At 66.0% G+C, this 55,687-nt stretch carries 48 protein-coding genes, 2 tRNA genes and 2 pseudogenes (1 of these 52 cut by a window edge); 29 read left to right on the top strand and 23 right to left on the bottom strand.

Annotated features, from left to right (window positions below; translation table 11 throughout):
* The 6 genes from ACGLHR_RS17875 to ACGLHR_RS17850 form a co-directional block, all read left to right on the top strand.
* Positions 1-967: the 3' portion of an NAD(P)/FAD-dependent oxidoreductase gene (locus ACGLHR_RS17875; RefSeq protein ID WP_400095602.1), read on the top strand. Its footprint begins 308 nt before the window's first position; only the last 967 of its 1,275 coding nucleotides appear in the window; its start codon lies beyond the left edge, outside the window; the stop codon is at positions 965-967.
* Positions 968-1,077: 110 nt separating this feature from the next.
* A complete protein-coding gene (rpsU, locus tag ACGLHR_RS17870) occupies positions 1,078-1,290 on the top strand; it encodes a 30S ribosomal protein S21 (protein WP_043348281.1) in 213 nt (70 codons plus the stop codon).
* Positions 1,291-1,420: 130 nt separating this feature from the next.
* Positions 1,421-1,870, top strand: coding sequence for a GatB/YqeY domain-containing protein (locus ACGLHR_RS17865; RefSeq protein ID WP_400095586.1), 450 nt, complete (start codon positions 1,421-1,423; stop codon positions 1,868-1,870).
* A gap of 224 nt (positions 1,871-2,094) precedes the next feature.
* Positions 2,095-3,909, top strand: coding sequence for a DNA primase (gene dnaG, locus ACGLHR_RS17860; RefSeq protein WP_267603924.1), 1,815 nt, complete (start codon positions 2,095-2,097; stop codon positions 3,907-3,909).
* A 476-nt stretch (positions 3,910-4,385) separates the two neighbouring features.
* On the top strand, positions 4,386-6,662 hold the full coding sequence (gene rpoD / locus ACGLHR_RS17855) for an RNA polymerase sigma factor RpoD (RefSeq protein ID WP_400095584.1): 2,277 nt from the start codon (positions 4,386-4,388) through the stop codon (positions 6,660-6,662).
* A gap of 27 nt (positions 6,663-6,689) precedes the next feature.
* Positions 6,690-6,768, top strand: a tRNA-Ile gene (locus ACGLHR_RS17850).
* A 124-nt stretch (positions 6,769-6,892) separates the two neighbouring features.
* Here ACGLHR_RS17850 and ACGLHR_RS17845 read toward each other — a convergent pair.
* Positions 6,893-7,216, bottom strand: coding sequence for a hypothetical protein (locus tag ACGLHR_RS17845; protein ID WP_400095583.1), 324 nt, complete (start codon positions 7,214-7,216; stop codon positions 6,893-6,895).
* A gap of 267 nt (positions 7,217-7,483) precedes the next feature.
* Between ACGLHR_RS17845 and ACGLHR_RS17840 the strand changes: the two genes are divergently transcribed.
* Positions 7,484-8,011, top strand: a complete 528-nt coding sequence (locus tag ACGLHR_RS17840) for a DUF3455 domain-containing protein (RefSeq protein ID WP_400095581.1) — start codon at positions 7,484-7,486, stop codon at positions 8,009-8,011.
* An 82-nt stretch (positions 8,012-8,093) separates the two neighbouring features.
* Here the strand turns inward: ACGLHR_RS17840 and ACGLHR_RS17835 are convergent, their stop codons facing one another.
* Together ACGLHR_RS17835 and ACGLHR_RS17830 are read right to left on the bottom strand one after the other, a co-directional pair.
* Positions 8,094-8,561, bottom strand: a complete 468-nt coding sequence (locus ACGLHR_RS17835) for a hypothetical protein (RefSeq protein WP_400095579.1) — start codon at positions 8,559-8,561, stop codon at positions 8,094-8,096.
* A gap of 117 nt (positions 8,562-8,678) precedes the next feature.
* Positions 8,679-9,587 carry a LysR family transcriptional regulator gene (locus ACGLHR_RS17830; RefSeq protein ID WP_400095577.1) on the bottom strand — a complete coding sequence of 303 codons (909 nt, stop codon included), beginning with the start codon at positions 9,585-9,587 and terminating at the stop codon, positions 8,679-8,681.
* 111 nt (positions 9,588-9,698) lie between these two features.
* Between ACGLHR_RS17830 and ACGLHR_RS17825 the strand changes: the two genes are divergently transcribed.
* Together ACGLHR_RS17825 and ACGLHR_RS17820 are read left to right on the top strand one after the other, a co-directional pair.
* Positions 9,699-10,577, top strand: a complete 879-nt coding sequence (locus ACGLHR_RS17825; protein WP_400095576.1) for an NmrA family NAD(P)-binding protein — start codon at positions 9,699-9,701, stop codon at positions 10,575-10,577.
* Positions 10,578-10,824: 247 nt separating this feature from the next.
* Positions 10,825-11,655, top strand: a complete 831-nt coding sequence (locus ACGLHR_RS17820) for an aldo/keto reductase (RefSeq protein ID WP_400095575.1) — start codon at positions 10,825-10,827, stop codon at positions 11,653-11,655.
* Between the two features lie 7 nt (positions 11,656-11,662).
* Here ACGLHR_RS17820 and ACGLHR_RS17815 read toward each other — a convergent pair whose 3' ends face one another.
* Both ACGLHR_RS17815 and ACGLHR_RS17810 read right to left on the bottom strand, forming a co-directional pair.
* Complete coding sequence (locus tag ACGLHR_RS17815) at positions 11,663-12,208, bottom strand: GNAT family N-acetyltransferase (protein ID WP_400095573.1); 546 nt, start codon at positions 12,206-12,208, stop codon at positions 11,663-11,665.
* A 107-nt stretch (positions 12,209-12,315) separates the two neighbouring features.
* Complete coding sequence (locus tag ACGLHR_RS17810; RefSeq protein WP_400095571.1) at positions 12,316-13,110, bottom strand: IclR family transcriptional regulator C-terminal domain-containing protein; 795 nt, start codon at positions 13,108-13,110, stop codon at positions 12,316-12,318.
* Between the two features lie 168 nt (positions 13,111-13,278).
* On the opposite strand from ACGLHR_RS17810, the gene ACGLHR_RS17805 reads away from it, so the two are divergent.
* Entirely contained in the window at positions 13,279-14,907 is a 1,629-nt protein-coding gene (locus tag ACGLHR_RS17805) for an acyl CoA:acetate/3-ketoacid CoA transferase (protein WP_400095600.1), read from the top strand.
* A 211-nt stretch (positions 14,908-15,118) separates the two neighbouring features.
* Positions 15,119-16,117 carry a Bug family tripartite tricarboxylate transporter substrate binding protein gene (locus ACGLHR_RS17800; RefSeq protein ID WP_400095570.1) on the top strand — a complete coding sequence of 333 codons (999 nt, stop codon included), beginning with the start codon at positions 15,119-15,121 and terminating at the stop codon, positions 16,115-16,117.
* 314 nt (positions 16,118-16,431) lie between these two features.
* Here the strand turns inward: ACGLHR_RS17800 and ACGLHR_RS17795 are convergent, their stop codons facing one another.
* Positions 16,432-17,217 carry a flotillin domain-containing protein gene (locus ACGLHR_RS17795; protein WP_400095568.1) on the bottom strand — a complete coding sequence of 262 codons (786 nt, stop codon included), beginning with the start codon at positions 17,215-17,217 and terminating at the stop codon, positions 16,432-16,434.
* A gap of 61 nt (positions 17,218-17,278) precedes the next feature.
* Positions 17,279-17,773, bottom strand: a complete 495-nt coding sequence (locus tag ACGLHR_RS17790) for a hypothetical protein (RefSeq protein WP_400095567.1) — start codon at positions 17,771-17,773, stop codon at positions 17,279-17,281.
* A gap of 460 nt (positions 17,774-18,233) precedes the next feature.
* Between ACGLHR_RS17790 and ACGLHR_RS17785 the strand changes: the two genes are divergently transcribed.
* Complete coding sequence (locus ACGLHR_RS17785; protein WP_400095566.1) at positions 18,234-19,727, top strand: DEAD/DEAH box helicase; 1,494 nt, start codon at positions 18,234-18,236, stop codon at positions 19,725-19,727.
* Between the two features lie 92 nt (positions 19,728-19,819).
* Here ACGLHR_RS17785 and gluQRS read toward each other — a convergent pair whose 3' ends face one another.
* Entirely contained in the window at positions 19,820-20,752 is a 933-nt protein-coding gene (gene gluQRS / locus ACGLHR_RS17780) for a tRNA glutamyl-Q(34) synthetase GluQRS (RefSeq protein ID WP_400095564.1), read from the bottom strand.
* A gap of 26 nt (positions 20,753-20,778) precedes the next feature.
* The gene (locus tag ACGLHR_RS17775; protein ID WP_400095563.1) at positions 20,779-21,702 is read right to left on the bottom strand and encodes a LysR family transcriptional regulator; all 924 of its coding nucleotides are present in this window, start codon (positions 21,700-21,702) and stop codon (positions 20,779-20,781) included.
* A gap of 151 nt (positions 21,703-21,853) precedes the next feature.
* Between ACGLHR_RS17775 and ACGLHR_RS17770 the strand changes: the two genes are divergently transcribed.
* Positions 21,854-22,552: a pirin family protein gene (locus tag ACGLHR_RS17770; RefSeq protein ID WP_400095561.1), complete on the top strand. Its 699-nt coding sequence runs from the start codon at positions 21,854-21,856 to the stop codon at positions 22,550-22,552.
* 159 nt (positions 22,553-22,711) lie between these two features.
* Positions 22,712-23,704 (top strand): CobD/CbiB family protein, encoded by a 993-nt coding sequence (locus ACGLHR_RS17765; protein WP_400095560.1) that lies wholly within the window; start codon positions 22,712-22,714, stop codon positions 23,702-23,704.
* A 58-nt stretch (positions 23,705-23,762) separates the two neighbouring features.
* On the opposite strand, the gene ACGLHR_RS17760 is transcribed toward ACGLHR_RS17765, so the two are convergent.
* Genes ACGLHR_RS17760 through ACGLHR_RS17750 form a run of 3 tightly spaced genes read right to left on the bottom strand, consistent with a single transcriptional unit; the run spans position 23,763 to position 26,401 of the window.
* Positions 23,763-24,071 (bottom strand): putative signal transducing protein, encoded by a 309-nt coding sequence (locus ACGLHR_RS17760; RefSeq protein WP_267603904.1) that lies wholly within the window; start codon positions 24,069-24,071, stop codon positions 23,763-23,765.
* Between the two features lie 54 nt (positions 24,072-24,125).
* Positions 24,126-25,157, bottom strand: a complete 1,032-nt coding sequence (gene rsgA / locus ACGLHR_RS17755) for a ribosome small subunit-dependent GTPase A (RefSeq protein ID WP_400095559.1) — start codon at positions 25,155-25,157, stop codon at positions 24,126-24,128.
* The gene (locus ACGLHR_RS17750) at positions 25,154-26,401 is read right to left on the bottom strand and encodes a M48 family metallopeptidase (RefSeq protein ID WP_400095558.1); all 1,248 of its coding nucleotides are present in this window, start codon (positions 26,399-26,401) and stop codon (positions 25,154-25,156) included. The genes rsgA and ACGLHR_RS17750 overlap by 4 nt, the downstream gene beginning before the upstream one ends.
* Before the next feature lie 195 nt (positions 26,402-26,596).
* Here ACGLHR_RS17750 and orn point away from each other — a divergent pair, with 195 nt between their 5' ends.
* Positions 26,597-27,241: an oligoribonuclease gene (orn, locus tag ACGLHR_RS17745; RefSeq protein WP_400095557.1), complete on the top strand. Its 645-nt coding sequence runs from the start codon at positions 26,597-26,599 to the stop codon at positions 27,239-27,241.
* A 67-nt stretch (positions 27,242-27,308) separates the two neighbouring features.
* Positions 27,309-28,190: an AEC family transporter gene (locus ACGLHR_RS17740; protein WP_400095555.1), complete on the top strand. Its 882-nt coding sequence runs from the start codon at positions 27,309-27,311 to the stop codon at positions 28,188-28,190.
* A gap of 48 nt (positions 28,191-28,238) precedes the next feature.
* On the opposite strand, the gene mog is transcribed toward ACGLHR_RS17740, so the two are convergent.
* On the bottom strand, positions 28,239-28,892 hold the full coding sequence (mog, locus tag ACGLHR_RS17735) for a molybdopterin adenylyltransferase (RefSeq protein WP_400095553.1): 654 nt from the start codon (positions 28,890-28,892) through the stop codon (positions 28,239-28,241).
* A 40-nt stretch (positions 28,893-28,932) separates the two neighbouring features.
* Positions 28,933-29,550, bottom strand: a complete 618-nt coding sequence (gene yjgA / locus ACGLHR_RS17730; protein ID WP_400095552.1) for a ribosome biogenesis factor YjgA — start codon at positions 29,548-29,550, stop codon at positions 28,933-28,935.
* 57 nt (positions 29,551-29,607) lie between these two features.
* Here yjgA and pmbA point away from each other — a divergent pair, with 57 nt between their 5' ends.
* Positions 29,608-30,975, top strand: a complete 1,368-nt coding sequence (gene pmbA, locus ACGLHR_RS17725) for a metalloprotease PmbA (RefSeq protein WP_400095551.1) — start codon at positions 29,608-29,610, stop codon at positions 30,973-30,975.
* A gap of 82 nt (positions 30,976-31,057) precedes the next feature.
* On the opposite strand, the gene ACGLHR_RS17720 is transcribed toward pmbA, so the two are convergent.
* From ACGLHR_RS17720 to ACGLHR_RS17710, 3 genes are all read right to left on the bottom strand, one after another.
* A complete protein-coding gene (locus ACGLHR_RS17720) occupies positions 31,058-31,558 on the bottom strand; it encodes a dihydrofolate reductase (protein ID WP_267603898.1) in 501 nt (166 codons plus the stop codon).
* Positions 31,555-32,349, bottom strand: coding sequence for a thymidylate synthase (locus ACGLHR_RS17715; RefSeq protein ID WP_267603897.1), 795 nt, complete (start codon positions 32,347-32,349; stop codon positions 31,555-31,557). The genes ACGLHR_RS17720 and ACGLHR_RS17715 overlap by 4 nt, the downstream gene beginning before the upstream one ends.
* 176 nt (positions 32,350-32,525) lie before the next feature.
* On the bottom strand, positions 32,526-33,224 hold the full coding sequence (locus ACGLHR_RS17710) for a TerC family protein (protein WP_400095548.1): 699 nt from the start codon (positions 33,222-33,224) through the stop codon (positions 32,526-32,528).
* Between the two features lie 532 nt (positions 33,225-33,756).
* On the opposite strand from ACGLHR_RS17710, the gene egtD reads away from it, so the two are divergent.
* Both egtD and ACGLHR_RS17700 read left to right on the top strand, forming a co-directional pair.
* The gene (gene egtD / locus ACGLHR_RS17705; protein WP_400095547.1) at positions 33,757-34,857 is read left to right on the top strand and encodes an L-histidine N(alpha)-methyltransferase; all 1,101 of its coding nucleotides are present in this window, start codon (positions 33,757-33,759) and stop codon (positions 34,855-34,857) included.
* 143 nt (positions 34,858-35,000) lie between these two features.
* Positions 35,001-36,260: an SUMF1/EgtB/PvdO family nonheme iron enzyme gene (locus ACGLHR_RS17700; protein WP_400095546.1), complete on the top strand. Its 1,260-nt coding sequence runs from the start codon at positions 35,001-35,003 to the stop codon at positions 36,258-36,260.
* Positions 36,261-36,420: 160 nt separating this feature from the next.
* Here the strand turns inward: ACGLHR_RS17700 and ACGLHR_RS17695 are convergent, their stop codons facing one another.
* Complete coding sequence (locus ACGLHR_RS17695) at positions 36,421-38,400, bottom strand: DEAD/DEAH box helicase (protein WP_400095544.1); 1,980 nt, start codon at positions 38,398-38,400, stop codon at positions 36,421-36,423.
* A 999-nt stretch (positions 38,401-39,399) separates the two neighbouring features.
* Here ACGLHR_RS17695 and ACGLHR_RS17690 point away from each other — a divergent pair.
* From ACGLHR_RS17690 to ACGLHR_RS17680, 3 genes are all read left to right on the top strand, one after another.
* Positions 39,400-39,795 (top strand): hypothetical protein, encoded by a 396-nt coding sequence (locus tag ACGLHR_RS17690; RefSeq protein ID WP_400095543.1) that lies wholly within the window; start codon positions 39,400-39,402, stop codon positions 39,793-39,795.
* A gap of 109 nt (positions 39,796-39,904) precedes the next feature.
* Positions 39,905-39,979 (top strand) — tRNA-Arg (locus tag ACGLHR_RS17685).
* Positions 39,980-40,255: 276 nt separating this feature from the next.
* The gene (locus ACGLHR_RS17680; RefSeq protein WP_400095541.1) at positions 40,256-40,756 is read left to right on the top strand and encodes an RcnB family protein; all 501 of its coding nucleotides are present in this window, start codon (positions 40,256-40,258) and stop codon (positions 40,754-40,756) included.
* Between the two features lie 506 nt (positions 40,757-41,262).
* On the opposite strand, the gene ACGLHR_RS17675 is transcribed toward ACGLHR_RS17680, so the two are convergent.
* Positions 41,263-41,595 (bottom strand): DMT family transporter, encoded by a 333-nt coding sequence (locus ACGLHR_RS17675; RefSeq protein WP_400095540.1) that lies wholly within the window; start codon positions 41,593-41,595, stop codon positions 41,263-41,265.
* Between the two features lie 342 nt (positions 41,596-41,937).
* Here ACGLHR_RS17675 and ACGLHR_RS17670 point away from each other — a divergent pair.
* A pseudogene (locus ACGLHR_RS17670) lies at positions 41,938-42,377 on the top strand (hypothetical protein).
* A gap of 10 nt (positions 42,378-42,387) precedes the next feature.
* On the opposite strand, the gene ACGLHR_RS17665 reads toward ACGLHR_RS17670, so the two are convergent.
* Both ACGLHR_RS17665 and ACGLHR_RS17660 read right to left on the bottom strand, forming a co-directional pair.
* Entirely contained in the window at positions 42,388-43,578 is a 1,191-nt protein-coding gene (locus ACGLHR_RS17665) for a benzoate/H(+) symporter BenE family transporter (RefSeq protein WP_400095539.1), read from the bottom strand.
* Between the two features lie 95 nt (positions 43,579-43,673).
* Positions 43,674-44,600, bottom strand: coding sequence for an amino acid ABC transporter substrate-binding protein (locus ACGLHR_RS17660; RefSeq protein ID WP_400095538.1), 927 nt, complete (start codon positions 44,598-44,600; stop codon positions 43,674-43,676).
* 511 nt (positions 44,601-45,111) lie between these two features.
* Between ACGLHR_RS17660 and ACGLHR_RS17655 the strand changes: the two genes are divergently transcribed.
* Entirely contained in the window at positions 45,112-47,034 is a 1,923-nt protein-coding gene (locus ACGLHR_RS17655) for an ATP-binding cassette domain-containing protein (protein WP_400095537.1), read from the top strand.
* Positions 47,035-47,129: 95 nt separating this feature from the next.
* Here ACGLHR_RS17655 and ACGLHR_RS17650 read toward each other — a convergent pair whose 3' ends face one another.
* Together ACGLHR_RS17650 and ACGLHR_RS17645 are read right to left on the bottom strand one after the other, a co-directional pair.
* A complete protein-coding gene (locus tag ACGLHR_RS17650; protein ID WP_267603862.1) occupies positions 47,130-47,276 on the bottom strand; it encodes a hypothetical protein in 147 nt (48 codons plus the stop codon).
* Positions 47,273-48,505 (bottom strand): MFS transporter, encoded by a 1,233-nt coding sequence (locus tag ACGLHR_RS17645; RefSeq protein ID WP_400095536.1) that lies wholly within the window; start codon positions 48,503-48,505, stop codon positions 47,273-47,275. Before ACGLHR_RS17645 ends, ACGLHR_RS17650 begins: the two co-directional genes overlap by 4 nt.
* A 315-nt stretch (positions 48,506-48,820) precedes the next feature.
* Between ACGLHR_RS17645 and ACGLHR_RS17640 the strand changes: the two genes are divergently transcribed.
* The 5 genes and pseudogenes from ACGLHR_RS17640 to ACGLHR_RS17620 all read left to right on the top strand — a co-directional run bounded on the left by ACGLHR_RS17640 (position 48,821) and on the right by ACGLHR_RS17620 (position 55,455).
* Entirely contained in the window at positions 48,821-50,812 is a 1,992-nt protein-coding gene (locus ACGLHR_RS17640; RefSeq protein WP_400095534.1) for a DNA topoisomerase IV subunit B, read from the top strand.
* A 58-nt stretch (positions 50,813-50,870) separates the two neighbouring features.
* Positions 50,871-51,662, top strand: a complete 792-nt coding sequence (locus ACGLHR_RS17635; RefSeq protein ID WP_400095532.1) for a lytic transglycosylase domain-containing protein — start codon at positions 50,871-50,873, stop codon at positions 51,660-51,662.
* 80 nt (positions 51,663-51,742) lie between these two features.
* On the top strand, positions 51,743-54,094 hold the full coding sequence (gene parC / locus ACGLHR_RS17630) for a DNA topoisomerase IV subunit A (RefSeq protein ID WP_267603859.1): 2,352 nt from the start codon (positions 51,743-51,745) through the stop codon (positions 54,092-54,094).
* Positions 54,095-54,196: 102 nt separating this feature from the next.
* A pseudogene (locus ACGLHR_RS17625) lies at positions 54,197-54,769 on the top strand (chromate transporter); the annotation flags it as partial.
* A gap of 155 nt (positions 54,770-54,924) precedes the next feature.
* A complete protein-coding gene (locus ACGLHR_RS17620; protein WP_318231975.1) occupies positions 54,925-55,455 on the top strand; it encodes a chromate transporter in 531 nt (176 codons plus the stop codon).
* The last annotated feature ends 232 nt before the right edge of the window (positions 55,456-55,687 follow it).

Below are 55,687 nucleotides of genomic sequence, written 5' to 3'. Positions count from 1 at the left end.
GCATGAGATCGACTGGCATGAGAAGCACCGCGGCCAGCTCTTCTGCAACGACAGCGCCGAGCAGGTGATCGAGATGCTGCGTGCCGAATGCGGCGCGGGCAATGTGCACTGGCGCACCGGCTGCGGCGTGGACGAGGTCCGGCGCGAGGGCGACGATTTCCTGCTGATGACGGCCAGCGGGCCGGTACGCGCCGGCGCGCTGGTGGTGGCCACCGGCGGCCTGTCCATCCCCAAGATCGGCGCCACCGACATCGGCTACCGCATTGCCCGCCAGTTCGGGCTGAGCGTGGTCGAAACACGCCCGGCGCTGGTGCCGCTGACCTTCGACGGGCAGGGCTGGGCGCCGTTCGTGCCGCTGGCCGGGGTGTCGATGGAGGTTGACATCGCGACAGGCAACGGCAAGACGGCCGGCGCCTTCCGCGAGGACTTGCTGTGGACCCATCGCGGCCTGTCCGGCCCGGCCGTGCTGCAGATCTCCAGCTTCTGGCGCCCCGGCACGCCGATTACCATCGACCTGTTCGACGGCAATGACGCCAGCGCCTGGCTGCTCGAGCAAAAGGGGGGCAGCCGCAAGCACCTGGCCAACCTGCTGGCCGAGCGCCTGCCGGCCCGCCTGGCAGACGCCTGGTGCGCGGCGGCGGGCCTCAACGGTGCCCAGCCGTTGCACGACATGCCGGACAAGGCACTGCGCCGGCTCGGCGCCGCGCTCAACAGCTGGCAACTGGTGCCGGCAGGCACCGAGGGCTATCGCAAGGCCGAGGTCACGCTCGGCGGCGTGGATACGCGGGCGCTGTCGTCGGCCACCATGATGGCGCGCACCGTGCCGAACCTGTACTTTATCGGCGAGGTGGTCGACGTCACCGGCTGGCTGGGCGGGTACAACTTCCAGTGGGCGTGGGCATCCGGCGTGGCCGCCGGCCAGGCCGTGGCGGAGAACGCAAGGGCCATGGTGGCGGGGACGGCCTGAGCGTCGTAAGCGGCACGGCGACGAAAAAACCGCCATACGGGCTTGACAGCGGTTGTGCTACACTTGTAGCTTTCGTAAAACCGCTAACAGCTGCTACTTATTTCAGCAAAATGACCACGATCCACCTTAAAGAAAACGAGCCGTTTGAAGTTGCCATGCGTCGTTTCAAGCGCACCATCGAGAAAAACGGCTTGCTGACTGAATTGCGGGCTCGCGAGTTTTACGAAAAGCCGACGGCTGAGCGCAAGCGCAAGAAGGCCGCCGCCGAAAAGCGCCACTACAAGCGCATCCGCAGTCTGATGCTGCCGAAGAAGATGTACTGAGCGTACTCTTCGCGTTCCGCATCAAAACCCGCTGTGGGCAAGGCTCCGGCGGGTTTTTGCATTGGCGGTCCGACGGCCGGCGCAGCGCCTGGCCGGCACCGTCCCGCCCACACTTTCCTGGAATAATGCAATGTCCCTCAAAGCCCGTGTAACCGAAGACATGAAGGCCGCCATGCGTGCCCGCGAGACCGAGCGCCTTGGCACCATCCGCCTGCTGCTGGCCGCCATCAAGCAACGGGAAGTGGACGAGCGCATCGAACTCGACGACACCGCCGTGCAGGCCGTGATCGAAAAGCTGATCAAGCAGCGCAAGGATTCCATTTCCCAGTTCACGCAAGCTGGCCGCACCGACCTGGCGGACAAGGAGAGCGCGGAAATCGAAGTGCTCAAGGTCTACATGCCGGCGGCCTTGTCGGATGCGGAAGTTGCTGCCGAAGTGCAGGCCGCGGTCACGCAAACCGGCGCCGCCGGCCCGCAGGACATGGGCAAGGTCATGGCTGTGCTCAAGGCCAAGCTGGCCGGCCGTGCCGACATGACCGCCGTCTCCGGCCTGGTCAAGGCCGCGCTGACGGGGCGTTGAGCGGGCCCGGGCGCCAGCTGGCGCCTGGCGAGCGAAGGCGACTGAGTGTCATTTAAGGCGCTTTCTCCCGGCCCCTCTCGCCGGCGCTGGCTGCAATCCGTTGCGTCTGCACTACAATGTAGTGTTAAGAGGCCGGAAAGCGCAGTGCCGGTCACGCAATTCATGAACAAGATATCGCCGCTGCCCGGTTCCACGGGCAGCTCGGCCATAGGACGACAAGCCGGGTGATTCCGCAATCCTTCATTCAGGACCTGCTCAACCGTGTCGACATAGTCGATGTGGTGGGCAAGTACGTGCAGTTGAAGAAGGGCGGCGCCAACTTCATGGGGCTGTGCCCCTTCCACAACGAGAAGTCGCCGTCATTCACGGTCTCGCCGACCAAGCAGTTCTATCACTGCTTTGGTTGCGCGGCGCATGGCTCGGCCATCGGCTTCCTGATGGAATATTCCGGGCAGTCCTACCCCGATGCGGTGCGCGAACTGGCGCAATCGGTCGGCCTGTCCGTGCCCGAGGAGCGCGACCGGCTGCCGCCGGCCCAGCGCGCCGAAGCGCAGGCGCGCTCGCTGGCACTGTCCGATGCCATGACCCGCGCGACCGAGTTCTACCGCAAGCAACTGCGCAGCGCGCCCCAGGCGATCCAGTACCTCAAGGGCCGCGGCCTGACCGGCGAGATCGCGGCGCAGTTCGGCCTGGGCTATGCCCCCGACGACTGGCAGGGACTGGAGTCGGTGTTCGGCAGCTATCGCGACGACGCCATCGCCGGGCCGCTGGTGGAGGCCGGCCTGATGATCGAAAGCGCCGAGAAGCGCGACGCCGATGGCAAGCCGCGGCGCTACGACCGCTTCCGGGACCGCATCATGTTTCCCATCCGCAGCACCAAGGGCCAGGTGATTGGCTTTGGCGGGCGGGTGATGGGGCAGGGCGAGCCCAAGTACCTGAATTCGCCGGAAACGCCCCTGTTCAGCAAGGGCACAGAGCTGTATGGCCTGTTCGAGGCCCGCCACGCGATCCGGGAAACCGGCTACGTTTTGGTGGTCGAAGGCTATATGGATGTCGTTGCGCTGGCCCAGCTGGGTTTTGCCAACGCCGTGGCCACGCTCGGCACGGCCTGCACGGCGGTGCACGTGCAAAAGCTGTTGCGGCAGACCGACGCCGTGGTGTTCTCGTTCGACGGAGACGCCGCGGGCCGCCGCGCGGCGCGCCGGGCCCTGGAGGCCTGCCTGCCATACGTGGCGGACAACAAGACCATCCGCTTCCTGTTCCTGCCTGCCGAGCACGACCCGGACAGCTATGTGCGCGAGCAAGGCACCGACGCGTTTGCCGCGCAGGTGCGCGATGCCATGCCGTTGTCGCGCTTCCTGCTGCAGGTGGTGTCGGAGGGGCAGGAGCTGCGCCAGGCCGAAGGCCGCGCCCGCGCCCAGTACGAGGCCAAGCCGCTGCTGCAGTCCATGCCCAGCGGCGGCCTGCGGCTGCAGATCGTGCGCGAGCTGGCCGATGCCACCGGCACGACGCCGGCCGAAATCGAAGCCGTCTGCGGGCTGGCGAGCGACCCGGCGCGGGTCGGGCGCTTTGCCCAGCCGCGGCCGCGCACCAAGCGCCAGGCCCCCACCGGGCTGGAGCAGCGGGTGCTGCAGTTGCTGATGCGCTACCCGCAGCTCTCGAGCCGCCTCGACGCCGACAGCCGGGCACTGCTGCTGGAAGACGAGCAGGCCGACGCCGAGGTGCTGGCGCACCTGGTGTCCGCGTGCGACGAGTTGCAGGGCGAGGTGAACTTCGCGGCCTTTAGCGAGCATCTCGCGCAGTCGCCGTATGCCGAGGTCTACGCCAATGTGCGCGCAGCGGTACTGCGCGAAGAGATCGATGAGGAACCCGCGGAGCAGGAGTTCGATACCGCCATCGCCAAGTTGCTGGCAGGGCCGTTGCGCCGCGAGCTCGACATGCTGCAGCAGTCGGTGATCATGGGCACGGCGGATGAGGCCGGCAAGAGCCGCATGCGATGGCTGGTCAGCGAGATCAACCGGCGGCGGCAGTTGGGTTGATGCGGGTTGACCGTCCGGTAGGTCGGGCAAGGTGGGTGGTGACAAATAAGTGAAGGTTTGGCGCGGCCTGGCTACGCTTAAGCCTTGATTTTTCAGGTGAAAACCTCACCTGTTGGGAAGCCGGCTAATTGCTAGTGCTACAATAGCCGGTTTGGATAGCGAAATCTTTCTCTCCCCTTCTGGTGAAAGTGAGCGTGCCAATGGCAAAGGCCAAAGCAACCGAAAAGGTTTCCACTAAAACTCCCCAATCGGGGAGCGGCAAGGCGTCCGTGAAAACAACGGCGGCTGCGAAGACAGCCGCGTCAGTCAAGGCGCCAGCCCAGCCTGTGCCAGCTAAGACCGCTCGGAGCGCCAAGGCGCCCGCTGCGTCCACTTCCACCGGGACCCGCCTATCCGAAAACCTGAGGCCCTCGACTTCGGCACACGAGAGCGGCGATAGCGCCAATACAAGCGGCAACAACGCCGCGTCTGTACCTGTGAAAGGCAAGAGTATTACCGTGGCGAAACAGCAGAATACCGAAGTCGAGAGCAAGAAAACGGCAGCGACCAGCGCCAAGACCGGAAACGCCAAGCCAGGCGCTGCCGAGCCCGAGGCCACGCCGCATGCCACAACTTCCGCCCCCGTTGCATCCGAGCGTCCCGCCGCTCCGGCCGTCAAGCCGGAGCCGAAAAAGCGTGGCCGCAAGCCCAAGGCCGGAGCGCAGCACGACGACAGCACACCAGACGACGTGACTGAAGAGCTTTACGAAGACGAGATCCCCGCGGCCGCAACGCCGACTGCCGCGCCCAAGAGCGAGAAGCAAAAGGCGCGTGACCGCAAGGCCAAGGAAAAGGCCCTGCTCAAGGAGTTCGCCTCGACGCAGCAGGGTACCGAGGAAGAACTGGAAGCACGCCGCCAGAAGCTCAAGGCGCTGATCAAGCTCGGCAAGTCGCGCGGCTACCTGACGTACGCGGAAATCAACGATCACCTGCCGGACGACATGGTCGATTCGGAAACGATCGACACGCTGGTCGCCACGCTCAACGACATCGGCATCGCCGTCTACGAACAAGCGCCCGACGCCGAGACGCTGCTGCTCAACGACAACGCACCGTCGGCCACCAGCGAAGAAGAAGCCGAAGAAGAAGCTGAGGCTGCACTTTCCACCGTGGATTCCGAGTTTGGCCGCACCACCGACCCCGTGCGCATGTACATGCGCGAGATGGGCACGGTGGAGCTGCTCACGCGCGAAGGCGAAATCGAGATCGCCAAGCGTATCGAGGCCGGCCTGAAAGATATGGTGATGGCGATCTCCGCCTGCCCGGTCACGATCTCCGAGATCCTGGCGCTGGCCGAGCGCGTTGCCAGCGATGAAATCAAGATCGACGAGTTCGTCGACGGCCTGATCGACCCGAATGCCGTGGACGTGCCCGCGGCTCCCCCGGCGCCGGCCGTGGTGGTGGCCGCCGAGGAAGACGACCTGGAATCGGACGGCGAAGATGCCGACGAAGACGAGGACGACGATGCCGGCGGCCTGGCTGCCTCCGCGCGCCAGCTCGAGGAACTGAAGCAGGCCGCGCTGGAAAAATTCCGCGTGATCGCCGAGCAGTTCGACAAGATGCGCCGCTCGTTCGAGAAGGAAGGCTACAAGTCCAAGTCCTACGTCAAGGCCCAGGAAGCCATCCTGAACGAACTGATGAGCATCCGCTTCACCGCCCGCAACGTCGAACGCCTGTGCGACACGCTGCGTGGCCAGGTGGACGAAGTGCGCAAGCTCGAGCGCTCCATCCTGAAGATCGTGGTGGACAAGTGCGGCATGCCGCGCGCGGATTTCGTCGCCCGTTTCCCGGGCAATGAAACCAACCTCGAGTGGATCGACACGATTATCAAGGACGGCAAGTCGTACAGCACCATCGTCGAGCGCAATGTGCCGGCCGTGCGCGAGTTGCAGCAAAAGCTGATCGACCTGCAGATGCGCGTGGTGCTGCCGCTGAAGGAGCTCAAGGAAGTCAACCGCAGGATGAGCGAGGGCGAGAAGCGCGCCCGCGAAGCCAAGCGCGAGATGACCGAGGCCAACCTGCGCCTGGTGATCTCGATCGCCAAGAAATACACCAACCGCGGCCTGCAGTTCCTCGACCTGATCCAGGAAGGCAATATCGGCCTGATGAAGGCGGTGGACAAGTTCGAATACCGCCGCGGCTACAAGTTCTCGACCTACGCGACGTGGTGGATCCGCCAGGCCATCACCCGCTCGATCGCCGATCAGGCGCGCACCATCCGTATCCCGGTGCACATGATCGAGACGATCAACAAGATGAACCGCATCTCGCGCCAGATCCTGCAGGAAACCGGCAATGAGCCGGATCCGGCAACGCTGGCCGAGAAGATGGAGATGCCGGAAGACAAGATCCGCAAGATCATGAAGATCGCGAAGGAACCGATCTCCATGGAAACGCCGATCGGTGACGACGACGACTCCCATCTGGGCGACTTCATCGAAGACACCAACACGCTGGCCCCGGCCGAGGCGGCACTGCACGGCTCCATGCGCGACGTCGTCAAGGACGTGCTGGACTCGCTCACGCCGCGCGAAGCCAAGGTGCTGCGCATGCGTTTTGGCATCGAAATGAGCACGGACCACACGCTGGAAGAAGTCGGCAAGCAGTTCGACGTCACCCGCGAGCGGATCCGGCAAATAGAAGCCAAGGCATTGCGCAAGCTGCGTCACCCGAGCCGCTCTGATAAGCTTAAGAGTTTCCTCGAAGGTAGTTGATCGGTATCATGCCGGTCTGACTTTCCTGGGCCTCTAGCTCATGCCTGGTTAGAGCAGCGGACTCATAATCCGTTGGTGCCGTGTTCGACTCACGGGAGGCCCACCATTGTTGAAAAAGCCCCGCAGGTTTTTCTGCGGGGCTTTTTCTTTGCCGCGGCGTTTCCGCGGACTTGCGTATCGCAGCCTGGCCGCCGCCATATTGCCGTCCCGGATCAAATCAGGTGGCGCTGCTATTTGTCCATGCCGGTAGCGGGCGCTTTCTTGTGGCTTGGTGCCTTGCCAGCCGCTTTCTTGCTCGGAGTCTTTGAGTCGGTGAGCGCCGAAGCCGTGTTCTGATTGGCACCCTGGGTGTACGGGTCAAACTTGTCATTGGCCTTTGCTGTGTCTGGCACGTAGCCGTCTTTGTTGGTCGTGCGCTGGGGGTCCGGCACGTAGCCTTCCTTGTTGGTACTACGCATGTTGTAGTCGTAGCGATCCGCCGGATTTGCGGGGCCGGCGGCGTAGACGGTACCAGGTAGGAGAACTGCAATTGCCAGTGCGATAGCGATCTTCATGGATGACTCCTTCCAATCAAAGTCGATGCAAAGCCGATGGCCCTCGCGCGCTCACCTGGCGCGGCGGTCCGCTTATTAGCGTAGCCGTCAGCCTTGCAAAGTTCCAGTGATCGTTTTGCGGTGGGCCCAAGTATGTAGTTCGCTACTTCAACCGTGTCCAACCGTATCCAGCCGCAATGCGGGCGATTGGCAATGCCGCGATTGCCGGCGTTTCCTTGTCATCGAGCCGGAGGTACTATTCTGACCAGGCTCGGGCAAGGAGGCTGTATGTGGCAAGATTTCCGCAGTAGTCGCAAATCGCATCGCATCGCCCTCGCCGGGGCATGCTTGTTGGCCTCCTGCGCGATTGCCCAGGAGACGGCTCCGCCCGAACTCCAGCCCGCCGACGCACGTCGTACGATCGCGACCCTGCACGCATCCGGCGTGCAGATCTATGTGTGCAAGCGCGATCAGGGCAATTCATTGGCGTGGGCGTTCAAATCCCCGGAAGCGGATCTGCACGACGCTTCCGGCAAGCTCATCGCCAAGCATTACGCCGGGCCGACCTGGGAGGCGCCTGACGGCAGCAAGGTGACCGGCAAAGTATTGCGGCAGGCGGCAAATGCGCGGGCGCCGGACAGCATTGCGCTATTGCTGTTGCAGGCGACGAGTTCCGGGGGGACAGGCCTGCTTGCGGCCGTGCATTACGTTCAGCGATTGAACACCCAAGGCGGCCTCGCGCCCGCTCAGGCCTGCACCCAGGAAGGACAGGAAAGCCGCGTGCCGTATCGCGCGGATTACATATTCCTCGAGTAGCCAGGGCTCGCCGAGGCAGGTGCGTTCGCTCTTATTGCGTTGCCATCCATGATGCTTGGATGAGCCCTGACGCGCCAGGCTTTCAGAGCTTCTGCACGGCGGCAAGGTCGAATATCTTTGCCCAGCGCAATGCTTCTTTCCGACTCGCCATGGGGATATGCCAACTGCCTTGCGCATTGTGTTCAAGACGTAATGCAAGCATCCATTTGCCGCCGTTCTCCAACGCGCTGGCGCCCGCTATATCCGCAAAAATAAACTTCGCCTGCTGCCCGCCGACATCCAGCACGCCACGCTTGCGCTCCGGATCCACGCGCATCGTCCCCCACGCTCCCTCCAGCGACAGGATGCGCTCGCCCTTGATCTTGACCCCGTGGATCGCGCGATAGCGACGGACCAGGCTCGCGACGAATACCGCGAGCAGCGCCGCGCAGAACGCGACTGCGGCGGTCCCGGCGATCGCGCCATAGGCCGCGGCCACCGTGGCGTACAGGCGGACCGCGCCGTAGATGAGGGCGGCGATCAAGGCGAGGCCGGCGATGATGAATGGCACGTCTTTTCCTTTAAAGATATTGCGGTGAATGGATTGGGCCGCCGCTATGGCGGCTATGGCCGCTGCGACGCCCGCAGCGATCACCCGTTATTCTGGTGTTGCTGATGGGCACCGCACCTATCGCTCGCACAAGGACACCACGAAATCCACAAAGGCCCGCACCTTCGCCGGCAGGTGCTGCCGCGACGGATACAGGGCGTAGAGGGGAAAGCGCTCGTCGGGCCAGTCGGTCAGCACCGGCACCAGCCGGCCCTCGGCCAGTAGCGCCTCCGAACCGAACTGCAGCACCTGCGCGATGCCGTGGCCGCCCAGGCACACGGTGTGCATGACGCTGGCGTCGTTGACGATCAGGCGGCCCCTGGCCTGGACGACAAGGCGCTCGGCGCCGCGATGGAATTCCCAGGGAAAGGGCCGGCCGGTCTCGGGGTCGCGATAGTGGATGCAGGCATGCTCGCCGCGTTCCAGATCCGCCGGCGTGCGCGGCGTGCCGCGGCGCTTCAGGTAGGATGGTGCGGCCACGGTGATCACCGGGATATCCATCAGCTTGCGCGCCACCAGCGTGGACACGCGCGGAAAGCCAAAGCGAAAGGCCAGGTCGAAGCCGTCCGCGATCATGTCGCCGAGATGGTCGCGCACCACCAGGTCCAGCGTGAGGTGTGGGTGCGCGTCGACGAAGCTGCCTAGCTGCGGGCCCAGCACGAGGCGCGAGAACAGCGGATCGACGTTGACCCGCAAGCGGCCCCGTACCGCGGCCACGCCCTGGGCGGCGCCGGCCGTGGTCTCCTCCAGCTGCGCCAGCAACGGCACGATGTCATCAAAGAAGCGCCGGCCGTCGTCGGTCAGCGTGACGGTGCGGGTGGTGCGGTCGAACAGGCGGATGCCGAGCCGGTTCTCCAGCCGTGCAATGGCGCGGCTGACGCCGGACTGCGTCATGTCCAGGGAGGCGGAGGCGCGCGCGAAGCTGCCGTGGTCCACCACCGCCATCAGCACGCCGATACCGTCCAGCATCCGCTCGTCGAATCCCATATCGATGCCCCGCAGTCATCAATCAAGTGACGGGCATGTTATCGCTAAATGCCGCGCCGCGAACCACAATCCCGTCACCGCGGCACAAGCCGCAAGCGACTGGAGAAGAGGATGTTCGCAGTGACTGGCATTACCGGACAAGTTGGCGGCGTGGTGGCTCGCGCGCTGCTGTCGGCAGGCAAGGACGTGCGCGCGGTGGTGCGCTCGGCGCACAAGGGCGACGCCTGGGCGGCCCAGGGCTGCGAGGTCGCGCTCGCCGCGATGGACGATGCGCAGGCGCTGCGGCGCGCCTTCAGCGGCGTGGAGGGCGTGTTCGTGCTGCTGCCGCCTACGTTCGATCCCAGCGCCGACCTGCGCGAGTCGCGCGGCGTCGTGGCGGCCTTGCGCGAGGCGCTGCAAGCGGCGCGGCCGCCACGCGTAGTCTGCCTGTCGACGATCGGCGCGCAGGCCAGCCAGCCCAACCTGCTGCAGCAGCTCTCGCACATGGAGCGCGAGCTGGGTGCGTTGGCGACATCGATGTTGATGCCTGTGGCCTTCCTGCGCGCCGGCTGGTTCATGGAGAACACAGTGTGGGATATCGAGCCCGCCCGCAGCAGCGGCATCATCCCCAGCTACCTGCAGCCGCTCGACCGGCCGGTGCCGATGGTCGCCACCGCCGACGTCGGCCGGGTCGCGGCAGCGTTGTTGCAGCAAGCGTGGCAGGGCCGGCAGGTGGTCGAGCTGGAAGGCCCGCGCCGCGTCACGCCACTGGAGATCGCGGATACGCTGTCGGCGCTGCTGGGCCGCCCGGTAGCGGCGCAGCCGGTGCCGCGCGACACCTGGGATGCGGTGTTCCGCGCGCAGGGCATGCACAACCCCGCGCCGCGCATGCAGATGCTCGATGGCTTCAACGCCGGCTGGATCGGCTTCGAGGCCGGCGAGGCGGCGACCCGCAAGGGCACCGTGACGCTGCGTACCGTGCTGGCCGGGCTGCTTGAGCGCGGGCACTGAATGCCGGAGTTCACTCTTCAACCTGGGTTCAACCTGGAGCCAACCTGGAGCCAGTCTGATGCATGCGACTCGTACCGTCCTGATCCTGGGCGCCTCCCGCGGCCTTGGCTGGGGACTCGCGTGAATATCTTCGCGGGGCCTGGAGTTTGTCGACTACCGCAACGAAACACTGCCTTGGTGATGACCGTCCGGCGCCGCCGGGCAGACGCCAAGCACACGGTTCATCAAGCGATATTGGAGCCACGCTATGGAATACCTGCAATCGAATGGCTTGAACATGCCGCGCCTGGGCCTTGGCACCTTCCGCATGCAGGGCGAGGTCTGCCGTGCCGCGGTGGAAAGCGCGCTGGAACTTGGCTATCGCCACATCGACACGGCCGCGATGTATGGCAACGAGGACGCCGTGGGCGCGGCGCTGGCGGCGTCGGCGCTGCCGCGCGCGGCGCTGCATGTCACCACCAAGGTCTGGCACGACCAGCTGGCGCCGGATGCGATCCACCGCTCGTTCGATGCCAGCCTGGGTCAGCTCGGTCTGGACTACGTCGACCTGTTCATGGTGCACTGGCCGGCGGCGGACATGAACCTGCCCGCCATCTTCGAAACGCTGGAGCGCCTTCGCGAATCGGGCCGCACGCGCGCCATCGGCGTGTGCAATTTCACGGTGGGCATGGTGCGCGCGGTGGTGGAGGAGATCGGCATTGCGCTGGCCTGCAACCAGGTCGAGTACCACGTGCTGCTGGAGCAGACGGTGATGCGCCGCTACCTCGCCAGCCATTCGATGGCGCTGGTGGCGCATTGCCCGCTGGCGCAAGGGCGGCTGGCGGAGCATGCGGCGCTGGTCAGCGTCGCGGCCCGGCATGGCGCCACGCCCGCGCAGGTCGCGCTACGCTGGTTGCTCGACCAGGACGGCGTGGCCGCGATTCCCAAGGCGCAGCGGCGAGAGAGCCAGCAAGCCAACCTCGATGCGCTGAAGCTGCGGCTGGACGACGAGGACCGCCGCGCGCTTTGCGCCTTGCCGAAGGACCAGCGCTTTGTCACGCCGCCCTTTGCACCCGCCTGGGACGGCGCCGGCGATTAACCAGCAACTAGCCGGCGCTCTTGCGCACCACGGGCCGGGTGAAGATCAGCGCCGTCTCCGTGCCGGCGGTGTCGGGGTCGTATAAGTCCCAGTCCATCCCGCACAGCGAGAATCCCAGCGCGCGGTAAAAGCCGATGGCCGGGTAGTTGGTGTTCTGTGTTTCGGCGCGCAGGCAGCGCGCCGGCGTACCTTGCAGCAGGCGATTGATCTCCCCCAGCAGCACGCGGCCGATGCCGGTGCCACGGAACGCGGGCGCCACGAAGATGGCGCTCAGCAGCGCGGACCGGTTCCAGGCCTCCAGCCTGACGGCTGCAAAGCCGCCGATATCGCCGCTCGCGCTCTCGAAGACCAGCGCATGGTCGGCCCTGGCGCAGTCTTGCTCGAAACCGGATGGGTCGTAGTGGTTGAGCACGGGTTGGCCCAGCACCTGCTCCACGAGCCAGATGCCCAGCGGGCCGCTTTTGACCGCATAGATGCGATCGGTCTCGTAGGTGGTGTCGAGCTTGAGGATGCCGGCGCCGTCACGCGCCCAGTCGAGCGGTCTGATAGTCATGCGGTGATGCTTTCAAGTGCGATTCATGCCGGCCTTGACCCGTTTCCCATTCTAGGCTTCGTGCAGCGGTTGTGCCTCGGTTGTGCCTCGCTTGGGCACTCAAGCCTTCAGCGCCGTCGCAGCAACGCCTCGATCTCTCCTGCGGCGTGCCTGAGCGCCGGCAGGTAGTGCTGCTCCAGGTGCGCCGCATCCCGGCTGCCGAGCACCATGCTGAAGCCCAGTCCCGCCACCACCTTGCCGGACTCCGCGCGCACCGGCACCGAGATGCCGGCGAAGCCGTCGACCAGTTCGCTGATCAACGTGCAGTAGCCGTCGCTGCGCACCTGCTTGAGCGTGCGCGCCAGCGCCGTGCGCGAGCTGACCGTGAACGGGGTGAGCTTGCGCAACTGCGCGGTGGCAAGGTAAGCCTCCAGCGCCTTGTCGTCCAGCCCGGCCAGCAGCACGCGGCCGAGCGAGTGGGCGTAGGCCGGCATGCGCCGCCCTACGCCCATGTCGACCCGCAGGATCTGCGGCGGTTCTTCGCGCGCCACCAGCGCCACCGCTTCGCCGTCGAGCACGCCCAGCGAGCAGGTTTCCTCCGCCTGCTCGGAGAGCGCCTTGAGGTAAGGCCCGGCCAGCTGCGGCAGGTTCATCGATGCAAAGTACGCGTATCCCAGGTCCATCACGCGCGGGGTGATGGAAAAGTCCCGGCCATCCTGCGCGACATAGCCGTTGTGCTGCAGGGTCAGCAGCAGCCGCCGCGCCGCGGCGCGGGTCACGTCGAGCTGCTCCGCTACATCCTGCATGGTGAGGCTCCCGGCGCCGGAGGCGAACAGGCGCAGCAGTGCCAGGCCATTGGTCAGCGAATCGAGCAGCTCTTCCTTTTTCTGCGGGTTGGCCAGGGGCGTTTCGGGGCTGTTCATGGAGTGAGGAGGCGGAAATAGGGTGATTTTAGTGCGCTGAACGCACTTGCGCGATGCCGGCATGACTACGTATGATAGGCTTTTTGCGAACAAATGTTCGCGGAATTCGGTCCGGCGCAGCGCGTGCAGGCAGCACGTGGCGCCAAGAAGAACACGATGGAGACAGCCATGAAGGTCATCAGCGCGCAGCAGGCTGCTGCGCTCGTGCAATCCCAGTGGACCGTGGCCAGCGCAGGCTTCGTTGGCGCCGGCCATGCCGAAGCGGTGACGGACGCGCTAGAGCGCCGTTTCCTGGAGACGGGCATGCCGCGCGACCTGACGCTGGTGTATTCGGCGGGGCAGGGCGACCGGGGCGCGCGCGGGGTCAACCACTTCGGCAATGCCGGCATGACCGGGCGCATCGTGGGCGGGCACTGGCGCTCCGCCACGCGCCTGGCCACGCTCGCCATGGCCGAGGCGTGCGAGGGCTACAACCTGCCGCAAGGCGTGCTCACGCACCTGTACCGCGCCATCGCCGGCGGCAAGCCCGGCGTGCTGACCAAGATCGGCCTGCACACCTTTGTCGATCCGCGCACCGCGCAGGACAGCCGCTACCACGGCGGCGCCATCAACCGCAGCGCGCAAGCGGCGATTGCCGAGGGCCGTGCGAACTGGGTCGAGGCGGTCGATTTCCGCGGCGACGAATACCTGTTCTATCCGAGCTTCCCGATCCACTGCGCGCTGATTCGCTGCACCGCCGCCGATACGCGCGGCAACCTGAGCACGCACCGCGAGGCCTTCCACCACGAACTGCTGGCGATGGCGCAGGCGGCGCACAACTCCGGCGGCATCGTGATCGCGCAGGTGGAGTCGCTGGTGGATCACCACGACAACCTGCAGGCCATCCACGTGCCCGGCATCCTGGTCGACTACGTGGTGGTGAGCGAGAACCCGGCGCATCACCAGATGACGTTCGCGGAGCAGTTCAATCCGGCCTACGTGACGCCCTGGCAAGGGGAAGGTGCCAGCACCGCCGGCGCCCCTGCGCCCGAGATGCCGTCCGTGCTCGACGCCCGCACCATCGTGCAGCGGCGCGCGGTGCTGGAGCTGGCGCGCCGGCAGCCGCGCGTGGTCAACCTCGGGGTTGGCATGCCAGCCGCCGTCGGCATGCTGGCGGTGGAGGCCGGCGTCGACGGCTTCACGCTCACGGTGGAAGCCGGCCCGATCGGCGGCACGCCGGCCGACGGCCTCAGCTTTGGCGCGTCGGCGTATCCGGAAGCGATCGTCGACCAGCCGGCGCAGTTCGATTTCTATGAGGGCGGCGGCATCGATCTCGCCATCCTCGGGCTGGCCGAGCTGGATGGGCACGGCAACGTCAATGTCAGCAAGTTCGGCGAAGGCGCCGAAGCGTTGATTGCCGGCGTCGGCGGCTTTATCAACATCACGCAGAGCGCCAAGGCCGTGGTCTTCGTCGGCACGCTCACCGCCGGCGGCCTGGAGGTGCGCGCCGAGAATGGCTCGCTGCGCATCACGCGCGAAGGCCGCGTGAAAAAGATCGTGCCGCAGGTTTCGCACCTCAGCTTCAACGGCCCTTATGTGGCCTCGCTGGGCATCCCCGTGCTCTACATCACCGAGCGCGCCGTCTTCGAGATGCGGCCCGATGCCATCGGCGCGGAGTGCCTGACCCTGATCGAAATCGCGCCGGGCATCGACCTGCAGCGCGATGTGCTGGACCAGTGCGCCACCGCGGTCAGCGTGGCGCCTGACCTGCGCACCATGGATGCGCGGCTGTTCCGCGCCGGGCCGCTGAAGCTCTGACGCCCTAACGCTCCAACGCTTTGATGCCATGAAGCCGGCGAGCCTTGGCCCGCCGGCCAGCGGCCCGATAACAAGCGACCGGCCATGACCGGTCATGGAGGAGGCCATCGAAGCTTTGTCCCGTCTTTCCCGTTGGTTTTTGCTGGATCGTCGACACGCGCGGGCTGTGGAGCCGGCACGCGTCATTGCTGGATTACGTTTCAAGTTCATCATGCAGAAGACAAACCGTCGTATCTTTTCGCGCCGCCTGGGCGCGGCCATCCTGGGCGCAGCCCTGCCGCTGTGCGCGCCCCAGGCATTCGCGCAGGCCTATCCCACCAAGCCGATCCGCCTGGTGGTGCCGTTCCCGCCGGGCGGCCCGACCGATACCGCCGCGCGCATCATCGGCCAGAAGATGGGCGAATCGCTGAAGCAGACCGTGGTGGTGGACAATCGCCCGGGCGCCTCCGGCACGATCGGGGCGCAAGCCGTCGCCAAGAGCGCGCCGGATGGCTACACGCTGATGGTGCTGGCCACGCCCACGTTGCTGGCGCCGCACCTGATCAGCCGCAAGGGCTATGACATCTTCAAGGATTTCACGCCGATCGGCTCCGCCTACGACCTGCCCATCGTGATGGTGGTCAATCCGCAGGCCATGCCGGACGTGACCGGCCTGCAGCAGTACATCGCCCGCGCCAAGGCCAAGCCCGGCGCGCTCAACTACACCAGCGCGGGCAACGGCAGCTTCGGTCACCTGTCCACCGAGCTGCTCAAGAGCCTCGGGCACTTCGATGTGCAGCACGTGCCTTACAAGGGCAGCGCGCCGGCGATCTCCGATCTGCTGGCCGGCCAGGTGCCGATGATGTTCTCGGACATGATCGCGGCGCTGCCGCATATCAACGCCGGCAAGCTGCGCCCCATCGCGGTGGGCTCGGCCAAGCGCGTGAGCTTCACGCCGGATGTGAAGACGGTGGCGGAGCAAGGCTTCCCCGGCTTCGAGGCAACCGCCTGGGGCGGCCTGCTGGCACCCGCCGGCACGCCCGAGGACGTGATCGCCAAGCTGTCGGCCGAACTGAAGGCGGCACTGGCGGATCCCATGGTGCAGGAAAAGATGCTGGGCGCGGGCACGGTCGCTGCCTACCAGCCGCCGGAGCAATTGGCGTCGCGCATGCGCAGCGATTACAAGAAGTGGGGCAAGGTGATCCAGGACAACGGCATCAAGAGCGACTGAGATTGGCAGGTTGAATCGATCGTTGCCGGCCACGACTGGATCGGTCGTGGAGGAAGGCCGGACACGCGAGTTGGTCCGGCCTTTTTCTTTTCAACCCAACCGCGGTTTCGGCGTGCCCTCAAGAGACAGACGTTTTCATACGTTACGTGCCGCTTGTCCGGGCCTCATGGCTGGTCGTCGCTGGTGGCGGAGTCGGGCGCGAAGCTGGATCAAGCGCCAGAGCCGCTAAAGCAAAACGGGCCGCATGCAGTGGATGCATGCGGCCCGTTGTCTAGTCCGTTGTCTAACCCGCTAGCTGGTCAGCCAGCCAGCCATCAGTTGCTGGCGTTGCTTCCCGGCTCGACCTTCGAGGCGTTGCCTGCATAGTTGGCGTGCTTCAGCGGCAAGACCTGCGCGTCGTCCGTGTGCGAGGCTGCCGCGGCCAGGCCGGGAACCAGGCCCTGCAGCGAGCCGCCGGTCAGGCCCACTTCCTTGAGCAGCGAATCGATCAGCGGCGCATGCGCGCGGTAGGACAGCGCGGCGGACATCGCCTGCTCGGCGAGATTGCCGTTGCCATTGCCGTTGCTGCCATTGCCGCCACCGTTGCCCGCGTCGCCGGATCCCGCCGAGCCGCCGCGATTGAGGCCGTCGACCTGGATGATCTTGATGCCGTCGATCGCCTTCATCGGCTCCACGGTCTGCTGGATCACGCCCGGCAGCGCCTGCAGCAGCGCCAGCTTGAACTTCAGGCTGGTCTGGTCGGACGACAGCGCGTTGATGGCGTCGTTGAGCGCGCGCTGTGCTTCGGCCTCGGCCAGGCCCTTCTTGCGCGCGGCCTCCGCCAGTTCGACGATGGCAGTGGCCTGCATCTGCGCGGCCTCGCGCTCTGCGCGGGCCTTGGTGGTGACGTGCACGGCCTGCGTCTCGGCTTCCTGCGCCGCCTCGATCAGGGCCACCTGCTTGGCCCGGTCGGCCTCCGCCGTGCGCCGCGTGGTCTCCACCATCTGCTCGGCCTTGACGGCTTCGGCCAGCGCCTCATTGGCGCGGCCCTGCGCCTGCGATTGCGCCTCCGATTTGGCAGCGATCACGATGGCCTTTTCCTGCTCGGCGATTTCCGTCACCTTGGCCTGCTCGATAAGACGCCGCTTGGGCGGCGATGGCGCAACACAAAAGTAAGGAATTTCAGGTGGCTTGCCGGGCGCTCTGGATCAGTTTTGCCAGTTCTAACACTTCCGGGATATAGGCGTCCAGTACGGCGGGGTCGTAGGCTGGCGTGCGCTGGGTCACCCCCAGGCGCAGCAGGCCCAGCAGCATGCGCATGGCGCGGGCGGTGAGGCGCGCCTCCAGGTCGCGCGCCTGCGCCGGGGCCTGGTCGCCGGCAGGCACGCCGGCAATCAGGCTGGCCATCAGCTCGGGCAGCTGCATGGCCAGCAGCGGGACGATGGCTGAGTGCAGTTGGTGGTCGTGCTCCAGGGCCTGCGTGGCCTCGAGCAGGGGGCGCACTTGCTCGCGCAGCAGCGAGACGCAGCCGACGTAGTCGCCTGAGCCGTCGGCGCGCCGGCGCGCATCGGCAAGCAGGGCGCGGATCTTGTCGCTGGGACTGCTGGCGCCGGCCAGCTGGATGCCGGCCAGCCAGGCGAGGTCTTCTTCGGGGATTCGGACGGAGACGGTTTGCATCGGGATCGGCCAGCGGCCTGAAGTGACTCACTGGAACCAAGCATAGGTCGCGCGTCATCGTTTGTATACGTTTGAAAACAAAAAATGACAACTACGATCCAGCGCGCTTGCCGGATAAGGGCGGCGGCCAGGCGCCGGGACTTAACGGCAACACGGCTGGTGACATAAAGTTGAAATCCGCAACGCCGAAACTGGCGTTGCCGCCACACCCGTACTACCCTTAAATGGGCCGCTAATGCTACAATCTAAGTCTTTGATTTACATGAGCTATTGATCGCGCGGCGGAATTGCCCACGCAAGGGCCCACGCAAGGCACGGACAGACGACGGTTTGCAGTGGCGTGCGCCAGCACAGCGCGCCCCACGTGGCCGGCCCTTAAATCCATGCGCAGATCTCGCCCGCTCGGTTCAAGACGCGTGTCCGTTGGCGCCGGGTTCGCCTCCTGCAAGACACGGAAACCATGACGACTACGACCACTGACCAGACCACCCCCGAGATCACCTTCGACAGCTTCGGGCTAGATGCTCGCATCCAGCGCGCGCTGTCCGAGCAGGGCTACACCAAGCCCACTCCCATCCAGGAGCAGGCGATTCCCGTGGTGCTGCAGGGCAAGGACGTGATGGGCGCGGCCCAGACCGGCACCGGCAAGACCGCTGGCTTTGCGCTGCCGATCATCCAGCGCCTGCTGCCGCTGGCCAGCGCCAGCGCCTCGCCGGCCCGCCATCCGGTGCGCGTCCTGATGCTCACCCCCACCCGCGAGTTGGCCGACCAGGTCTACGACAACGTGGCCCGCTACGCGCGCTTCACGGACCTGCGCAGCACGGTGGTGTTCGGCGGCGTCGACATGAACCCGCAGACCGAGGCCCTGCGCCGCGGCGTGGAAATCCTGGTGGCAACCCCGGGCCGGCTGCTCGACCACGTGCAGCAAAAGTCGGTGAACCTGTCGCAAGTGCAGATGCTGGTGCTGGACGAGGCCGACCGCATGCTCGACATGGGCTTCCTGCCCGACCTGCAGCGCATCATCAACCTGCTGCCGGCACAGCGCCAGACGCTGCTGTTCTCGGCCACCTTCTCGAACGAAATCAAGCGGCTGGCCGCCAGCTACCTGCGCCAGCCGGTCACCATCGAAGTGGCGCGCAGCAACTCGGCCAACGAGAACGTGCGCCAGACCGTGTTCCAGGTCGAAGACGGCCACAAGCAGGGCGCCGTGGTGCACCTGCTGAAGAAGCGCGCCGCCGAAGGCATGTCGCGCCAGTGCATCGTCTTCGTCAACAGCAAGATCGGCTGCTCGCGCCTGGCGCGCCACCTGGAGCGCGAGGGCATCAACGCCGCCGCCATCCACGGCGACAAGACCCAGACCGAGCGCATGCAGACGCTGGAAGGCTTCAAGCAAGGCTCGATCGACGCACTGGTCGCCACCGACGTGGCGGCGCGCGGCCTCGACATTCCCGACATGCCCTGCGTGATCAACTTCGACCTGCCGTTCAGCGCCGAAGACTACATCCACCGCATTGGCCGTACCGGCCGTGCCGGCGCCAGCGGCGATGCCATGTCGATCTACGTGCCGGGCGACGAGCGCCTGCTGGTCGATATCGAGAAGCTGCTCAAGCGCAGCATCCCGCGTACGCCGCTGGAAGGCTTCGACCCCACCGGCGCTGGCACCCGCGCCGAAGAGAACGACCGCCGCCGTGCCCGCACCGAAGTGCGCCGCCCGCGCGCCAATGGCGACGGCGAAGAGCCGCGTGCGCGCCGCAACGATCCGGCCAGCTCGCGCAATGCGTTCCGCCCGTCCTCCGACGATTCCTTCTTCACGCGTCCTTACGAGCCGAGCGCCGCGGCGGTTGCCGCGCAGCCCGACGTGACGGACAACAATGCCGCCGCCTTTGGCCGCGGCCGTCCGGCGCCCAAGCGGCAGCTGGCGGCACTGCTCGGCGGCGTGCCGCGCAAGTCCTGAACGGGCCGGCGCGACACGTAGCGAATCGCTGCCGCTGCAGCAAACAAGAAAGGCGCCCTCGGGCGCCTTTCTTGTTTTGGACTTCATGCCATTCAGGTGTGTGTCGTCGCTTCGCCGTGCGCTAAGGCAGGCAGGCGTTCCAGCAAGGCCGCCCAGCCGGTCGTGGCGTCGCTCAGCCAGCTCTGCACCGATTGCGCCGCGCTCGCCAGGCCCAGGTGCGCGCCGGCCATGCGCAGTGCCGCCAGCGGATCGAGATCGTCGATGGCCTGCGCGCCGCTTTGCTTGCTGAGCTTCTCGCCTAGCGCGTTGGTCACCACCGGCACGTGCAGGTACGACGGCGTGGGCAACCCTAGCAGATGCTGCAGGTGGATCTGCCGCGGCGTGGAGTCGAGCAGGTCGGCGCCACGCACGATATGCGTGATGCCCTGGTGGCCATCGTCGACCACCACCGCCAGCTGATAGGCCCACAAGCCATCGGCACGGCGCAGCACGAAGTCGCCGAGCTCGGTCGCGAGGTCCTGGCATTGCCGGCCTTGCCAGCGGTCGTCGAAGCAGATCAGCGCGGCGTCGCCGTCCGGCACCCGCACCCGCCAGGCGCGGGGCGGCTTGCCATGCAGGCCGTCGCGGCAGGTACCGGGATAGCCCAGCGTCTGGTGGCGCGCGCGCGCGTGCAGCAGCGAGTCGGCGATCTCCTTGCGCGAACAGCCACAGGGATAAGTCCGGTGGTCGGCATCGAGCTTGCGCAGTGCCTCGGCGTACAGCGCTTCGCGCCGGCTCTGCCATTGCGGCGGCTCGTCCGGATGCAGGCCCAGGCGCGCCAGTGCCCGCAGGATCTGCTGGTCCGCGCCGCGCACGCAGCGCGGATAGTCGATGTCCTCGACGCGTACAAGCCAGCTGCCAAGGTGGGCGCGCGCGTCGAGCCAGCTGGCCAGCGCGGTGACCAGCGAGCCCATATGCAACGGGCCGGTGGGGGAGGGCGCAAAGCGGCCCCGGTAGCCGGGCGCCGGGCTCGGTCGGGTAGGCATGGCGAAAACAGGTGTGGGTCGGGCGGTTAGTCAGGCTGGCCCGGTTGCTGCTGGAGCAGGGCTTGCGCCAGGCGCGGGTCTTCCAGCTTGTTGGCCCACCATTGCAGCGCCTTGCCGCGCGTGTTGGTGCGCCAGGCTACCTTGAAGTTGCCGGGGGCGCGCACCTCCAGGGTTTCGCGCGCCTGCAGCACGCCGCTTTCGATAAAGGGCTGCGCCATGGGCGCCGGCAGCCAGCCGCACCCCAGGCCGCGGATCTGGGCTTCGAGCTTGTCGCGCATGGTGGGCACCACCAGCACGTCCTGCCCGGCGAGCACGCCATGGGTGCGGGCCGGCAGGTTGCGCGAGGTATCGCCCACGGCCACGATGCGGTGCTTGGCGATCTGCAGCGTGGTCAGCGGGCCGGGCTCGGTCGCCAGCGGGTGATGCGCGGCCACCGCGAAGACAAACGGCATGGAGCCGAGCGGGCGCACCTGGAAGCCCTGGGTGCTGGGCGCATCGTAGGCGCCGCCGATCACCAGGTCGGCGCGGCTGCTGACCAGCGCATCCCAGGCGCCGCCCAGCACTTCCTTGGCAAAGCGCAGCCGGGTGGCATCGTTCTCGTTGTAGAAGTCCTGGATCACCGGCAGCAGGGCGCGGAAGTTGATCAGGTCGTCCACCACGATGGTCAGCGCGGCTTCCCAGCCGGTGGCCAGCCGCTTGACGCGGCGGGCCAGGTCGTCGGCGGCATGCAGCAGGTGGCGGCCTTCGTCCAGCAGGGCGCGCCCGGCGGGCGTGAGCTCGGCGCGGTGGCGGCGGCGGTCAAACAGCAGCACGTCCAGGTCTTCCTCCAGCTTGCGCACCACGTAGGTGAGCGCGGAGGGCACTTTGCCCATCTCGTGCGCGGCGGCGGCAAAGCTGCCCTTGCGCTCGATGGCGTCAAGAACTTCCAGGGATTCGAGAGAGAGTGCCATGTTCAGAAATTCTGAATGAATGCTTCTAAGATCGACCTGCTTAATATACGCCTGCCGCTCTAAACTGCCTAGTATTGAAACGTAGCGCAAGGCCAGGACTAGGTTTAGACCGGTTCCTGATGCCGATGTGGCCTGAAGGAGGGCCGTCAAAATGATTGAAATCAGAAAGGCGGGTGAACGTGGTTATGCCGATCATGGCTGGCTCAAGTCGTACCATACGTTTTCCTTCGCGGATTACTACGATCCCAGGCACGTCCAGTTCGGGCCGCTGCGCGTCATCAACGAAGACCGTGTAGCCCCGGGCATGGGGTTTGGCACCCATGGCCACCGCGACATGGAAATCATCAGCTATGTGCTGGAAGGCGAGCTGGCCCACAAGGACAGCATGGGCAACGGCAGCGTGATTCGCCCCGGCGACGTGCAGCGCATGAGCGCGGGCACCGGCGTGCGGCACTCGGAGTACAACCACGCTGCGCACGACACCACGCACTTCCTGCAGATCTGGATCCTGCCGGAGAAGGCCGACCTGAAGCCCGGCTATGAGGAAAAGCACTTCCCGGCGGCCGACAAGCGCGGCCGGCTGCGCCTGGTGGGCAGCCGTGACGGCGCCGAGGGCTCGGTGGTGATCCACCAGGACATGCGCCTGTATGCCGGCTTGTTCGATGGTGACGAGTCCGCCACGCTGGCGCTGGCGCCCAAGCGGCGCGCCTATGTGCATGTGGCGCGTGGCCGCGTCACCGTCAATGGCAAGGCGCTGGAAGCGGGCGATGCCGCACAGCTGGAAGGCGCCGAGGCCGTGACCCTGACCCACGGCGATGGTGCCGAAGTGCTGGTATTTGATCTGCCCTGAGGCGTTGCTTCGGCAGCCTGCAGCCCGCCCGCTCAGCCGGCGGGCTGCGGTGCCTTGTCTGGGCGGGTTTGCCGTATGCTATCGTCTTGCTATAGATAAGCGATCAGCCCGGCACACGCGCCGCCTGATGCGCCCTGGCCATCGACACCCAGACCAGAGATGACATTTGTATCCGTTCTCCTCGCGCTGATCGCCGAGCAGTTCCGCGCCCTGGGCCGCAACAATCCGATCTACGACATCGTGCGCGTTCTTGCCGAGCGCGCCGAGCATGCCTTTGACACCGGGCGGCCGCGCGATACCGCGCTGGCCTGGTTCACTGTGGTGCTGCCGCTCACGCTGACCGCCATGGTGGTGCACTACCTGCTGGCCTCCATCAGCGTGGCACTCACGCTGGTGTGGAATGTCCTGCTGCTCTACCTCACCCTCGGTTTCCGGCAGTTCAGCCACTTCTTCACCGATATCCACGAAGCGCTCAACCGCGACGACCTGCCGCGCGCCCGCGCGCTGCTGCACCAGTGGACCGGCCTCGAAACCATCGAAATGCCGGTCACGGAAATCGTCCGGCACACCCTGGAAGCCGCCATCGTGGCGGTGCACCGGCATGTGTTCGGGGTGTTCTTCTGGTTCCTGGTGCCGATCGGCCCGGGCGGCGTGGTCTTGTACCGCATCGCCGAGTACCTCGCCCGTCACTGGAATATCCCGTCCACGGAGCGCAGCCCCGCGCTGGGCCGCTTTGCCGCGCGCGCCTTCTACCTGCTGGACTGGATTCCCTCGCGGCTGACCTCGGTCGGCTTTGCCATCGTCGGCAATTTTGAGGACGCGGTCTACGCATGGCGCAACCACGCGCGCAAGTGGAACGATGCCGTCAACGGCATCCTGCTTGCCAGCGGCGGCGGCGCGCTTGGCGTGCGCCTGGGCGTGCCGCTGGCAGAGGAAAGTTCTACCGTGGTGCTGCGCACCAGCCTGGCCGGTCCGGCGGTGGACTATGCGCCAGGCATGGAAGACGACACCGAGCCCGAGGCAGTTGCGCCGGAATTCGGCATGGAGCCAAACGTGCGCACGCTGCAATCGGCCATCGGCCTGGTGTGGCGTGCGGTGGTGCTGTGGATGCTGCTGCTGGCGATGTTGTCACTGGCGCTCTGGGTGGGCTGAGCCAATCCCGCTGTACCCATTGACCATCGACGCCCGCGCTTGCCGCGGGCGTTTTGCTTCAGGGTTGCCGCGGCGCGCCGCACTGCCAGCACGAGCCGAACTGCGCCTCGTGCCATTCGCCGCAGGACACGCAGGCCCATCGCGGACCCGGCGCCGGATTGGCGGCGGCGCGCAATACCTCCCAGGCCTCGGCCTCCCGTTCATCGTCGATCAGCCAGACCTGGGGCGCGCTCTCGCGAAACGGGATATCGCCCATGGCGCCGGCCAGCCAGGTATTGCGCAGGTCGGCACGGATGCCGGCCGCCTCCAGCACGTTCTGGCAGTGCGCTGCATGGACCAGCGATGGGGTGGATAGCAGTAGTTTCATCGGGATCGGGTGCGCCGCATGCTCGTATGCCCGCATGCGGCGCACCCGATTACCTTACCACGGCTTTTGCTGGCGGGATTCGTGCAGCAGTTGCGTGTAGAGCTGGTGGCGCCGTCCCGAGATCTCGCCGGCCTTCATCGACGCCAGCACGCCGCAGCCAGGCTCGTTGATGTGGTGGCAGTTGTAGAACCGGCACTCGGTCAGGCGCGGGCGGAACTCGGGAAACGCGCGCTCCAGCATGCCTTCGCTCAGGTGGTGCAGGCCGAACTCCTGGAAGCCCGGCGAATCGATCAGGCAGCCGCGCTGGCGCGCTTGCGGATCCACGCCGTCCTTGCCGTCCACTTCGCTGTCCACTTCGCCATCCACGCTGGCGGGCAGGTGGTAGAGGCGCGTGAAGGTGGTGGTGTGCTTGCCCGAATCCAGCTTGGCGGAGATTTCGCGCGTCTGCGCTTCCACGCCCGGGATCAGCAGGTTCAGCAGCGAGGATTTGCCCATGCCCGACTGACCGATCAGGATGCTGGCGCGGTGCGCCAGCTGCGGGCGCAGTTGCGCCAGCGTATCTTCCGGCGATCCGTGCACCGACAGGAACAGCGTCTCGTAGCCCAGCCCGCGGTACAGCTCGAGCCGGCCGCGCGCTTCTTCCAGCCGCTCGGTCAGGTCGATCTTGTTGAGGATGATCAGCGGGCGGATGCCCAGTGCTTCGGCGGACACCAGCGCGCGGCCCAGCAGGTCTTCCGAGAAGCCCGGCTCGGTCGCCAGCACGATCACCACCTGGTCGATATTGGCGGCGAGCAGCTTGGACTTGAACTGGTCCGATCGATGCAGCAGGTTCTTGCGCGGCTTGAAGCCGGTGATCACGCACTGGTCGGACGCGGCGCGCTCGATGGTGACGCGGTCGCCGACCGCGCATTCGCTGCGCTTGCCGCGCGGGAAGCCGTGCAGGCGGCTGCCGTCGTCCAGCTCGATCACATAGTGGCGGCCGTGCGCGGCAACGATCAGCGCTTCCTCGGCGGCGGCGCCATTGGCATTGGCTTTGGCAGGGCTTGCGGCGCGCTGCGGGCCTCCCCGGCTGGCGGCGCGGCTCATGCGTGCGCCAGCAGGCGGTCGATCCGCTGTGCTGCTGGTGGGTGCGAGTAATAGAAGGCGCTATAGATCGGGTCGGGGGTCAAAGTAGAGGCATTGTCCTTGTAGAGCTTGACGAGGGCCGAGACCAGGTGGCCGGCATCGGTCTGGCCGGCCGCAAACGCATCCGCCTCGAACTCATGGCGGCGCGAGGTCTGGCTCGCCAGGGGACCGAGCAGGAAGGTGAACACCGGCAAGGTCAGAAAGAAGAGCACGAGGGCAAGGGCGTGATTGGTGGTGCCAAGATTGGGCAGCACGCCCAGGCCGGTGTAGAACCACGTGCGGCTGGAAAGCCAGCCCAGCGCGGCGAGGAAGACCAGGCTCAGTGCAAAGCTGACCAGCATGCCCTTGAGGATATGGCGCCGCTTGAAGTGGCCAAGCTCGTGCGCGAGAACCGCTTCGATCTCGTCGTCGGCAAGGCGCTCCATCAGGGTGTCAAAGAAGACGATGCGCTTGGCCGCGCCGAACCCGGTGAAGTAAGCATTGCCGTGCGCGCTGCGCTTGCTGCCGTCCATTACGAACAGGCCGCGGCTGCGAAAGCCGCACTTCTGCAGCAGGCGCGTGATGCGGGCTTCCAGCGCAGCGTTGGCGAGCGGCTCGAAGCGGTTGAACAGCGGCATGATCACCGACGGGGCAATCATCTGCACGAAGATCGTGAAGGCGATCCACGTCAGCCAGGTCCACGCCCACCAGTACTCGCCCATATGGGCCATGAGCCACAGCACGGCGAGCAGCAAGGGCAGGCCGAGCACGCAGCCAACGGCGGTCATCTTCAGCATGTCGGCCAGGTACAGCTTCCAGCTCATGCGGTTGAAGCCAAAGCGCTGCTCGATGCCGAATTGCCCGTAGAGCGAGAAGGGCAGGTCGACCAGGCCGCCGATCACGGCCACGCTGGCAATCAGGGCCACGCTGTAGGCGTATCCCGGGCCAAAGGTGTCGATCCAGAACTGGTTGATCCACTGCAGCCCGCCCAGCATGGTCAGCACGATCAGCAGCGCGGCGCCGGCCAGCACCTCCAGCATCGACAGCCGGGTGCGGGCGATGGTGTAGTCGGCCGCCTTCTGGTGCGAGGACAGCGAAATGGTGTCGGCAAAGCGGGCAGGGACCGCATGACGGTGTTGCGCCACATGGCGCACCTGGCGGGCGGCCAGCCAGAGCTTGGTCAGCACCATCAGCATCAGGGCGGCTAGGAACAGAAACGTGAACATCGGGCAGGGCCTTGTCGTGGGAAGCCTTGGCGTGCGCGGTGGCGGCCGGACCGCCGAAGCGGGTTTCCGGGCGCATTGGAACCGGCTGCGGCGGCGGATATGCGAGAATTATAAGTTGTTCGTGCCCGCAGCCCCCTGTTCCTGATCCGGGGCTCGGGCGCGCCCCCTTTTGCTTCTCTTTCGATTGCAGTCCAGATGACCAGCCAAAATACCCACGTCCCCAGCGGCGTCAAATCCGTCAAGAGCGAAAACAACCTGATCTGGCTGGACATGGAGATGACCGGCCTGATGCCTGACACGGACCGCATCATCGAGATCGCGATCGTGGTGACCGACTCCGAACTCAACATCCTGGCCGAAGGCCCGGTGCTGGTGATCCACCAGGAAGACGCCGTGCTCGATGGCATGGACAACTGGAACAAGGGCACCCACGGCCGCTCGGGCCTGATCGACAGGGTCAAGGCCTCGACCCTGACCGAGGCGCAGGCCGAGGTCGAGCTGCTGGCTTTCCTCAAGCGCTGGGTGCCGGCCGGCAAGTCGCCCATGTGCGGCAACTCGATCTGCCAGGACCGCCGCTTCATGGCGCGCTACATGCCCAAGCTGGAGGCGTTCTTCCACTATCGCAACCTCGACGTCTCCACGCTGAAGGAACTGTGCAAGCGCTGGGAGCCGGCCATCCACAAGGGCTTCATCAAGCGCCAGCTGCACACCGCGCTGGCCGATATCCTGGAGTCCGTGGAAGAGCTGCGCTACTACCGCACGCACTTCATCCGCCAGTCGGCGCCGGCGGCCGCCCCCGCGGCCGAGGCGAGCGCAACGCCGGCTTCCCCGGCCGCCTGATTCTTCCCCCACCCATGTCATTGCCAAGGCGCCCTGCGGGGCGCTTTGGCTTAACGGCAGCCCGCCCATGCTCGCGCGCATCGTCTCGATCATCACGCCGGTCATCCTGATCATCCTGGTCGGCTGGCTATACGGGCGCCGCGCGCATCCCGACATGTCCGGGATCAACCGCGCCACGCTCGATGTGATCGCGCCGCTGCTGGTGGTGTCCGCCTTCGTCAGCAAGGAATTCGTGCTGGCCGACCAGCTTGTGCTGCTCGGTTGCGCGGTCGCCGTGGTGCTGGGCTCGGGGCTGCTGGCCTGGCTTGGCGCGCGGCTGCTGGGGGCGGATCCGCGCACCTTCGTGCCGCCGATGATGTTCAACAACTGCGGCAACATGGGCTTGCCACTATCGGTGTTCGCGTTCGGGCCGGTCGGGCTGGCTCCCGCGGTGGCGCTGTTCGCCGCGTCCAACCTGATGCATTTCACCATCGGCATGAAGGTCGTCAACCGTCACGCATCGATGACGCAGATCGCGCGCAATCCGATGGTGCTGGCAACGGTGGCGGGGGTGGGTTTGTCGCTGGCGCGGCCATGGTTCTCGTTGCCTGAGCCTGTGTTCCAGTCGATCAAGCTGCTGGGCGACGCTACCGTGCCCTTGATGTTGTTCGCGCTCGGCGTGCGCATGAAGGACGTGAGCCTGCGCAACTGGGGCATGGGCGCGATCGGCGCCGTGGTCTGTCCGCTGACCGGCATCGCCTGCGCGTTGCTGCTGGCGCAGGTGGTGCCGCTGACCCAGCTCCAGCGCGGGCTGCTGTTCGTGTTCGCGTCGCTGCCGCCGGCCGTGCTCAACTTCCTGGTGGCGGATCATTTCCGGCAGGAGCCGGACCAGGTGGCGTCGATCGTGCTGCTGGGCAATGTCGCTGCCGTGGTGTTCGTGCCGGTGGGGTTGTATCTGGGGCTGCGCTAACTGCACTAACCGCACTAACTGCGCTAGCTTCAAGCCCCCCCAGTTGGCTCACGCCGCGGGCTTGGCGCGGGTCGCGTGCTTCGGGCGCCACACCTTGGCCACGGCTTCGTCGGTGTCGATATAGGGGCCGCCGATCAGGTCGACGCAGTAGGGCACCGCGGCAAAGATCCCTTGCACGATGGGTTTGCCGTCTTCGCCGCGCAGGCCTTCCAGGGTTTCGCGGATGGCGCGCGGCTGGCCCGGCAGGTTGATGATCAGGGCCGCGCGGCTGGCGGTTTCGCGAATCACCGCCACCTGCCGCGACAGGATGGCCGTGGGCACGAAGTGCAGGCTCACTTGGCGCATCTGCTCGCCAAAGCCGGGCATTTCCTTGGTCCCCACCGCCAGCGTAGCCTCGGGGGTGACGTCGCGCCGGGCCGGGCCAGTGCCGCCGGTGGTCAGCACCAGATCGCAGCCGGCCACGTCGACCAGCTCGATCAGCGTGCGCGAGATCAGCGCCTGCTCGTCGGGGATGAGACGCTCCACGGCCTTCCAGGGCGAGGTCAGGGCGCGCCCGAACCAGTCTCGCAGCGCCGGGATGCCCTCGTCCTGGTAGGTGCCGCTCGAGGCACGGTCGGAGATCGCGACAAAGCCAACCAGCAGTTCTTCCGGGTGCCTGCGGGCAACGGGATGGACCAGCGCGGGCGTTGTGGTTTGCGTCATCTTGTCCCCATTTCCTTGGTTGCTGCTTGTTGGTTGTCGGTTATTCGCCGGCTTCCGGCTCGGGTTCCTGCTCGCCGGTGGCTGCGGCCTGCTTGCTTTCCAGCGCGGTCTTGATGGCCTGGAACAGCTCGCGGAAGTAGCGCGGCGGCTTGCTCATCTCGTGCTCTTTGCGCGCATTGCGGATGATGTTGCGCAGCGTCTGGACGTCGCTGGCCGGATGCTCGGCCAGGAATTTCGTCAGCGCGGCGTCGTCCGCCAGCAGCAGTTCGCGCCAGCGCTCGACCAGGTGCAGCTTGGCCGTCTCGGCCTTGCTGGTGCCCTTGAAGCCTTCCAGCACGCGCTGGATGGCTGCCACCTCGTCATCGTCCAGCCTGCGCATGACCTTGCCGACGAACTGCATCTGGCGGCGCTTGCCTTCGTGGTTGGTGATGCGCCGCGCGTCGCGGATGGCGTCGGCCAGCGCTTCGGGCATGGGCACGCGCGCCAGGCGGTCCTTGGGCAGGGCTTCGAGTTCCACGCCCAGGTCCTGCAGGGCGAGCATATCGCGCTTTTTCTGCGACTTGCTCTTGAGCATGTCGTCGTCGTCGGCCGGTTCGGGGGTGAACGGGTCGGGGAAGCCGGAGGCGTTCCGGGGGGAGGGGCGGGTGTTTCGCGTCATGGTTGGCATTTTATCTTGCTATGATTCCTGTTTGGACTTTTGATGACCGCGCCCACAATGGATCAATCCGCAGACCAGACCACCCATTTCACTTATACCCAGGCCCAGCTGAGCGAGATGGCCGCCGATGTGCTGCGGGTGGCACGCGAGCTGGGCGCCACCGACGCGGCTACCGAGATCTCCGAGGGTAGCGGCCTGTCGGTGTCGGTGCGCAAGGGCCAGGTGGAAACCATCGAGCAAAACCGCGACAAGGTAATGGGCGTCACGGTCATGATCGGTCAGCGGCGCGGCAACGCCAGCACCTCGGATTTCTCGCCGGCTGCCCTGCGCGCCACGGCCGAGGCGGCTTACAACATCGCCCGCTTCACCGCGGAAGACGATTGCGCCGGCCTGGCTGAAGAGGAACTGCTCGAGCGCGACCCGCAAGACCTCGACCTGTTCCACCCCTGGAATATCGACGCCGAGCAAGCCATCGAGCTCGCGTGCCGCTCCGAGGCGGCCGCCTTCGCGGTCTCGCCGCGCATTCGCAACAGCGACGGCGCCAGCGTCTCGGCCCAGCATTCGCAGTTCGTGCTGGCCACCTCGCGCGGCTTCACTGGCGGCTACCCGTATTCCCGCCACTTTATTTCGTGCGCGCCGATCGCCGGCACCGGCAGCGGCATGCAGCGCGACGACTGGTACTCGTCCAAGCGCGCTCCCGGCGCGCTGGCCGCGCCTGAGGACATCGGCCGCTATGCCGCCGAACGCTCGCTGGCCCGCCTGAATGCGCGCCAGTTGTCGACGCGCCGTTGCCCGGTGCTGTTCGAGGCACCTCTGGCGGCCGGCCTGCTCGGCGCTTTCGTGCAGGCCGTGTCCGGCGGCGCGCTGTACCGCAAGTCGACCTTCCTCCACGACACGCTGGGCAAGGCGGTGTTTGCGCCGCATATCCATATCCACGAGCAGCCCCACCTGCCGGGTGCCATGGGCAGCGCGCCCTTCGACGAAGAAGGCGTGAAGACCCACGCGCGCGATGTGGTGCGCGGCGGCGTGGTGGAGGGCTATTTCCTCTCCACCTACTCGGCGCGCAAGCTGGGCATGAAGACCACCGGCAATGCCGGCGGCTCGCACAACCTGACGCTTTCCAGCACGCTGACCACGCCGGAAGACGATTTCGCCGGCATGCTGCGCAAGCTGGGCACCGGCCTGCTGGTGACCGAGCTGATGGGGCAGGGCGTGAACTACGTGACGGGCGATTACTCGCGCGGTGCGTCGGGCTACTGGGTCGAGAACGGCGTGATCCAGTATCCGGTGGAAGAGATCACCATCGCTGGCAACATGAAGGAAATGTTCCAGCAGATCGTGGCCATTGGCGCCGATTCGCTGGTGCGCGGCACCAAGGAAACGGGCTCGGTCCTGATCGAGCAGATGACTATCGCCGGCAACTAAAAACGACAGCGGCGGCCTGGAAACAGGCCGCCGCGCGGGTAACAACGTCAGGGTCGCTCAAACCAGGCGTTTGAGCCGACCGTTATTCCTCGCCTGAGGGCGGGCGTTCATACGTCACGAACGCGTAGTCGAAGCCGTTCGCCTCCGAATGATGCCGCTCGCGCTGCGTCGCGATCCACTGCTGCGGGTCGATGGGCGGAAACACCGCGTCACCTTCGACATCCGCATCGATCTCCGTCACCACCAGCCGGTCCGCGCTGGGCAGGGCCTCGGCATATAGCTGCGCGCCGCCGATCAGGAAGATCTGCTCCACACCCACGCATAGCCGCTGCGCGTCTTCCAGCGAGTTCGCCACGTCGCAGCCTTCGATGCGCAGGTCGCGGTTGCGGCTGACCACGATATTGCGCCGGCCCGGCAGCGGCCGGCCAATCGATTCCCACGTCTTGCGGCCCATCACGATGGGCGCGCCCATGGTGGTGCGCTTGAAATGCGCCAGGTCTTCCGGCAGGCGCCAGGGCAGGGTGTTGTCGCGGCCGATCACGCCGTTGCGGGCCTTTGCCACGATCAGGGTCAACAGCGTCATACGGCCACCGGTGCCTTGATGGCCGGATGCGATTCGTAGCCCACCAGTTCGAAGTCCTCGTACTTGTAATCGAAGATGCTGTCCGGCTTGCGCAGGATCTTCAGCTGCGGCAGCGCCATCGGCGCGCGCGCGAGCTGGGTGGCCACCTGCTCGGCGTGGTTGCTGTAGATGTGGCAGTCGCCACCGGTCCAGATGAAATCGCCCACATCGAGCCCGGTCTGCTGCGCGATCATGTGCGTCAGCAGCGCGTAGCTGGCGATATTGAACGGCACGCCGAGGAAGATATCGGCGCTGCGCTGGTACAGCTGGCAGGACAGCCGGCCGTCGGCCACGTAGAACTGGAAGAATGCATGGCAGGGCGGCAGCTTCATCTGCGCGATCTCGCCCACGTTCCAGGCCGACACGATCAGCCGGCGCGAATCGGGATTGCTGCGGATCTGCGTCATCAGGTCGCTGATCTGGTCGATGTGGCGGCCGTCCGGCGTGGGCCACGCGCGCCACTGCGAGCCATAGACCGGCCCGAGTTCGCCGTTTGCGTCGGCCCATTCATCCCAGATGCTGACGCCGTTTTCCTTCAGGTACTGGATATTGGTCGAGCCCTTCAGGAACCACAGCAGCTCGTGAATGATCGACTTCATGTGCAGCTTCTTGGTGGTCACCACCGGGAAGCCTTCGCGCAGGTCGAAGCGCATCTGGTAGCCAAACACCGAGCGCGTGCCGGTGCCGGTGCGGTCGGCCTTTTCGGTGCCATGCTCTTGCACATGGCGCATGAAGTCGAGGTACTGTTTCATCGGCGCGGGTGTTGGGGAAAAAGTGATGCGGCAGCAGTGTGCGCTGTATCTGGGCAATCTGCCAAGCGATTAGCAAATTGCTAAAGACTTGGCATTTTATCGCAAAGCAAAACGGGCCGCCTCGCGGCGACCCGTTCTCATTGGCCAGCCCCCTCAGGCGCAGGCCTCATCCTGCATTACTGCGCAGCCGTAGCCGGAGCCCGGCGCTTTTGCACCAGGTAGCCACCGCCCAGCACACCGCCGATGACCAGCACGAACAGGCCGTAGTAAGCCAGGGCGTTGGTGTTGAAGAACGCCTTGACCAGCGGCTCGCTCACGATCATCTTGACCGCCGTGAAGGCCAGCACGCCGGCACCCACGAAGATGATCGAGGGGAAGTGAGACATCAGCTTGAGCACCAGGCTCGAGCCCCACACCACGATGGGGATGCTGATGAGCAGGCCCAGCACCACCAGCAGGAAGCTGCCGTGCGCCGCGCCGGCCACAGCCAGCACGTTGTCCACGCCCATCACCGCGTCGGCGATGATGATGGTCTTCATCGCGCCCACCAGGGTGGTCGCGCCCGCGCCATGCTCATCGCCATTGCCGTCGTCGGACAGCAGCTTGTAGGCAATCCACACCAGGGCCGCGCCGCCGATCAGCAGCAGGCCAGGGATCTTGAGCAGCCACACCACCCCGACCGTCATGGCCGAACGAACCACGACCGCGCCGACGGTCCCCCAGATGATGGCCTTCTTCTGCAGGTGGGGCGGCAGGTTGCGCGCCGCCAGTGCGATCACGATGGCATTGTCGCCGGCCAGTACCAGGTCAATGACGACGATGGACAGCAGTGCCGTCAGGAACTGCATCGTGAACAAATCGGTGAACCATTCCATGAAATCTCCTCGAACAACGAATAGCTAAGAGCCGTGCGTATGCACCGGTTTGGCCTGGAGACATGATGTGTGGGGGGGCTTGGGAGGCGCCTTTGCAAACCATGAAACCAGGTTGCAAAGGTCTTGCTCGACCGCCGATGGTACTTGGCGCGGTCAGCACAACCGGAGACTGTCAGTCCCGGAATGACGATTGTGCTAAGGGCATGGCCCCGGAGCTACTCCCCTTTGAGGGGCGATCCAATTCGGGGCAGGCCCGAAGCAGATACGCTGAGGCGGATTATAAACGATGCTGCATCTTTTTTGTGGTGGCTTGTTACTGCGCAACATGAAGCACTTTTTGCGCTTCGGCGCGGAGGATTTTGTGCAGTGCGGTAAGCACACTCCGCGCTCGCCAGCTATCCTGAGAAGACTTGCATCGGCTGATGCGCCCCAGACGTCACCGGAGGCGGATCCCGTGCGAGCCCCGCGCATGCCGTGACGTGCGGGCCCCTGGGGGTTTTATGTAGTGCCCATCGACCATCAAGGAAACGTCATGCCGGCAGTCCCGACCCCGCTGAATCCACTGAACGCACGCCTCAAGCACACCCAAGCCAATCACAACGGCACCTCTGCCCTGAAACCCAACGGCTCTCCCGCCAGCAGCGTCGTCGTCGCCAACGGCCAAGCACAGCCGAACCCGGTGCCCCGGCTGGATTTCATCCAGCAGTACCACGAGGACAGTGGCGCGCTACGCGGCGAGATCACGCGCGGCCTGCTTGCCGGCGCCGCCAGCATCAGCCCCAAATTCTTCTACGACGTGCTCGGCTCCCGCCTGTTCGAGGCCATCACCGACCTGCCCGAGTACTACCCCACGCGCACCGAGGCCTCGGTCTTTTCGGCATTTGCTCCCGCCATGGCCGCGCGCGCCGGCAGTGGGTGCGTACTGATCGACCTTGGCGCTGGCAACTGCCAGAAGGCGGCCCGGCTCTTCGGCAGCCTGCAGCCGGCACAATACGTGGCGCTCGATATCTCGGTGGAATTCCTGCGCGGCACGCTGTTCTGCCTGCAGCAGCAGCATCCGCAGATCCCCATGCTTGGCCTGGGCGCCGACCTGTGCGTGCCGCTCGACCTGCCGCCCGAAGTCAGGCACGGGCGCCGGCTGTTCTTCTATCCGGGATCGAGCATCGGCAATTTCGCGCCGGCCCAGGCGCAGGCCTTGCTGCAGCGGCTGCGGGCCGCGGCGGGCAGGGGGGATGGCGTGCTGATCGGCGTGGACCTGCTCAAGGACGAGCAGGCGCTGGTGGCCGCGTATGACGATCCGCTAGGCGTGACCTCCGCCTTCAACCGCAATGTGCTGCGCAACCTGAATCGCATCGTCGGCAGCGACTTCCAGCTTGAGGACTGGCGTCATGTGGCCAGCTTCGACCGCGAGGGCTCGCGTATCCAGATGCACCTGCAAGCCGAGCGCGAGGTCACCGTGCGCTGGGCCGAGGGCAGCCGCGACTTCCACGCGGGCGAGCAAATCCACACTGAGGATTCGTATAAATACCGCCCGGACGACTTCGCCGCCTTGCTCGAGGCTGCGGGCTTCGACGATCCGGTCTGGTGGACCGATCCGCGCGGCTGGTTCGCGGTGTTCCACGCCAGGGCCTGAAGCCTGCGGGCCGCCCGCGCGGGGGCGGGCGGGGCTGGTGTCATAATGCCCGCATCTCTCCGGCGAAAGGTGCGGCGCATGGCGCACGCGGCTCGCCGGGCCACGCAACCGGGTGCGAATCCCATTCTCCGGCAGGGTGTTCGATGAGCGGCTTCTCCATGCTTCCCGACCTTCATTTCAACGGCGGTAAGGCCGTCTGGGCCGACGCCCGGCGGCTGCCGCGCGAAGGCCTGGCACAGGCACTGGTGGAAGCGCGCAACCGCACCCTGGCCTGGCTGGCAGCCTTTGGCCAGACCCGGCGCGGCTGGGAGGTGCCACGCCAGGAGTTTGCCGACCCGCCGCTTTGGACGCTCGGGCACGTGGCCTGGCATGCCGAATGGTGGTGCCTGCGCGACGTGCGCACGCTCGAGCGCGATGGCGCCTGGCTGCAGGTGGCTGGTGTGCCGTCACTGCTGACCGGCGCGGATGAGTGGTTCGATCCCGATCGCATCGATTCCGATGCCCGCTGGGAGGTGGCGCTGCCTGACGTGGCAGTCGTCAAGCGTTACGCCGCCGATGTGCTCGATGCCGTCCTGCGCCGGCTGGCGGCGCAGCCCGACGATGGCGATGCCACGCTCTACGCCTGGCGCCGCGCGCTGTTTCACGAGGACCGCCAGGGCGAGGCCATCGCCGCGCTGCTGCAGGCGCTGGGCGTTGCCCCCGTGGAGCCTGCGATTGCCCTGCCATCGGTATCGGTGCCGCAAGGCGGCACGTTGCAGTTTCCCGGCGGGCGTTTCATCCAGGGCTGGAACGAGCCGGATGGCTTCGCGCTGCCCGATGAACGGCCGGCGCAGCCCACCTATGTGCCGGCTTTCGAGATGGATGCCGCGCCGGTCAGCAATGCCCAGTTCCTCGATTTCGTCGAGGACGGCGGCTATGAGCGCGCGTCGTGGTGGTCGGCGGCGGGGCGCCAGTGGCTGATGATGCAGGATCGCTCGGCGCCGCGTTACTGGGCCCGTCATCCTGAGTCGCGGGCCTGGATGGCCCTGCGTTTCGGCAGTCTGCGCACGTTGAACCCTGACGAGGCCGTGCGTCACGTCAGCCTGTTCGAGGCGCAAGCCTGGTGCGCCTGGGCGGGCCGGCGCCTGCCGATGGAAACGGAATGGGAGCTGGCCGCCGTCCAGGATCGCGGCGGCCTGCGCTGGGGCATGGTGCGCGAGTGGACGGCGACGCCGTACGAGCCCTACGCGGGATTCGAGGCGAGCCCCGCCGATATGGAATACGTGTACTGCTTTGCCAGCCACCAGGTGGTGCGGGGCACCTCTTTCGCCAGCCCGGCGCGCCAGCGTCATGCGCGTGCGCGCTTGGCACTGTTGCCCGAGGACGATTTCGCGTTCGTCGGCTTTCGCAGTTGTTCGATGTAGCGGGGCGCTGGCTGCCCGTGGCGAGCGCGGATGGTTGAAGCGGCCAGCGCAAAGAAAAAGGCACCCGAAGGTGCCTTTTTCTTTGCGCTGCGAGAGCTCACCGCCGAAGCGGTGAGCCCATTGCGCCGGGCGCATTAACGTTCCGAATCAACGCTCCGAATCAACGCTCAAAACGCGAGCGGCCGCCGGTGTTGCCGTTGCCGTTGCGCTGGCCGCCGCCGAAGCCGCCGCGGTTGCCGTCGCCGAAGCTGCGGGGCGCGCCGTCACGGTTGCCATCGCGGTTGCCGAAGCTGCGGCCTTCGCCGCCACGGTAGCCACCGTTGCCGCCATTGCCGGCTGCACCGCCGCCGAAGCCGGCGCCACGATTGCCGTCGCCAAAGCTGCGGGGAGCTGCGCCGTCACGATTGCCGAAGCCACGGTTGTCGCCACCGCGATAGCCGCCGCCTTCGTTGTTGAAGCTGCGCTGGCCGCCGGCCGCGCCCTGGCCGCCCTGGCCACGATAGCCGGTGCTGTTGCCATTGGGGTTGCCCAGGCTGCTGCGGTCGCCGAAGCCACGGTTGCCGTCACGGTCGCCGAACGGGCGATCGCCTGCGGGACGCGCGGCGCCATCACGGCTGCCGAAGCCGCGGCTTTCGCCGCCGCCGAACTTGCGGTCGCCAAAGCTGCGGTTTTCACCGCCGCGATAGCCGCCGCCATTGCTGTTGCCACGGTAGCCACCGCGGTCGCCACCCGGCTTGCCGGCGAAGCCCGAACGCGGCTTCGGCGAGCGACGCGGCTCCAGGCCTTCGATGACCGATGCGTCGACACGGTTGTTGGTGAAGCGCTCGATGCGCTTCCACTGGAACATGTCGCCGTGGTTCACCAGGTTGATGGCGACGCCCGAGCGGCCAGCACGGCCGGTACGGCCGATACGGTGGACGTAGTCTTCGGCTTGCTTGGGCAGGTCGAAGTTGACCACGTGGGTGATATCGGGCACGTCGATGCCGCGTGCGGCCACGTCGGTTGCCACCAGGATGCGCAGGTTGCCGCGGCGCAGCGAGGTCAGGGTGCGGTTGCGCGCGCCCTGGGTCATGTCGCCGTGCAGCGCGCCGGCTGCGAAGCCGGTGTCCGACAGGCGCTCGGCCAGCGAATCGGCATCGCGCTTGGTCGCGGTGAAGACGATGGCTTGCTTGAGCGTGGTGTCGCGCAGCAGGTGGTCCAGCAGCTTTTCCTTGTGCGACATGTCGTCGGTGAAGTGCAGGCGCTGTTCGATATTGCTCTGGTCGGCGCGGGTCGCGGCGATCTCGATACGTTGCGGATCGCGCAGTTGGCGCGAAGCCAGTTGGGCGATGCGGCCGTCCAGCGTGGCCGAGAACATCAGCGTCTGGCGGGTGGCCGGGGTAGCGGCAACGATGGCGTCGATGTCGTCGGCGAAGCCCATGTCGAGCATACGGTCGGCTTCGTCGAATACCAGCATGTCCAGTTGGGACAGGTCGATACGGCCGGCTTCAACGTGGTCGAGCAGGCGGCCCGGCGTGGCCACCAGGATGTCAGGCATCTTGGACAGCGCGGCGAGCTGCTTCGGGTAAGGCATGCCGCCCAGGATGCTGGCGCAGACGATGCGGCGCAGGTGGCGGCCGTACTTGGCGGTGGCTTCGGTAACTTGCAGGGCCAGTTCGCGCGTGGGGGTCAGCACCAGCAGTGCGGGTTGCGCCGGCGACGGACGGGGGCGCTTGCCCTTCATGCGCTTGACCGGATCGTCCGAACGCGGGCGATTCGGCGAAGCCTTCTCGCTGATGCGCTGGATAGCCGGCAGGATGAAGGCGCCGGTCTTGCCCGAGCCGGTCTGGCTCGAAACCAGCAGGTCGCGACCAGCCAGGAAGGCGGGGATCGCTTGTGCCTGCACCGGGGTCGGCGTGGTGTAGTTCAGTTCAACCAGGGCGCGAAGAATGGCTTCTTCGAGGCCGAGCTTGGCGAAGCCGTTTTCGGCATCGATGGCAACAGCGGCAGGCGCCACGGCGGCTTCCGGGCTGAGGATGGCGTCGAGCTTGTCGAGCGGGCTCGGTTCCTGGATAGCGGGGGTGGCGATGGCTGCGGCTTCGATCGATGCGTCGGCGGCGGAGGCAAAATCTTGCTCCGCACGAATGTCGTGCTGGGTCATGTCGTAATTTTCTTTAAATGCATGGCACCCCATGCCGAACTAGCGAACAGGGGCGGGCGCAGTGCAAAGTCTTAAAAAGGCTTCGGCGCCAATCGGTGAGGCCGTTACGACAGACACAGCTGGCAGTACGGCGGCAGGCAGGGTGGCACCGGGCACAAGGCCGGGCGACAGTCCCTGGCAGGCAAACAGCTCTATAGAGCTATTCAACAGGATCGGAGACGAGGCGACGTCGGTGAGAAATGCGTTCTGTCGGGTATCACCACTTGGCCTTGATGCAGCAAACAACACGACAACATAAAGCAGGCCAGTCGGCGGGACCGGGGAGCAGAGCTTGAGAGCGGGGGCGGTATCGCCTGCCGGAAGAACCCGGCTGGCGTGTTGCACAACTCACAGTGCGAACTCACGGCGCGAATTATAGCAGAAACAAAAGTGAGTTTGTTGCACTGCGATAGGAATTCCTTTCTAGGACCAAAAGGCCGCGTTTTGCGTTCCATGCAGCACTTTTAAGGCGATTCCACGCCCTTGCATTCAAAGTTGCATCCCCGGGCTGCCTGCCTATACTGAAGCCGTCGGGCACACGGTTGCTCGGCAAGGTAGCGGACCTGGAATACCCGCTGACCTTCCTCGGCGCTTTGCTTTAAGTGCTGCTAGCCGCTGATATCGCGGCAGTCGGCGTCACTGCCAGCTTTCCTTCGACTCTCCGGGTGGTCCGGAGGGACGTCCGCGTCATGGGCGGAATCATGGGAAATGCTGCTTGCAACGACTGTTGCCGCGATAGCGCCGGCGTTGACCTGGAAGGTCCGGACCGTCCGCAACCAGCCCGCCAGTTTCCTGGCGGGCTTCTCGTTTGTGGGGCGACGCGTTGCTCGCTGTACCTCACTACGCCGCTGCGTTTCCTTCTCGCGACATAAGTAGTCCATTGATACCTTTGCTAACAGCCTGAAATCCCGGGTCAGGCTATTCTTGGCGCTAATCAAGACTGGCAAATGGGATGGCGAGATGCGAAGGATTGTGTTGTGCGCAGCGGCAGTGACGAGCTTGATGAGTGGGCTGGCCCTGGCGCCGGCAGCGCTTGCCCAGGTATCCCTCAATGTGGCGATTGGCGTTCCACCACCGGCACCGGTCTATGAAGCCGTCCCGGTCGCTCGTCCGGGTTACGTCTGGGCGCCCGGCTATTGGGATTGGGACGATCGCGGTCACAAGCACAAATGGAAAAAGGGCAAATGGGAGCGCGAGCGTGCCGGCTACGTGTACGAGGCGCCGCGCTGGGTGCAGGCCAGCGGTGGCTGGGTGCTGGTGCCGGAGCGCTGGGACGGACGCGGCGACGGCGGGTACCGCAAGAAGGACAAGGGCTATCACTGCCCGCCGGGACACGCCAAGAAGGGCGAATGCTGAAGCGGGTCCCCGCGCGTTTCTGGGCCGGAGAGGATTTTGATATACTCCGTGCCTGCTCCAGGATGTGCGCCGCCAAGGTGTACTGACGTATCCGGGAGTGTCTAACGTCCTCGCCGTAGTTCAATGGATAGAACACGCGCCTCCTAAGCGTGAAATGCAGGTTCGATTCCTGCCGGCGGGACCACAAAATGGTTCGCAGAAGTTCTCTGAAGTTCTCCCCTCCCAAGTAAATCAAGGCCTCGCGGGCGCCACGAAAAAATGCCAAAGCGCATAGAACCGCTGAGGGTGCTGCTGACGGAGGTGGGCGCCGCGCTCTATCGGCTGAGCAAAGATGCGCAAGTGAGGGTCGCGCTGGGTATGTGATGGGTACGCGTTACGATTTCGTTACCGGGTGGCTCGGGAACCCCGAATAGACTGAACGGTACAGGCCCCTCAATCACGTGGGCTTTTGGAGATCGAGATGCGGAAGATCAAGATGTTCGCCAGCCTGGCGATGGCGGCGTGTACTCTCACTTCGATTGCAGGTTATGCCCAAGATAGGGGCCCTGGCGGCGATGAGCGCGGAAGGCCGCCCATGGGCCACGATCAGGGACAAGATCACGATAGAGGGGGCTACAACGACCGCGGTCGGGATGGTGACCATAGCCGGCAAGGCGACCGCGGCCGGGACAGTGACCACAGCCGGCAAGGTGACAGAAGTTGGGAAGGCGACAGGGGCAGGGGACAGGTGGATAGGGGGTATGGTCCTGATCGTCGCGCTGATCGCCCGGGCCCTGGCAGCTGGCATAGAGGTGAAAGGGGCCCCCCGGAATACCGCCAGCGTCAGTACGTGATCGATGACTGGCGCTCCTATCGGCTGTCGCCTCCGCCGCGCGGATACCAGTGGGTGGGGGTCGGCGGGGATTATTTCCTGGTCGCCATTCCGACCGGCGTAGTCTTCCAGGTGGTCATCGGGCGCTAGACTGCGGAGAACAAAAAGCCCGCCTGGCGGCGGGCTGTGATGATTTGACGATCGGCCTTAGTGCCGATGAATCAGATGGTCAAACCATGTCTGAACGGCACGCTGCTGTGTCGAAAGTAGGGTCGGATCACGCTCGCGGAGTACCCAGACAACGATCGCGCATAGCGCTAATCCGATAAGCAGGACGACTAGCGAGGCAACCATGGCGGCCTCCTATTGGGTGGCTATACAACCAGTGTAGGCCGTTCCCGTCGCGGAGTGGCAACAACAGGCCCAACGCATGCCATATACCAAACGCTCTCGCGTCCGTTCAAGGCCGCGAAGTCCCAGAGGCGCTTAGCCAAGGTGCTCTTGCCTGTTCCTGGCAGGCCTTCCACCAAAATCAATGGCACGCTTGACCGCCCTCCAATGTCCGCAACTCGCCACTCCTGCACAAAGCGTAGCGTTTCACCGCGACTGCCGCCAGAAATTGCAATTCAGTGGCTTGTCGCCACATGGCGCACGCCTCAATGCGTCCCCATCTTCGAAAACAGCTGAATCACTGCCACCCCGGCAATGATCAACCCGATCCCCGCCCAAGCCGCCAGATCCGGCACCTGCCGATACAGCACGCTGGCGATCAGCGGCACGAGCACGATCCCCGCGCCGCACCAGATCGCGTAGGCGATGCCCACGGGCACGGTCTTCATGACTTGCATCAGCAGGCAGAAGGCGCCGACATAGCCGGCCACCACCAGCACGCTTGGCCATAGGCGCGTGAAGCTCTCGGAAGCCTTGAGGCTGCTGGTGGCAATGACTTCGGCTGCGATGGCGAGGGCCAGTAGTACGTAGGCGTTCATCGATGGGTCCTTCTGATTGGCTGTCGCTGGGGCCACATTTTCCCATAGCTGCCCGGCTGGCCTCGCTAGGTGTACAGTGCAAAGCATGGTCGAAGCCGCTTTGCGGGCTGACGATCCCTCCTTTCGGGTGGTTGTCCCGTGCCGGGATGCCATCTTCAATCGGGAGTAGAGCGCGTTGTTCAGGCGCCGGTAGTCCGGAGTCTCGTTGTAAGGTGGTCGCGGTTGCCCCGACCAGCTGGCGGACGTGATAAAGCCAGCGGCGGGTGAGTCAGGTTCTAGGGGGGCGTCATGAAAGGCGAGGATGAGCTTCAGACCGTGTGGCCGCAGGTGGATGGCCAGACGATGGGTCAGGGGGTCTGGCAGAACACGATTGCCGCGGCCGATGTTGCGCTGGAAGAGGCGTCGCGTATCCAGCGAGGCGTGCAGCACAACATGAGGCTCCAGCAGGAGGTGAGGGCGCTGCGCGAGGAGTTGCGCAAGGCGCACGGCGAACTGGATCGCTACCGTGGCATGCATGCGCGCGTGGTGGTTGGCATGCGGCAGCTGGAGGAGGACAACGCCGGCGAGATGAGTCGCCTGCGGGCCGAAAGCGAAATGCTGATGGTCCGCCACCGGGTCTACAAGCTGCTCTCCGAGCATTACGCGCTCACCCGCTGCGCTTCGATCCTGCCACGTTTGCCGAGCACCGCGACCGGGTGCTGCAGCACATCCTGTTTCAGCGACGCAAGGGCACGCCGATTTCCGGGATCGGCGCGGCGGATATCGCTTTCCTGCTGCTGTAAGCGCTCGCGCTTATCCAGCCTTAGGGGCGGCGCGCGGGCGCAAGACCATCAGCGCCAGCATGCCGCCCACCACGCCCCAGAAAGCCGACCCCACGCCGGCCAGCGTCATGCCTGAGGCCGTGATCATGAACGTCAGCAGGGCGGATTCGCGCTCGGCCGGCGTTTGCATGGCCGTGGTCAGGCCGCTGGCGATCGAGCCGAGCAGGGCAAACGCGGCCACCGCCACGACCAGCGCTTTGGGGAACGCCGCGAACAGCGCGGCGATGCTGGCTGCCAACGCCCCCGCGACCAGATAGCCGATGCCGCAAACCACCGCTGCCGTATAGCGCCGGTTGCGGTCGGGATCAGCTTGCGCGCCGGTGCAGATGGCCGCGGTAATGGCCGCCAGGTTGATGCCGTGCGAGCCGAACGGGGCGAGCAGGGCGGAGGCGATGCCGGTGACGGTGATCAGTGGCGAGGCCTGTATGTGATAGCCGTCGGCGCGCAGCACCGCCAGCCCGGGAATATTCTGCGACGCCAGCGCGACGATGAACAACGGTACCGCGATGCTGACGAAGGCTTGCAGCGAGAATGCCGGCGTGGTCCATACCGGCCTGGCCAGCGCGAAATGGAACGATTCGAAATGCAGCTGGCCAAGCGCGTCGGCCAGCGCTACGCCCACCAGCAGCACGCCCGGCACCGCGTAGCGTGGCCAGAAGCGCTTGCCCAGCAGGTATAGCGCGAACATCGCCAGCAGCAACAGGGTCTGATGCTGGGCTTGCACGAACACGTCGACGCTGATGCGGAACAGGATGCCGGCCAGCAGCGCGGAGGCAATGCTGGCGGGCAGCGCGCGCATCAGCTTGTCGAACCAGCCGGTCATGCCGGCGGCGGTCATCAGCACGGCGGCCATGACAAAGGCGCCGATGGCCTCCGCGTAGGGCACGCCGGGCAGGCTGGCGATCAGCAGGGCGGCGCCAGGCGTGGACCAGGCCACGACGATGGGCGCCCGCGTCAGCAGGGACAGCCCGATGGTGGTCACTCCCATGCCGATGGACAACGCCCAGATCCACGAGGCGACTTGCGCGTCCGACAAATGGGCCGCCTGGCCGGCCTGGATCATCAGCACCAGCGAACTGGTGTAGCCGGTCAGCATGGCGATCAGCCCGGCGACCAGGGCGGAGACGGAGAGATCGGTCAGCTTCAGGGCAGCGGTGGACATGGGGCGGGGCACGGGACGGGCATTCGACGCAACGCGTGCGGAAAAAGTGGCTGGGCCGCCATCTTCGCACGAGTTGCGCCGTTCTGGCCTCGCGCTCAGTCGGCGACCTTGTCGCTCGGGAACTTGAAGGAATCGCGCAGCAGGTAGCTCATGGGGATGTCGAGGTTGACCCCTTGCGGCGGGATCGGCGACTGGAACCACTTCTTGTAGAGCTTCTGGGTATCGAGCGAATAGATGGAGGCGACCAGGGTCTTGTCCACCAGGCGCTTGAACTCGGCGTCCTGCTTCGACAGCATGATGGCGTAGGGCTCGATCGTCAGCAGCTCGTTGGTGACGGTGTAGCTGGCCGGGTCGCGCGCGTTGGCACGCAGGCCGTAGAGCAGCACGTCGTCCATCACGAATGCGTCGGCCTTGCCTTGCTCGACCATGGCGAAGGCTTCGGCGTGGTCCTTGGCTTCCACCACGCGCATTTGCATGGCGCCGCCGCCGTTGATCTGGCGCACCACCGCTAGCGATGTGGTGCCCACCGTGGAGACGACCGTCTTGCCGCGCAGGTCGCCCAGCTTGCGGATGCCGGAGTCGGTCTTGACCAGCATGCGGCTGCCGGCGATGTAGTGCGGAATGGTAAAGGCCACCTGCTCGCGCCGCTCGCGGTTGTTGGTGGTGGACCCGCATTCGAGATCGGCCTTGCCGTCGACGATGGCGGCGATGCGGCTGGCCGGCGTGACCGGCACGAATTCCACTTTGAGGCCCGGGAGCCGGAGCGCGCCGCGCAGGGCATCGGCCACCCGCAGGCACAGGTCGATGGCATAGCCATGGGGCTTGCCGTCGGCCACGAAGGAAAACGGCACCGAGCTTTCGCGGTGGGCGATGCGCAGCACGCCGGTCTGTTCGATGCGTTGCAGGACCGGCGTGCCGCCGGACTGCGCGGCGGCGCGCCCGGCGCTGATGGCGAGCGAAAGCAAAAGCAGGGTCGATAGCACTAGGAGCAGCGGCAGGCGCTGCGCACGCGGATGGATCATGGAATTCCCCGTACAAAGAAAAAGGCGTCAAGCGGAATTGGCGTTGGGTCGCCTGCACCGGTTCGGACCGGTTCTTGTATTGCTGCCGTTGTGCTGCGGCCTGCGGGCCGGCGGCCATTGTTCCACGGGGGCGAGCGGCTCGACAATCGTCATGGCGGGGGGTGTTGCGCGGCGCGCAACAGGCGGGCCGCAGGTGGGCGTTGACGGGGCTTTCCCTTACGGACTTGTACGACTAGAGCCGGCCGGAGTCGCTTGCTATGCTCCTTTCCGTGCCTTGCGAGCAGGGCACCGAGGAGAGACTCTTGGGCCCGCGCGAGCGCGGGCCCTTCTTTTTTTGTGGCGGCCGCAGGCGCGGGGTTTGCGCCGCCTCCGGCGAGGGCGGGCGGAGGTGGTCTACAATGCCGGCTACCTGGCACCCCGCCGCCCGGTTGCTGTCCGACGCCGGCGCGCGGCCGCGGGTTCAAGCCGCTTGAATTGCCTCCCTTTCGCTGTCTCCTTTCGTATTGCTCCCATGGCCCTGTTTTCGATTTCCGACGCCCAGCTTGCCTTCGGGCATGTGGCCTTGCTCGACCATGCCGACTTCTCCCTGGAAGCCGGCGAGCGCGTCGGCCTGATTGGCCGCAACGGCTCCGGCAAGTCGTCGCTGCTCAAGATCGTGGCCGGCTTGTCCGCGCCGGACGATGGCCTGATCGCGCGCCAGAGCGGCGTGACCTCGGCTTATGTGCCGCAAGAGCCGCAGTTCGAGCCTGGCGTGAACGTGTTCGATGCCGTGTCCCAGGGCCTGGGCAAGGTCCACGACCTGCTGGTCGCCTATGAAGCGGCGCTGGCGGCGCTGGACGACAACCACGACGAGGACTCGCTGGCCGAGTTGCACCGCCTGCAGTCGGAAGTCGATGCGGCCGGCGCCTGGGGCTTGCGCACGCGGGTGGAAACCACGCTGGCGCAGCTCAGCCTGAGCGCCGATGTGCGCGTGGATTCCCTCTCCGGCGGCATGCAGAAGCGCGTGGCGCTGGCGCAGGCCTTGGTGGCCGAGCCCGATATCCTGCTGCTCGACGAACCGACCAACCACCTGGACGTGGAAGCGATCCGCTGGCTGGAAGACCTGCTGCTGGCCTTCCGCGGCAGCGTGCTGCTGATCACCCACGATCGCGCCTTCCTGGACCGCGTGGCCACCCGCATCGTCGAGCTGGACCGCGGCCGCCTGGTTTCCTTCCCCGGCAACTTTGCCGCCTACCAGACCCGCAAGGCCGAGCAGATGGCCGCCGAGCAGGTCGAGCAGGCCAAGTTCGACAAGCTGCTGGCACAAGAAGAAGTCTGGATCCGCAAGGGCGTGGAAGCGCGCCGCACGCGCAGCGTGGCCCGTATCCAGCGCCTGGAGACGATGCGTACCGACCGCGCGGCACGCCGCGACGTGCAGGGCAACGTCAAGCTGGAGGTCTCGCAAGGCGAGCGCTCCGGCAAGATCGTGGCCGAGCTGACCGATGTCAGCAAAGCCTATGGCACCAAGATGGTGGTGCGCGATTTCACCGGCACCATCATGCGCGGCGACAAGGTCGGCCTGATCGGCGCCAACGGCGCGGGCAAGACCACGCTGCTGCGCCTGATCCTGGGCGAGCTGGCGGCGGACGCCGGCACGGTCAAGAACGGCAGCAACATGCAGGTGGCGTATTTTGACCAGATGCGCACGCAGCTGGACCTGGAGCGCTCGCTGGCCGATACCATCAGCCCGGGCAGCGACTGGGTCGAGATCAACGGCCAGCGCAAGCACGTCATGAGCTACCTGAGCGATTTCCTGTTCGCACCGGAACGCGCGCGCTCGCCGGTCAAGTCGCTGTCCGGCGGCGAGCGCAACCGCCTGCTGCTGGCGCGCCTGTTCGCGCGCCCGGCCAATGTGCTGGTGCTGGATGAGCCGACCAACGACCTCGACATCGACACGCTGGAACTGCTTGAAGAACTGCTGCAGGACTACAGCGGCACCGTGTTCCTGGTATCCCACGACCGGGCCTTCCTGGACAACGTGGTGACCTCCACCATCGCTGCCGAAGGCGACGGGCGCTGGCGCGAGTACGTGGGCGGCTACTCCGACTGGCAGGTGCAGTCGGCGCGCAGCGCGGCCATGCAGGACGCGCGCGGTGGCGAGGGCAAGGCCGCCGCGGAAACCACGAAGCCGCGCGAAGCCCGCGCGGCCAACCGTCTGGTCAAGCTGTCGTACAAGGAGCAGCGCGAGCTGGACACACTGCCGGAGCGCATCGCTTCGCTGGAAAACGAGCAGAAGACCGTGAGCGCACAGCTGGCGGACGGCTCGCTGTATGTGAGCGACGCGGGCAAGGCTGCGCAACTGGCGGCCCGCCACGACGAGATCGACCTGGAACTGCTGGGGGCGCTGGAACGCTGGGAAGTGCTGGAAGCCAAGACCAAGGCCGAGGCACAGTAAGGCCGACATCGCCTGCCATGACGATGGCTGTCTCTCCCTCTCCCCTCAGGGGGAGAGGGGAGAAACAACGGGCGATTGTTAGTCTTCGCGTGCGCTCACCCGCACCAGGCGAGCACCATGTTCGTCAGATCCACCATGAACGCCGGCCGCAGGTAGGCCATGAAGGCCAGCGCCAGCACCCCGGCCAGCGCCGCAATGCCCGCTGCCCGAAGCGCAAGGCCAGCGGGGTGTGCCGTGCTCATGCCGCCGCCGCCTGCGGCCGCGCGATCGCATGCTCGCGGATCGGCAGGTTGACCAGGGCCGCTACGACGCCCAGCCCGATCGCGATCATCCATACCGTGTTGTAGGTGCCGGTCCGGTCATACAGGAAGCCACCCAGCCATGCCCCCAGGAAGCTACCGATCTGGTGCGAGAAAAACACCACGCCCAACAGCATCGACAAGTACTGCACGCCAAACACTTGCGCGATGATGCCGTTGGTCAGCGGCACCGTGGACAGCCACAGGAACCCCATCATCGCGGCGAACAGCCAGGTGCTGGTGGCCGTGAGCGGCAGCAGCAGGTAACCGGCGATCACCACGGACCGGGTGATGTAGATCAGCGAAAGCAGGAAGCGCTTGGGCACGCGCTGTCCCAAGGCGCCGGCGCTATAGGTGCCGAACACATTGAACAGGCCGATCAGCGCCAGCGCCACGGTGGCGATCTTCGGGTCGGTCAGGCCCCGGTCCTTGAGATAGGGCGCCAGGTGCACACCGATGAACACCACCTGGAAGCCGCAGACGAAGTAGCCGAGCGTGAGCAACTGGAAGTTGCGGTTGCCGAACGCCTCGCGCACGGCCTGGCCGATGGTCTGCTGGAAACCGGGCGCGTGCGTTGCGCCTTGCGGCTCGCGCAGGCTGAAGGCCAGCGGCAGCATCAGGCAAGCCAGCACCGCCAGGATGAACAGCGCATTCTGCCAGCCGGCCGTTGAGATCAGCGTCTGCTCCACCGGGATCATCAGGAACTGCCCGAACGAGCCCGCGGCCGCCGCGATGCCCATGGCCCACACGCGCTTCTCGGGGCTGGCCACGCGGCCGATCACGCCGTACACCACGCTATAGGTAGTGCCGGACTGCGCAATGCCGATCAGGATGCCGGCGCCCGAGGCAAAGGCGGTGCCCGAGGTGGCCATGGCCATCACGACCAGGCCCGCCACGTACAGCGCAATGCCGACGAGCATGATGCGGAACCCGCCGAACTTGTCGGCCAGTGCGCCCGTAAACGGCTGGGTCACGCCCCACATCAGGTTTTGCAGCGCCAGCGCGAAGGCGAAGGTCTCGCGGCTCCAGCCGTGCGTTTGCGTGATCGGGAGGTTGAACAGGCCGAAGCCGTGCCGGATACCCATCGATAAGGTGACGAGTAGGCCACCGCAAATCAAGACTGTCGTGAGGGAGAGTGGTTTTCTTTGTGTGTTTTGAATCGTGTTCTGCATGGCGTCCTGCATCCTGGCTCGGTGTGCTTTGTGCTGTTGTGGTGCTGTTTTAGTTTTGTCGGCGCTGTCCGGAACCGCCTTGGCCACGCCGTGCGAGCGAGTGTACTCCGCATCCCGGGAGGGCGTCGGGCGCCACTCCGGTGCCGTCCGCGACATCGAATGTGTCGAATCGTGCACGGCGATCGTTGGTGACGATTGGCATCAAGACGGCTACCCGCTTCCATTACAATGCAGGCTGCCCGGCCCCCCTGGCTGGCGTGCGGCAACCGCGCCCCCGCCAAGGCTGGCCGAGAATCCCACTAAGCAAGCGACTCCATGGCGAGCAAAATCAGTCAGTACAGCGAATCCTCCATCCGGGTCCTGAAGGGCCTGGAGCCGGTCAAGCAACGACCCGGCATGTACACCCGTACCGACAATCCCCTGCACATCGTGCAGGAGGTGATCGACAATGCCTCCGACGAGGCCTTGGGCGGCCACGGTTCCGAGATCATGGTCACCCTGCACCGCGACGGCAGCATCAGCGTCGAGGACGATGGCCGCGGCATCCCGGTCGGCATCCATCCCGAAGAGCAGGTCCCGGTGGTGGAAATCGTGTTCACGCGCCTGCACGCGGGCGGCAAGTTCGACAAGGGCAAGGGCGGCGCCTACGCCTTCTCGGGCGGCCTGCACGGCGTGGGCGTCTCCGTCACCAACGCGCTGTCGACCCGCCTCGACGTGACCGTATGGCGTGATGGCAACTGCTCCACGCTGACCTTCTCCGGCGGCGACGTCACCGTGCCGCTGGCCACGCGCAAGCTCGAGCGCGGCGAGAAGAAGAGCGGCACGCGCGTGCAGGTCTGGCCGGACGCGAAGTACTTCGATTCGGCCACGATCCCGATGGCCGAGCTGCAGCGGCTGCTGCGCAGCAAGGCTGTGCTGCTGCCGGGCGTCAAGGTCACGCTGCTGCAAGAGAAAAATGGCGAGCGCCAGACCTGGCAGTACGAGCAGGGCCTCAAGGGCTACCTGGTGGAAGCGCTGGCGCAGGGCAGCGGCGCCGAACTGGTGGTGCCGATGTTCGAAGGCGAGCATTTCGCCGACCCCGACGCCAATCCGGGGGAGGACGGCTTCGCCGAGGGCGAGGGCGCTTCCTGGGTGGTGGCCTGGACCGAGGACGGCGCGCCGGTGCGCGAATCCTACGTCAACCTGATCCCGACCCCGGCCGGTGGCACGCACGAGTCCGGCCTGCGCGAAGGCCTGTTCCAGGCGGTCAAGAGCTTTATCGAGATGCACGCCTTGCAGCCCAAGGGCGTGAAGCTGATGAGCGAAGACGTGTTCGCCCGCGCCTCGTTCGTGCTGTCCGCCAAGGTGCTGGACCCGCAGTTCCAGGGCCAGATCAAGGAGCGGCTGAACAGCCGCGACGCGGTGAAGCTGGTGTCCACCTTCAGCCGTCCCGCACTGGAGTTGTGGCTCAATCATCACGTCGAGTACGGCAAGAAGCTGGCCGAGTTGGTGATCCGCCAGGCGCAGGCGCGCACGCGCGCGGCGCAAAAGGTGGAAAAGAAGAAGGGCTCCGGCGTGGCCGTGCTACCGGGCAAGCTGACCGATTGCGAATCCACCGACGTCACCCGCAACGAACTTTTCCTGGTCGAGGGCGATTCCGCCGGCGGCTCGGCCAAGATGGGGCGCGACAAGGAGTTCCAGGCCATCCTGCCGCTGCGCGGCAAGGTGCTCAACACCTGGGAGACCGAGCGCGACCGCCTGTTCGCCAACAACGAGGTGCACGACATCGCGGTCGCGATCGGCGTGGACCCGCACGGCCCCAGCGACGAGCCCGACCTGTCCAACCTGCGCTACGGAAAGATCTGTATCTTGTCCGACGCTGACGTGGACGGTGCGCACATCCAGGTGCTATTACTGACCTTGTTCTTCAAGCATTTCCCCAGGCTGATCGACAACGGCAACGTGTGCGTGGCCCGCCCGCCGCTGTACCGGGTGGATGCGCCTGCACGTGGCAAGAAGCCGGCCCAGAAGCTCTATGCGCTGGACGACGGCGAACTGGTGGCCATCCAGGACAAGCTGATGAAGGATGGCATCAAGGACGGCGGCTGGCAGATCTCGCGCTTCAAGGGCCTGGGCGAGATGAATGCCGAACAGCTTTGGGAAACCACCATGAATCCCGACACGCGCCGCCTGTTGCCGGTGGCGCTCGGCCATTTCGACCTGCCGCAGACCGTGGGCGTGATGAATATGCTGATGGGCAAGGGCGAAGCCGCGCAGCGGCGCACCTGGCTCGAGGAGCGCGGCAACGAAGTGGTTGCCGATATCTGATGTATCCCGGCGCACCACGTTCGAACCGATCGATACCTGCATGACGCAAGGAGTCCCGATGGCCAAGACCAGACCTGGCAGCACCCGTCCCCGGCAATGGATTGCCGCCGGCATGCTGCTGGCCTGCCTGGGCTTCATGCCTGCGGCCCACGCGGCGCTGTATGGCTATATCGACGATGACGGCGTGGCGCATTTCTCGGACGAGAAGCTGGACGAGCGCTACACCCTGTTCATGAAGAACGGCGGCGAGCTCAAGAGCCCGCTGCCTTACCGGGCTGGCGCGGGTGCCGGCGCTGGCAGCCAGATCGACCTGGAGACGCACAAGCTTTACCGCTATGTCGTCAACCATCCCAATATCGCCACGGTCGAGCCCATGATCCGCCAGATCGCGGCGGCGCAGAATGTCGATCCCGCGCTGGTCAAGGCAGTGATGGCGGTAGAGTCCGGCTTCAATGCCGGCGCGGTCTCGCCCAAGGGCGCGATCGGGCTGATGCAGGTGATTCCCGACACCGGCGCGCGTTTTGGCGTGAGCGCCGATGCCCGGCGCACGGTCGAGCAGAAGCTGGCCGACCCGCGCACCAATATCTCGGCCGGCGTGCGCTACCTGCGCTGGCTGATGGAGCTGTTCCCCAATGACCTCGAACTGGTGCTGGCCGCGTACAACGCGGGCGAGGGCGCGGTGCAGCGCTACAACAACAAGATTCCGCCTTTCCCCGAGACCCAGCAATATGTCAGCACGGTGCTGCAGTTCTATCGCTTCTACCGTCCGGGCGGCGCGCCCGCGGGGTTCGGCGGGGCGGGAGTCAATCGCGTCAAGATGGTGATCGGCGGCCGCCGCAACATGCCTTGATCCCATCCCGAACACCATAACGAACAACATGCAACCGGCGCACCGGCCAACGATGCGGTGCGCCGTCTTCTTGCCAATCCATGGAACAACAAGACATTCCGTTTGACCCAGGTTCGCCCGACAACGGAGCGGACTCGCTGACCCTGGCGCACTATGCCGAGCGCGCCTATCTCGACTACGCCATCAGCGTGGTCAAGGGCCGCGCGCTGCCGGAAGTGGCCGACGGCCAGAAGCCAGTGCAGCGCCGCATCCTGTACGCCATGCACGAGATGGGCCTGCGCTCCGACGCCAAGCCGGTCAAGTCGGCGCGCGTGGTGGGCGACGTGCTGGGTAAATTCCACCCGCACGGCGACCAGTCGGCCTACGATGCGCTGGTGCGCCTGGCGCAGGACTTCTCGCTGCGCTACCCTCTGATCGACGGCCAGGGCAACTTCGGCTCGCGCGACGGCGACGGCGCGGCGGCCATGCGATACACCGAAGCCCGGCTCACGCCGATCGCGCGCCTGCTGCTCGACGAGATCGACCAGGGCACGGTGGACTTCATCCCCAACTACGACGGCTCGATGGAAGAGCCCAAGCTGATGCCGGCGCGCCTGCCCTTTGTGCTGCTCAACGGCGCATCGGGCATTGCCGTGGGCATGGCCACCGAGGTGCCGCCGCACAACCTGCGCGAAGTGGCGGCAGCCACCGTGGCGATGATCCGCAACCCCAACATCACGCTGGCCGAGTTGATGGCGCTGATGCCGGGGCCGGACTATCCGGGCGGCGGCCAGATCATTTCGCCGGCGGCCGACATCGCGCAGATCTACGAGAATGGCCGCGGCAGCCTGAAAGTGCGCGCGCGCTGGATCATCGAGGAAATGGCGCGCGGCCAGTGGCAACTGGTGGTGACCGAGCTGCCGCCGAGCACCTCGTCGCAGAAGGTGCTCGAAGAGATCGAGGAAATCACCAACCCGAAGGTGCGCACGGGCAAGAAGTCCCTCACGCCCGAGCAACTGCAGCTCAAGCAAGGCATGCTGGCTGTGCTCGACGCGGTGCGCGACGAGTCCGGCAAGAACGCGCCGGTGCGGCTGGTGTTCGAGCCCAAGAGCAAGAACATCGAGCAGCAGGAATTCATCCAGACGCTGCTGGCGCACACCAGCCTGGAGTCCGGCGCGTCGATCAACCTGGTGATGATCGGCACCGATGGCCGCCCTCGCCAGAAGGGCCTGGCCGACATCCTGCGCGAGTGGATCGCCTTTCGCTTTGCCACCGTCACCCGCCGCACGCGCCATCGCCTGGGCAAGGTCGAAGACCGCATCCACATCCTGGAAGGCCGGATGCTGGTGCTGCTCAATATCGACGAGGTGATCCGCATCATCCGCGAGAGCGACGAGCCCAAGCCGGCGCTGATGCAGGCCTTTGGCCTGTCGGACCGCCAGGCCGAGGACATCCTGGAAATCCGCCTGCGCCAGCTGGCCAGGCTGGAGGCGCTGCGCATCGAGCAGGAGCTCAAGAGCCTGCGCGACGAGCAGGCCGAGCTGGATGTGCTGCTCAAGTCCGAGACCATGATGCGCCGGCGCATCATCAAGGAGATCGAGACCGACGCCAAGCAATACAGCCCGGAAGACAAGGATCCGCGCCGCACGCTGATCCAGGAGGAGCGCCGCGCCAACGCCGAAGTACGCGTGGTCGACGAGCCCGTCACCGTGGTGGTCTCGCAGAAGGGCTGGGTGCGCACGCGCCAGGGCCACGGCCATGACGCCCAGCAGTTCACCTTCAAGGCGGGTGATGCGCTCTATGGCACTTTCGAGTGCCGCAGCGTGGACGTGATGCTGGTGTTCGGCACCAATGGCCGCGCTTACACGGTGCCGGTGGCCGGTCTGCCCGGCGGGCGTGGCGACGGCGTGCCCGTGACCACGCTGATCGAGCTGCAGCCTGGCAGCCAGATCGCCCACACTTTTGCCGGCAGCGTCGACCAGCGCTTGCTGATCGCCACGCGCGGCGGCAACGGCTTCCAGACCAAGGTGGGCGATATGGTCAGCCGGCAGAAGGGCGGCCGCGCCTACCTGACGCTGGACGAAGGCGATGCGCCGCTGGTGCCCGCGCCGATCGGCGAGGAAGCCACGCACGTGGCCTGCCTGTCGGCCAACGGCCGCATGCTGCTGGTTTCGCTCGACGAGATCAAGTCGCTCTCGGCCGGTGGCCGCGGCGTGATCCTGATGGAGCTGGAGCCCAAGGAGACGCTGTTGCAGGCGATCGCAGTGGGCGCGCCGGGCCTGGTGGTGTCCGGTGCCGGGCGCGGCGGCAAGCCGAGCTCGCAGAAGCTCTACGGCCAGTTGCTGCTGCCTTATGTCGGCAAGCGCGCCCGCAAGGGCCGTGCGCTCGATCTCAGGCTCAAGGAGCCAAGCATCGAGCCGGTACGGATCGTGCCTCCGGCGAGCGGCAACTAAGCCGCGTCAACCCGAACTGGCCCTGCGCGACAATGCGCGGGGCTTTTTTCTTTACCGGCATGCCGGACCGCCCGGGCGGCCATGCCTCTCCCGTTACACACGATGCCCGTTACTCCTTCCCCCGCCGGCGACGATCCGATGGTAGCGCTAGCACCCCCGCCCACGCCGCGGCGCCTGTTCATCGAATTTGCGCGCATGGGGCTGTCCGGCTTCGGCGGCGTGCTGCCCTTCGTGCGGCGCGCCGTGGTGGACCGCAACCGCTGGCTCGGCGACCGCGATTTCGTCGAGCTCCTCAGCCTCGGGCAGGTGCTGCCCGGCCCCAACGTGATCAACCTCGCGCTGATGCTGGGCCTGCGCTTTGCCGGGCTGCGCGGCGCGCTGGCGGCCTTTGCGGGGCTGGTGATGGTGCCGATGGTGGGCGTGCTGGCGCTGATGCTGCTGTACGAGCACTACCGCGACGTGGCGGCGGTGCAGCGCATGCTTACGGGCATGACGGCGGTGTCGGCGGGCCTGGTGCTGTCGACTGGCTTCAAGCTGGCGCAGAGCCAGCCGCGCACCGTGCGCGGGTTGATGATCGGTGGCGCTGCGTTTGTCGGCATCGGGCTGTTGCGCTGGCCGCTGGTGCCGGTGATGGCGGTGCTGGTGCCGATGGGCCTGGTGCTGGAGTGGCGCAGCGAGCAGCTTGCGCGGCGCGCGCAGGCGCCGCTGGTGCCGCTGGTGCCGCTGGTGCCGCTGGTGCCGGCTGCTATCGAGGCGTCTTCCATGCCGGCCATGCCGTCCAGCGATGATGGCATCGATCCCGTGCCGCCCGTGACCAGGGAGGCGCAGCCATGAGCTCACCGAACGTGCTTTCCGGCCTGCTCACGCATTTCCTGATGCTGTCGTTCCTTGCCATTGGCGGGGCCAGCACCACGATCCCCGACATGCATCGCTTCCTGGTGGAGTCGAACGCCTGGATGAGCGACGCGCAGTTCTCCGCCATGTACGCCATCTCGCAGGCCGCGCCCGGGCCCAACATCCTGTTCGTCGCGTTGTTCGGCTGGCAGGTGGCGGGCCTGGCCGGCGCCATCGTCGGCATGATCGGCATCTGCGGGCCGTCCAGCGTGATCGCGCTCGGCTTCGAGTACTTTGCGGGCCGCTCACCGCAGGCGCGCTGGCCCGGCCTGATCCGGCGCGGCCTTGCTACGCTGACCATTGGCCTGCTGTTCGCAACGGGCTGGATCCTTGCTGCGAGCGTCGATCACCGCTGGACCGCGGTGGCAGTGACGGTGGTCACTATCGTGCTGATGCTGAAGACTAAGGTGCATCCGCTGGTGCTGGTGGCGTTGGGGGCTGGGGCGGGGTTGTTGGGGTTGGTTTGAGTCTGATTTTGGATGGGTGATGTGGTGGTGGCTGTTGGGGCCAAGAGCCACCATGCGCGGTCTTTCGCTGCTTCTTTGGGCGGCGTTGGTTTTTGGACCCAAGAGCCATACGACATCCCCCTGCGGGGGCTGCCGGTCACTTTTCTTTGCGCGGCAAAGAGGGTGGAGACAAAAGAAAGAAAGACCTATTCTTCCTAAACTGAACATGGAGATGCAGTCATGGGGAAGATGG

It is taken from the genome of Cupriavidus sp. CuC1 (assembly GCF_044627735.1).
GTDB classification, from domain to species: Bacteria; Pseudomonadota; Gammaproteobacteria; order Burkholderiales; family Burkholderiaceae; genus Cupriavidus; species Cupriavidus ulmosensis.
This window is presented reverse-complemented; position numbering and strand designations above follow the sequence as displayed.

Coding starts and splice junctions, on each gene's coding strand:
- rpsU (WP_043348281.1), top strand. CDS start 1,078: ATGACCACGATCCACCTTAAAGAAAACGAGCCGTTTGAAGTTGCCATG.
- ACGLHR_RS17815 (WP_400095573.1), bottom strand. CDS start 12,208: ATGACTATCAGACCGCTCGACTGGGCGCGTGACGGCGCCGGCATCCTC.
- ACGLHR_RS17810 (WP_400095571.1), bottom strand. CDS start 13,110: ATGAACAGCCCCGAAACGCCCCTGGCCAACCCGCAGAAAAAGGAAGAG.
- ACGLHR_RS17845 (WP_400095583.1), bottom strand. CDS start 7,216: ATGAAGATCGCTATCGCACTGGCAATTGCAGTTCTCCTACCTGGTACC.
- mog (WP_400095553.1), bottom strand. CDS start 28,892: ATGACGCAAACCACAACGCCCGCGCTGGTCCATCCCGTTGCCCGCAGG.
- ACGLHR_RS17785 (WP_400095566.1), top strand. CDS start 18,234: ATGACGACTACGACCACTGACCAGACCACCCCCGAGATCACCTTCGAC.
- ACGLHR_RS17675 (WP_400095540.1), bottom strand. CDS start 41,595: ATGAACGCCTACGTACTACTGGCCCTCGCCATCGCAGCCGAAGTCATT.
- ACGLHR_RS17820 (WP_400095575.1), top strand. CDS start 10,825: ATGGAATACCTGCAATCGAATGGCTTGAACATGCCGCGCCTGGGCCTT.
- ACGLHR_RS17775 (WP_400095563.1), bottom strand. CDS start 21,702: ATGGCACTCTCTCTCGAATCCCTGGAAGTTCTTGACGCCATCGAGCGC.
- orn (WP_400095557.1), top strand. CDS start 26,597: ATGACCAGCCAAAATACCCACGTCCCCAGCGGCGTCAAATCCGTCAAG.
- ACGLHR_RS17720 (WP_267603898.1), bottom strand. CDS start 31,558: ATGACGCTGTTGACCCTGATCGTGGCAAAGGCCCGCAACGGCGTGATC.
- egtD (WP_400095547.1), top strand. CDS start 33,757: ATGCCGGCAGTCCCGACCCCGCTGAATCCACTGAACGCACGCCTCAAG.
- ACGLHR_RS17805 (WP_400095600.1), top strand. CDS start 13,279: ATGAAGGTCATCAGCGCGCAGCAGGCTGCTGCGCTCGTGCAATCCCAG.
- ACGLHR_RS17645 (WP_400095536.1), bottom strand. CDS start 48,505: ATGCAGAACACGATTCAAAACACACAAAGAAAACCACTCTCCCTCACG.
- ACGLHR_RS17650 (WP_267603862.1), bottom strand. CDS start 47,276: ATGAGCACGGCACACCCCGCTGGCCTTGCGCTTCGGGCAGCGGGCATT.
- ACGLHR_RS17700 (WP_400095546.1), top strand. CDS start 35,001: ATGAGCGGCTTCTCCATGCTTCCCGACCTTCATTTCAACGGCGGTAAG.
- ACGLHR_RS17710 (WP_400095548.1), bottom strand. CDS start 33,224: ATGGAATGGTTCACCGATTTGTTCACGATGCAGTTCCTGACGGCACTG.
- ACGLHR_RS17765 (WP_400095560.1), top strand. CDS start 22,712: ATGACATTTGTATCCGTTCTCCTCGCGCTGATCGCCGAGCAGTTCCGC.
- ACGLHR_RS17740 (WP_400095555.1), top strand. CDS start 27,309: ATGCTCGCGCGCATCGTCTCGATCATCACGCCGGTCATCCTGATCATC.
- ACGLHR_RS17760 (WP_267603904.1), bottom strand. CDS start 24,071: ATGAAACTACTGCTATCCACCCCATCGCTGGTCCATGCAGCGCACTGC.
- ACGLHR_RS17640 (WP_400095534.1), top strand. CDS start 48,821: ATGGCGAGCAAAATCAGTCAGTACAGCGAATCCTCCATCCGGGTCCTG.
- ACGLHR_RS17840 (WP_400095581.1), top strand. CDS start 7,484: ATGTGGCAAGATTTCCGCAGTAGTCGCAAATCGCATCGCATCGCCCTC.
- ACGLHR_RS17690 (WP_400095543.1), top strand. CDS start 39,400: ATGCGAAGGATTGTGTTGTGCGCAGCGGCAGTGACGAGCTTGATGAGT.
- pmbA (WP_400095551.1), top strand. CDS start 29,608: ATGGATCAATCCGCAGACCAGACCACCCATTTCACTTATACCCAGGCC.
- ACGLHR_RS17660 (WP_400095538.1), bottom strand. CDS start 44,600: ATGATCCATCCGCGTGCGCAGCGCCTGCCGCTGCTCCTAGTGCTATCG.
- ACGLHR_RS17865 (WP_400095586.1), top strand. CDS start 1,421: ATGTCCCTCAAAGCCCGTGTAACCGAAGACATGAAGGCCGCCATGCGT.
- ACGLHR_RS17800 (WP_400095570.1), top strand. CDS start 15,119: ATGCAGAAGACAAACCGTCGTATCTTTTCGCGCCGCCTGGGCGCGGCC.
- ACGLHR_RS17665 (WP_400095539.1), bottom strand. CDS start 43,578: ATGTCCACCGCTGCCCTGAAGCTGACCGATCTCTCCGTCTCCGCCCTG.
- ACGLHR_RS17680 (WP_400095541.1), top strand. CDS start 40,256: ATGCGGAAGATCAAGATGTTCGCCAGCCTGGCGATGGCGGCGTGTACT.
- ACGLHR_RS17715 (WP_267603897.1), bottom strand. CDS start 32,349: ATGAAACAGTACCTCGACTTCATGCGCCATGTGCAAGAGCATGGCACC.
- ACGLHR_RS17770 (WP_400095561.1), top strand. CDS start 21,854: ATGATTGAAATCAGAAAGGCGGGTGAACGTGGTTATGCCGATCATGGC.
- rsgA (WP_400095559.1), bottom strand. CDS start 25,157: ATGAGCCGCGCCGCCAGCCGGGGAGGCCCGCAGCGCGCCGCAAGCCCT.
- gluQRS (WP_400095564.1), bottom strand. CDS start 20,752: ATGCCTACCCGACCGAGCCCGGCGCCCGGCTACCGGGGCCGCTTTGCG.
- ACGLHR_RS17750 (WP_400095558.1), bottom strand. CDS start 26,401: ATGTTCACGTTTCTGTTCCTAGCCGCCCTGATGCTGATGGTGCTGACC.
- yjgA (WP_400095552.1), bottom strand. CDS start 29,550: ATGACGCGAAACACCCGCCCCTCCCCCCGGAACGCCTCCGGCTTCCCC.
- ACGLHR_RS17830 (WP_400095577.1), bottom strand. CDS start 9,587: ATGGGATTCGACGAGCGGATGCTGGACGGTATCGGCGTGCTGATGGCG.
- ACGLHR_RS17695 (WP_400095544.1), bottom strand. CDS start 38,400: ATGACCCAGCACGACATTCGTGCGGAGCAAGATTTTGCCTCCGCCGCC.
- ACGLHR_RS17635 (WP_400095532.1), top strand. CDS start 50,871: ATGGCCAAGACCAGACCTGGCAGCACCCGTCCCCGGCAATGGATTGCC.
- ACGLHR_RS17825 (WP_400095576.1), top strand. CDS start 9,699: ATGTTCGCAGTGACTGGCATTACCGGACAAGTTGGCGGCGTGGTGGCT.
- ACGLHR_RS17790 (WP_400095567.1), bottom strand. CDS start 17,773: ATGCAAACCGTCTCCGTCCGAATCCCCGAAGAAGACCTCGCCTGGCTG.
- ACGLHR_RS17620 (WP_318231975.1), top strand. CDS start 54,925: ATGAGCTCACCGAACGTGCTTTCCGGCCTGCTCACGCATTTCCTGATG.
- parC (WP_267603859.1), top strand. CDS start 51,743: ATGGAACAACAAGACATTCCGTTTGACCCAGGTTCGCCCGACAACGGA.
- ACGLHR_RS17655 (WP_400095537.1), top strand. CDS start 45,112: ATGGCCCTGTTTTCGATTTCCGACGCCCAGCTTGCCTTCGGGCATGTG.